This window comes from Streptomyces sp. NPDC001401, from assembly GCF_042895385.1.
GTDB lineage: Bacteria > Actinomycetota > Actinomycetes > Streptomycetales > Streptomycetaceae > Streptomyces.
The window spans coordinates 71,660-129,330 of record NZ_JBIAWI010000014.1; the positions used below are offsets into that span (position 1 = coordinate 71,660).

At 71.3% G+C, this 57,671-nt stretch carries 44 protein-coding genes (2 of these 44 running past the window's edge); 15 read left to right on the top strand and 29 right to left on the bottom strand.

Annotation, left to right across the window (positions count from 1 at the left end; translation table 11 throughout):
* On the top strand, positions 1 to 1,484 hold the 3' portion of the coding sequence (locus ACFY10_RS36730) for an MFS transporter (RefSeq protein WP_390669602.1). The gene continues 85 nt to the left of window position 1, outside the view; only the last 1,484 of its 1,569 coding nucleotides appear in the window; the start codon falls outside the window, past its left edge; the stop codon is at positions 1,482 to 1,484.
* A gap of 12 nt (positions 1,485 to 1,496) precedes the next feature.
* On the opposite strand, the gene ACFY10_RS36735 is transcribed toward ACFY10_RS36730, so the two are convergent.
* Genes ACFY10_RS36735 through ACFY10_RS36745 form a run of 3 tightly spaced genes read right to left on the bottom strand, consistent with a single transcriptional unit; the run spans position 1,497 to position 6,886 of the window.
* Positions 1,497 to 2,390: a DUF4231 domain-containing protein gene (locus ACFY10_RS36735; RefSeq protein WP_390669603.1), complete on the bottom strand. Its 894-nt coding sequence runs from the start codon at positions 2,388 to 2,390 to the stop codon at positions 1,497 to 1,499.
* Between the two features lies 1 nt (position 2,391).
* Entirely contained in the window at positions 2,392 to 6,387 is a 3,996-nt protein-coding gene (locus ACFY10_RS36740) for a TIR domain-containing protein (protein WP_390669604.1), read from the bottom strand.
* A gap of 1 nt (position 6,388) precedes the next feature.
* Positions 6,389 to 6,886: a hypothetical protein gene (locus tag ACFY10_RS36745; protein WP_390669605.1), complete on the bottom strand. Its 498-nt coding sequence runs from the start codon at positions 6,884 to 6,886 to the stop codon at positions 6,389 to 6,391.
* 553 nt (positions 6,887 to 7,439) lie between these two features.
* Here ACFY10_RS36745 and ACFY10_RS36750 point away from each other — a divergent pair.
* Both ACFY10_RS36750 and ACFY10_RS36755 read left to right on the top strand, forming a co-directional pair.
* Entirely contained in the window at positions 7,440 to 11,306 is a 3,867-nt protein-coding gene (locus tag ACFY10_RS36750) for a Pls/PosA family non-ribosomal peptide synthetase (RefSeq protein ID WP_390669607.1), read from the top strand.
* 77 nt (positions 11,307 to 11,383) lie between these two features.
* The gene (locus tag ACFY10_RS36755) at positions 11,384 to 12,754 is read left to right on the top strand and encodes a M1 family metallopeptidase (protein WP_390669608.1); all 1,371 of its coding nucleotides are present in this window, start codon (positions 11,384 to 11,386) and stop codon (positions 12,752 to 12,754) included.
* Between the two features lie 19 nt (positions 12,755 to 12,773).
* On the opposite strand, the gene ACFY10_RS36760 is transcribed toward ACFY10_RS36755, so the two are convergent.
* Genes ACFY10_RS36760 through ACFY10_RS36855 form a run of 20 tightly spaced genes read right to left on the bottom strand, consistent with a single transcriptional unit; the run spans position 12,774 to position 42,073 of the window.
* Positions 12,774 to 13,667 carry a peptidoglycan-binding protein gene (locus tag ACFY10_RS36760; RefSeq protein ID WP_390669609.1) on the bottom strand — a complete coding sequence of 298 codons (894 nt, stop codon included), beginning with the start codon at positions 13,665 to 13,667 and terminating at the stop codon, positions 12,774 to 12,776.
* The gene (locus ACFY10_RS36765; RefSeq protein ID WP_390669610.1) at positions 13,667 to 15,229 is read right to left on the bottom strand and encodes a DUF6519 domain-containing protein; all 1,563 of its coding nucleotides are present in this window, start codon (positions 15,227 to 15,229) and stop codon (positions 13,667 to 13,669) included. The genes ACFY10_RS36760 and ACFY10_RS36765 overlap by 1 nt, the downstream gene beginning before the upstream one ends.
* A gap of 54 nt (positions 15,230 to 15,283) precedes the next feature.
* A complete protein-coding gene (locus tag ACFY10_RS36770) occupies positions 15,284 to 17,446 on the bottom strand; it encodes a hypothetical protein (protein WP_390669611.1) in 2,163 nt (720 codons plus the stop codon).
* Complete coding sequence (locus tag ACFY10_RS36775; protein WP_390669612.1) at positions 17,446 to 21,243, bottom strand: putative baseplate assembly protein; 3,798 nt, start codon at positions 21,241 to 21,243, stop codon at positions 17,446 to 17,448. Before ACFY10_RS36775 ends, ACFY10_RS36770 begins: the two co-directional genes overlap by 1 nt.
* Positions 21,240 to 24,356: a putative baseplate assembly protein gene (locus ACFY10_RS36780; protein ID WP_390669613.1), complete on the bottom strand. Its 3,117-nt coding sequence runs from the start codon at positions 24,354 to 24,356 to the stop codon at positions 21,240 to 21,242. Before ACFY10_RS36780 ends, ACFY10_RS36775 begins: the two co-directional genes overlap by 4 nt.
* Positions 24,353 to 24,742 carry a GPW/gp25 family protein gene (locus ACFY10_RS36785; RefSeq protein ID WP_390669614.1) on the bottom strand — a complete coding sequence of 130 codons (390 nt, stop codon included), beginning with the start codon at positions 24,740 to 24,742 and terminating at the stop codon, positions 24,353 to 24,355. Before ACFY10_RS36785 ends, ACFY10_RS36780 begins: the two co-directional genes overlap by 4 nt.
* Complete coding sequence (locus ACFY10_RS36790; protein ID WP_390669615.1) at positions 24,739 to 25,074, bottom strand: hypothetical protein; 336 nt, start codon at positions 25,072 to 25,074, stop codon at positions 24,739 to 24,741. Before ACFY10_RS36790 ends, ACFY10_RS36785 begins: the two co-directional genes overlap by 4 nt.
* A 21-nt stretch (positions 25,075 to 25,095) precedes the next feature.
* Entirely contained in the window at positions 25,096 to 25,632 is a 537-nt protein-coding gene (locus ACFY10_RS36795; RefSeq protein WP_390669616.1) for a phage baseplate assembly protein V, read from the bottom strand.
* Between the two features lie 33 nt (positions 25,633 to 25,665).
* Positions 25,666 to 26,805 carry a hypothetical protein gene (locus tag ACFY10_RS36800; RefSeq protein ID WP_390669617.1) on the bottom strand — a complete coding sequence of 380 codons (1,140 nt, stop codon included), beginning with the start codon at positions 26,803 to 26,805 and terminating at the stop codon, positions 25,666 to 25,668.
* Positions 26,798 to 27,157: a hypothetical protein gene (locus ACFY10_RS36805; RefSeq protein WP_390669618.1), complete on the bottom strand. Its 360-nt coding sequence runs from the start codon at positions 27,155 to 27,157 to the stop codon at positions 26,798 to 26,800. Before ACFY10_RS36805 ends, ACFY10_RS36800 begins: the two co-directional genes overlap by 8 nt.
* Before the next feature lie 10 nt (positions 27,158 to 27,167).
* Complete coding sequence (locus ACFY10_RS36810; RefSeq protein ID WP_123964097.1) at positions 27,168 to 27,854, bottom strand: hypothetical protein; 687 nt, start codon at positions 27,852 to 27,854, stop codon at positions 27,168 to 27,170.
* A 36-nt stretch (positions 27,855 to 27,890) separates the two neighbouring features.
* Positions 27,891 to 28,418, bottom strand: coding sequence for an SUKH-4 family immunity protein (locus ACFY10_RS36815; RefSeq protein ID WP_390669619.1), 528 nt, complete (start codon positions 28,416 to 28,418; stop codon positions 27,891 to 27,893).
* 58 nt (positions 28,419 to 28,476) lie between these two features.
* On the bottom strand, positions 28,477 to 34,965 hold the full coding sequence (locus tag ACFY10_RS36820) for a DUF4157 domain-containing protein (RefSeq protein WP_390669620.1): 6,489 nt from the start codon (positions 34,963 to 34,965) through the stop codon (positions 28,477 to 28,479).
* Positions 34,962 to 35,258 carry a hypothetical protein gene (locus tag ACFY10_RS36825; protein ID WP_390669622.1) on the bottom strand — a complete coding sequence of 99 codons (297 nt, stop codon included), beginning with the start codon at positions 35,256 to 35,258 and terminating at the stop codon, positions 34,962 to 34,964. Before ACFY10_RS36825 ends, ACFY10_RS36820 begins: the two co-directional genes overlap by 4 nt.
* On the bottom strand, positions 35,249 to 37,228 hold the full coding sequence (locus tag ACFY10_RS36830) for an ATP-binding protein (RefSeq protein WP_390669623.1): 1,980 nt from the start codon (positions 37,226 to 37,228) through the stop codon (positions 35,249 to 35,251). Before ACFY10_RS36830 ends, ACFY10_RS36825 begins: the two co-directional genes overlap by 10 nt.
* Positions 37,229 to 37,233: 5 nt before the next feature.
* Positions 37,234 to 38,091, bottom strand: coding sequence for a DUF4255 domain-containing protein (locus ACFY10_RS36835; RefSeq protein ID WP_390669624.1), 858 nt, complete (start codon positions 38,089 to 38,091; stop codon positions 37,234 to 37,236).
* Positions 38,092 to 38,151: 60 nt separating this feature from the next.
* The gene (locus ACFY10_RS36840) at positions 38,152 to 38,880 is read right to left on the bottom strand and encodes a hypothetical protein (RefSeq protein WP_390669625.1); all 729 of its coding nucleotides are present in this window, start codon (positions 38,878 to 38,880) and stop codon (positions 38,152 to 38,154) included.
* On the bottom strand, positions 38,873 to 39,619 hold the full coding sequence (locus tag ACFY10_RS36845; RefSeq protein WP_390669626.1) for a hypothetical protein: 747 nt from the start codon (positions 39,617 to 39,619) through the stop codon (positions 38,873 to 38,875). Before ACFY10_RS36845 ends, ACFY10_RS36840 begins: the two co-directional genes overlap by 8 nt.
* A 32-nt stretch (positions 39,620 to 39,651) precedes the next feature.
* The gene (locus ACFY10_RS36850; protein WP_004003113.1) at positions 39,652 to 40,176 is read right to left on the bottom strand and encodes a phage tail protein; all 525 of its coding nucleotides are present in this window, start codon (positions 40,174 to 40,176) and stop codon (positions 39,652 to 39,654) included.
* A 34-nt stretch (positions 40,177 to 40,210) separates the two neighbouring features.
* Positions 40,211 to 42,073: a phage tail sheath subtilisin-like domain-containing protein gene (locus ACFY10_RS36855; RefSeq protein WP_390669627.1), complete on the bottom strand. Its 1,863-nt coding sequence runs from the start codon at positions 42,071 to 42,073 to the stop codon at positions 40,211 to 40,213.
* A gap of 374 nt (positions 42,074 to 42,447) precedes the next feature.
* Between ACFY10_RS36855 and ACFY10_RS36860 the strand changes: the two genes are divergently transcribed.
* The gene (locus ACFY10_RS36860) at positions 42,448 to 42,873 is read left to right on the top strand and encodes a YchJ family protein (RefSeq protein ID WP_390669628.1); all 426 of its coding nucleotides are present in this window, start codon (positions 42,448 to 42,450) and stop codon (positions 42,871 to 42,873) included.
* 20 nt (positions 42,874 to 42,893) lie between these two features.
* On the opposite strand, the gene ACFY10_RS36865 is transcribed toward ACFY10_RS36860, so the two are convergent.
* Positions 42,894 to 43,595, bottom strand: a complete 702-nt coding sequence (locus tag ACFY10_RS36865; protein WP_390669629.1) for a FadR/GntR family transcriptional regulator — start codon at positions 43,593 to 43,595, stop codon at positions 42,894 to 42,896.
* 141 nt (positions 43,596 to 43,736) lie between these two features.
* Here ACFY10_RS36865 and ACFY10_RS36870 point away from each other — a divergent pair, with 141 nt between their 5' ends.
* From ACFY10_RS36870 to ACFY10_RS36890, 5 genes are all read left to right on the top strand, one after another.
* On the top strand, positions 43,737 to 44,264 hold the full coding sequence (locus ACFY10_RS36870; RefSeq protein WP_390669630.1) for a gluconokinase: 528 nt from the start codon (positions 43,737 to 43,739) through the stop codon (positions 44,262 to 44,264).
* A 51-nt stretch (positions 44,265 to 44,315) separates the two neighbouring features.
* On the top strand, positions 44,316 to 45,713 hold the full coding sequence (locus tag ACFY10_RS36875; RefSeq protein WP_390669631.1) for a GntP family permease: 1,398 nt from the start codon (positions 44,316 to 44,318) through the stop codon (positions 45,711 to 45,713).
* A gap of 10 nt (positions 45,714 to 45,723) precedes the next feature.
* Entirely contained in the window at positions 45,724 to 46,482 is a 759-nt protein-coding gene (locus tag ACFY10_RS36880) for an SDR family oxidoreductase (RefSeq protein WP_390669633.1), read from the top strand.
* An 11-nt stretch (positions 46,483 to 46,493) separates the two neighbouring features.
* Positions 46,494 to 47,534 (top strand): L-idonate 5-dehydrogenase, encoded by a 1,041-nt coding sequence (locus tag ACFY10_RS36885; RefSeq protein ID WP_390669634.1) that lies wholly within the window; start codon positions 46,494 to 46,496, stop codon positions 47,532 to 47,534.
* Positions 47,535 to 47,710: 176 nt separating this feature from the next.
* Positions 47,711 to 48,880 (top strand): hypothetical protein, encoded by a 1,170-nt coding sequence (locus ACFY10_RS36890; RefSeq protein ID WP_390669635.1) that lies wholly within the window; start codon positions 47,711 to 47,713, stop codon positions 48,878 to 48,880.
* On the opposite strand, the gene ACFY10_RS36895 is transcribed toward ACFY10_RS36890, so the two are convergent.
* From ACFY10_RS36895 to ACFY10_RS36910, 4 genes are all read right to left on the bottom strand, one after another.
* Positions 48,818 to 49,444, bottom strand: coding sequence for a cytochrome b/b6 domain-containing protein (locus ACFY10_RS36895; protein WP_390669636.1), 627 nt, complete (start codon positions 49,442 to 49,444; stop codon positions 48,818 to 48,820). The genes ACFY10_RS36890 and ACFY10_RS36895 overlap by 63 nt on opposite strands.
* Positions 49,428 to 50,180 (bottom strand): molybdopterin-dependent oxidoreductase, encoded by a 753-nt coding sequence (locus tag ACFY10_RS36900; protein ID WP_390669637.1) that lies wholly within the window; start codon positions 50,178 to 50,180, stop codon positions 49,428 to 49,430. Before ACFY10_RS36900 ends, ACFY10_RS36895 begins: the two co-directional genes overlap by 17 nt.
* A 111-nt stretch (positions 50,181 to 50,291) precedes the next feature.
* Entirely contained in the window at positions 50,292 to 51,833 is a 1,542-nt protein-coding gene (locus tag ACFY10_RS36905) for an APC family permease (RefSeq protein ID WP_390669638.1), read from the bottom strand.
* A 43-nt stretch (positions 51,834 to 51,876) separates the two neighbouring features.
* Complete coding sequence (locus ACFY10_RS36910) at positions 51,877 to 52,827, bottom strand: hypothetical protein (RefSeq protein ID WP_390669639.1); 951 nt, start codon at positions 52,825 to 52,827, stop codon at positions 51,877 to 51,879.
* 451 nt (positions 52,828 to 53,278) lie between these two features.
* Between ACFY10_RS36910 and ACFY10_RS36915 the strand changes: the two genes are divergently transcribed.
* From ACFY10_RS36915 to ACFY10_RS36930, 4 genes are read left to right on the top strand one after another with little or no spacing between them, the layout of a single operon-like run.
* Positions 53,279 to 54,172 (top strand): DMT family transporter, encoded by an 894-nt coding sequence (locus tag ACFY10_RS36915; protein ID WP_390669640.1) that lies wholly within the window; start codon positions 53,279 to 53,281, stop codon positions 54,170 to 54,172.
* 23 nt (positions 54,173 to 54,195) lie between these two features.
* Positions 54,196 to 54,768 (top strand): NUDIX hydrolase, encoded by a 573-nt coding sequence (locus tag ACFY10_RS36920; protein WP_390669641.1) that lies wholly within the window; start codon positions 54,196 to 54,198, stop codon positions 54,766 to 54,768.
* Between the two features lie 55 nt (positions 54,769 to 54,823).
* Complete coding sequence (locus ACFY10_RS36925) at positions 54,824 to 55,216, top strand: YidH family protein (RefSeq protein ID WP_390669642.1); 393 nt, start codon at positions 54,824 to 54,826, stop codon at positions 55,214 to 55,216.
* The gene (locus tag ACFY10_RS36930) at positions 55,213 to 55,536 is read left to right on the top strand and encodes a DUF202 domain-containing protein (RefSeq protein ID WP_390669643.1); all 324 of its coding nucleotides are present in this window, start codon (positions 55,213 to 55,215) and stop codon (positions 55,534 to 55,536) included. The genes ACFY10_RS36925 and ACFY10_RS36930 overlap by 4 nt, the downstream gene beginning before the upstream one ends.
* Before the next feature lie 62 nt (positions 55,537 to 55,598).
* On the opposite strand, the gene ACFY10_RS36935 is transcribed toward ACFY10_RS36930, so the two are convergent.
* Entirely contained in the window at positions 55,599 to 56,546 is a 948-nt protein-coding gene (locus ACFY10_RS36935) for an NADP-dependent oxidoreductase (protein ID WP_390669644.1), read from the bottom strand.
* A 113-nt stretch (positions 56,547 to 56,659) separates the two neighbouring features.
* Between ACFY10_RS36935 and ACFY10_RS36940 the strand changes: the two genes are divergently transcribed.
* Both ACFY10_RS36940 and ACFY10_RS36945 read left to right on the top strand, forming a co-directional pair.
* A complete protein-coding gene (locus ACFY10_RS36940; protein WP_390669645.1) occupies positions 56,660 to 56,956 on the top strand; it encodes a hypothetical protein in 297 nt (98 codons plus the stop codon).
* 159 nt (positions 56,957 to 57,115) lie between these two features.
* Positions 57,116 to 57,671, top strand: the 5' portion of a protein-coding gene (locus ACFY10_RS36945) for a phosphotransferase family protein (protein ID WP_390669647.1). It continues 467 nt past the right edge of the window; the window shows 556 of its 1,023 coding nt (coding positions 1–556); its start codon is at positions 57,116 to 57,118; the stop codon falls past the right edge of the window.

A 57,671-nucleotide genomic window follows, 5' to 3' on the forward strand; every position in this document is an offset into this window, starting at 1 on the left:
TCCTGCTGGCCGCCTGCCTCGGCCTGTTCATGTCGTTCATCGAGGTGACCGCGGCCATCTCCACGCTGCGGGCGCTCCAGGTCGACATGCAGGTGGCGCCCGCCGACCTGAGCTGGGTGTCCAGCACGTACACGCTCGTGGTCGCTGCCTGCGTCCTGTCCGGCGGGGCGCTGGGCGAGCGGTTCGGGCGGCGCCGGGTGTTCATCACCGGCACGGTTCTGATCGCGGCCGGCTCCCTGGTCGTGGCGTCGGCGCAGAGCTATCCGCAGGTGCTGATAGGGCGCGGCATCAGCGGACTGGGCGGCGCCCTGGTCCTGCCCACCTCACTCGCCCTGATCACGACCACGTTCTTCGTCGACCTGCCGCGCATGCTGCGCTACATAGCGGTGTGGGTGTCGGTCTCGGGCGTGGGTCTGGCCGTCGGCCCCCTGCTGGGCGGCACCCTGCTGCAGACATGGAACTGGCGGGCGGTGTACCTGGTGAACACACCGCTGGCGGTGATCACCGTCGCGGTGACGCTGCGCGCGGTCGCCGAGTCCCGGGTGCCGGACCGGCCCCTCGACCTGGCCGGCCAGTTCTGGGCCGTGCTCGGACTGTCCACGCTGGTGTACGGCATAGCGGTGGGCGGCCGGGCGGGCTATGACGACCCGGTGGTGATCGCCGTGCTGGCGGTGGCCGCGGTCTCCCTGACCGCGCTGGTCCTCACCGAGCGCCGCAGGGCGGTACCGATGCTGGACGTCCGCATGATGGCCAACGCCCGCTACACGGCGGCGTTGTGCGTTGCGGCGGCCGCCCTGTTCGTGTTCGTCGGCGTCGTCTTCCTGGAGGTGCTCTTCCTCCAACGGGTCCGTGCCTTCGGCCCCTTGGACACGGGCATACGGCTGCTGCCCGCGATGCTCGCGTTCGTCGCGGCGACGGCCACGGCGCAGCGACTGGCGGGACGGGTCCGCGCGGGCCGGCTGCTGGCGACGGGCTCGCTCGTCACCACCGCCGCCGCTCTGGTCCTGCTGGGCCAGCAGCCGGACGGTTCCTATGCGGTCACCGCGCTGGGTCTGGTGCTCGCCGGGCTCGGCAGCGGCCTGGTGGTCGCCCCGTCCACGGCCGCCGCCTTCGAGGTGGTCGAGGGTCCGCAGATGGGCGCGGCCTCCTCGGCCGTGACGGCCTTCCGCCAGATCGGCTCGGTCCTCGCGACGGCGATACTCGGCGCCGTCCTCGCCGTCCGCTTCCTCGGCACCCTCCCCGACCGCCTCACCGCACACCACCTGCCGGCCCCGGTGGTCGACCAGGTCGTCTCGGTCGCCCGCAGCGGAGGCAGGTCCACCGGCCGCTCGTCACCGCAGATCACGGGCGCGGTCGGGGACGCGTTCACCGCGGGTGTGCACAGCGCGCTGTGGGTGGTGGCGGGGGTGTCGTTCGGCGCGGCGGTCCTGGCCTGGACGCTGCTGGCGCGCCGCCTTCCGAAGGAGGCCACGGCCCGGGAGTGACGTCGGCGGCGGCTACTGCGAGGTCCATTTCGCCATCCAGGTGTCGTTCAGTACGGAGATCACCCGCTCGCAGTGGGCGACGAAGTCGTCCTCGGCTGCCGGACCGGTGCGGTCGGCGTCGGCGTACCAGCGCGCGACGGCGTCCTCCAGGTCGGCGGCCGTGGCGGTGAACTGCACCTGCTGGTAGCTGTAGTTGGCGGCCATGCCGTGTGCGGTGATCGCCGCGCTCGCGGTGGTGGCGACGGCCACCCAGGCAGCCGCCTGCTCCACCTCGAACGTCCCGGCCAGTGCGCCCAGCAGCACCCCGAGCGCTCCCAGCCCGGCCTCCGCGCGGCGCAACAGGGTGATACGGCGGCCCATGGCCCGCGCCCGGGGCAGGTAGTAGCCGGTGATCTGCGGCCGCAGGCAGAGGTCGATGTACGTGTCGACGTCCGACACCGCGGGCGGCCGCCGTGGGACGGGGTCGATGCCCGCGGTGCCGGGGAGAAGGTCCGCGGCCTCCTCACGCAGCTGCCCGAGGCGCTTCTGCAGGACGAGTCGGGCGCCCGGCCCCCGGTACGGCGTCACGCCCGCAAGCCAGACATGGGTCTCGCTCTTCAGCGCCTCACTGGTCACTCTCAGCCGTGTCCAGTCACGTACGGCGCCGGGTCCGGCGTACCGGGCGACGATCGGCACCAGACCGGTGGCACAGGCGGCGCCGAAGGCAAGCGCCTTGCCCAGGGCCGGGTGCTGGGCGATGGTCTGGGACGCGGCCGTCCCGAGAACGGCCGCGGCAAGCCCGAGCGCGAGACTCAAGGCCCGCGCCCGGTCGATGGCAGCCTTGGCCCGGCCCGCGGCCTGGGACCAGACGCTCTGCTGGTCCCAGGCCGACTGGGTGGCGGGGTCGTCCGCTCGTAGGGTCGCCATGTCAGTACCCGGCGCCGGGGGCGTGGGTGGGGGCGCCCGGTCCGGACGGCAGGTTCGGGCAGGTGCGTTCGTAGTGCCGTCCGGGGACGTACTGGTGCCACTCGGCCGCGGTGAGGTTGCGGCCGACCAGCCGACAACCGAACTCCTTCCACGCCGTGAAACGCGGATTCCACAGGCGCGCGGTGTCGTCGGCACCCGCTGATGCCATGGATCCACCGTCCGGGCTGAACGCCACCGCATAGGCCTCGCCCCGGTGGCCGCTGAGGACCAGTCCGGTCGCGCCACCCGTGCGTGTGTCCCAAGTGCGTACGGTGCCGTCGTCCCCCGCGCCGGCGATCAGGCGCCCGTCCGGGCTGAAGGCCACATCCTCCACTCCGGCGCTGAACCCGGTGAGGGCCGTGCCGTGCTGCCGGTGGGCCGCGACGTCCCACATGCGCACCGTGTGGTCGAGACTCGCCGTCGCGAGCAGCTTGCCGTCCGGGCTGAAGGCCACCTCCTGAACCGCGTTGGTGTGGCCCTTGAGTGGCGTACCGACGGGAGTGTGCTTGGCCACGTCCCACAGCCGGACGCTCTGGTCGTTGCTCACCGAGGCCAGCAGACGGCCGTCGGGACTGAAGGCGACGCCGTTCACCACTTCACCGTGCCCGCTCAGCGGTGCCCCGACCGTGCGACCGCTGTCGACCGACCACAACTGGATCTTTCTGTCGTTTCCCGCGGTCGCGAGGAGTCGGCTGTCGAGGCTGAACGCGACGTCCAACACGCCCTGGTGGTGGCCGGTGAGGATCCGTAGCCGGGGTCTGCCGGGCCGCAGGCCCCACAACCGTATGGTGTCGTCCTCGCCGGCGGTGGCGAGCAGGCTGCCGTCCGGGCTGAACACCGCCCGGTAGACGGCGCCTTGATGCCCGCGCAGAGTCCGGACCACGGATGTCCCGGAGCCTGCGCGCCACAGTCGTACTGTGCTGTCCTCACCCGCGGTGGCGATGAGTTTCCCGTCGGGGCTGAAGGCAACGCCGTTGACATCACCTCGATGACCGACGAGCGGTTGGCTGATCGAGTATGTCTGCGCAACATGCCAGATCCGGGCGGTGCGGTCCCAGCTGGTCGTGACGAGCTTCTTGCTGTCGGGGCTGAACACCACCTGATTGACCAGACCGGTGTGGCCGATGATCGGCAGACCCTGCTGTGTTCCGGTCCGGGCGTCGTACAGCCGGGCCGTGCCGTCGTCGCCGGCGGTGGCGAGCAGCCGGCCGTCGGGGCTGAAGGCGACCGACCAGAGTTCACGCCCGTGCGCGTCGATCTGCCATTTTCGCTGCTTGCCGGTAGTGGTGTCCCACACCCGGGCGGTCCCGTCGGCGCTCGCCGTGGCGATGGTTCTGCCGTCGGGTCCATAGGCCACGCGACGCAGCCAGTCTCTGTGGCCGCGGAAGACCCGCAGAACATGCGGAGTGCCCGGTCCGACGCTCCACAGGCGGGCGGTCATGTCCCAGCTGGAGGTGACGAGTCGGCGGCCGTTCGGACTGAAGGCCACGCCGGTCACGCCGTCCGTGTGTCCCTTGAGGACAGCCCGCAGGCGCTTTCGGCGTACGTCCCAGAGCTTGACTGTGCCGTCCAGGCCCCCCGAGGCCAGAGCACGTCCGCTGCGGTCGAAGGCGACATCGCGTACTCCGTCCTCGTCTCCCTGGAGAACGGAGAGCTGCCGCCGGGTCGCCACGTCCCACAGACGTACTGTGCCGTCCATGCCGCCGGTCGCGAGCAACCGTCCGGAAGGGTCGAACTCGACGTCCATGACAGCTGCTTGATGCCCTGTCATGGGTGCCCCGACTGGCTTGCCGGTGGTCGCGTTCCACAGTCGTACGGTGCGGTCCCAGCCGCAGGTGGCGATCAGACGGCCGTCCGGGCTGAAGGCCGCCCCCTGGACCTGGTCGGGGTGAGGCAGCAGGGTCGAGGCGTGGGTGAACCTGGACAGTCCGGTGATCAGCCCTGACGGCGGCTGGGGTTCGGGCCGGTCGCCATGGGCCACACTCAGGCTCTGCAAGCCCACCAGAATGGCGACGTCCGGCGCGGTGCCGACCAACTGGTCCGACTCCGAGCTGAGTTTCCCCGCCAAGGCCAGCCGGGCGCGGGACTGAGCGCGGGCGTTGCTGACGTAGGCGATTGCGGTGGCCAGGACGGTCAGCACGAGCAGCACCGCCAGTCCGGCGGCCAGTCCACGCAGGCGACGGTTGGAACGCCTGGCCGCCGCAAGCTCGTTGACCGCGTGTGCTCGGCTGGAGGTCAGGAACTGGCGTTCCAGGGGGCCGAGTTCGCCCGGGTGCCTGGTGGACCAGTCGTCGAACGTCTCGAGCCTGCCGCCGCGCAGCAGGTACGACTCGTCCTGCTCGCCACGTTCCCAGTCGGCCGCCAGCCGCTCCAGGTCGGAGCGCGTCCGCAGCACGTTGCGGGACTCCTCTATGCTCCGGCGCAGTGGGTCCCACTGACGCAGCAGTGCCTCATGGGCGACCTCGACCGACGTGCCTTCCTCGGCGTCGCCGGCACTGACAAGCAGCCGGGCCTCCACGAAGGCGTCCACCACGTCCCGTCCGGCCGCATCGAGGTCGTCGTACCGCACACGTCTGCCTGTCGGGGGACGGTCGCCCTCCACTGCGGCGAACTTGAGGAGGGTCGGCAGTACGGCGCCCCCTCTGTCTCGCTGGTCCAGCTCCCCCCGGATGTTGTCGGCGCTGCCCCGCAACGCCCCTACTACTCCGCCGAGCCGTTCGTAGTCCGCGAGGCGCACGGTGCCCTCGCCGATCGTTCGGGTGTAGAGCTCGCGCAGGGTGTAGGCCAGCAGGGGCAGCGCGTCGCCCCCGGTCGTCTCCGCCACCATGCGGGTGACGAGGCCAGCCTCGAAAGTCAGCCCGGCTTGCCGAGCCGGGCCCTCGATGACCTCGGACAACCTGTTCTGGCTGAGCGGCTGGACGAGCAGGGTGTCGTCGATCGCCTCCGTGATTCCAGCACGTTCGGGGCTCGTGGTCAGGAACTCCGAGCGCACGGTCGCCAACACCCACAGGGGGCTGTCCGGTCCGAGGACGTCGTCCAGGAGGCGGATGAAGGAGCGCTGCTCGGCGATCCCGGTACGGCTCAGGAGCTGCTCCGCCTGGTCGACGACGACGAGAACGCTCCGCGGCTCACCGTCCGCAGGTGCCGGCCGGGCGAGTTCGGTGCACAGTTGCGCGAGGCCTTGGGAGCCTTGCGCGAGGGTCCGCGACAGTTCCTCGAAGGAGCGTGGATCGCGCTGATCGGCGAAGGCACGTTCCAGTCCGGCGACGAGTGCGGCGGTGGGCCGCATCCCGGGCTGGAACGGCGGCACGACCACCCATCGGTTCGCCCGGCGCCGTAACCGGGGCAGCACGCCCGCATGCACCAGGGACGACTTGCCGCTGCCGGACGGGCCGACGACCGCCACGAAGCGGCCGCCGGCGTAGCGCATGACCGGGTTCAGCAGTTGGAGAAGCCGTTCGGTCTCCTTCTCGCGCCCGAAGAACACGGCCGTGTCTTCGGCTGTGAACGCCTTGAGTCCCGGGTAGGGAGGCCGGGCCGGATCACGGGCGAAGGAGTCCGTGGCGGTGATGCCGGCGCGCCTGAGGCCCTCCAGGATCGGGGCGAAAGCGGGTTCTTCCTGTCTCAGGTCGACCCACTGCACATCGCCGAGGATCCCGGGACGCGGCGCGTCGTCGAGCCGTACGGGCACCACGGGCCGCCCCGCCCGGCGGGCATGGGTCAGCTCGGCGAAACACCAGCGGGACTGTGCCGAGGCCGCGCTCGCCAGGTAGATCACGGCGTCGGCCCGGGCGAGTTGGGTGTAGAGCTCTCGCTCCCAGAGGTGGCCGGCCGGAATACCCGCGTCGGGGTCGATGTCGAGGAACAGGCCCTCGAATCCGACCGACTTGAGCCAGTCGGCCAGCCTCTGCGCCACGGCACGGTCCTGGCTGCTGTGACTGATGAAGAGGAACGCCATGTCAGGGTGCGGCAGTTGATGCCGTCGGGTAGGGCACGCGTTGCAGGTACCACTTCTCACCCTGGTCCGACGTCGCCAGGACGGTCTTCTCCAGGTGCGCGTGGCGCACCTTCCTGCCGTCCTTGTAGGTGCACACATAGTCGCTGGTGGCCCGCCCGGTGGACGTGGGCTTCACGTTGCAGGTGAAACGGGACGGCGCCGCGAGATATTTCCAGCCCGTGTCGTCCCATGCGTCGCCCACGTCACCGTCCCGATCCAGCATTTGAGAGAAGAACATCGGCGCACCGTCGGGACCGGTCGGACATGCCCAGTCCTCGATGCTCATTCGCCCAGCTTTCTCCACGTAGTAGCACGTGAATCGATCAGGCGGGATGTATCCCTCGGCGAAGGTTGCAAAGGATTCATGGTTCTTTGCTTTCTTTCGCTTCGCCGACGCATCCGCTGCCGTCATGAGCACCAAGGCTCCGACCAGCGCGGTCACCAGCAGTCCCAGCAGCACAGAGTTCCGCCTCCGCGCATGATTGATTAACAATTCAATCCCTCTCGGGACAGAAAGATGTCCGAGGCAAACACCTCGCTTCAACGCGCCAAAGTTTCACCGCAGGCCCCAGGTCCCCCTCCGAGTGCCTCCAGCGCCAGAATTCGAACTCGCCTACGAGCCGAGCCGAATAGACCCCGTTTCAAGCGCCCCGAGATTACTAACTCCGAATATTCCCGTCAACCCGGAATAAAGGCCTTCCATTTCAGCGTGCAAGTACCACCGGACGCCACGCAGACCCCACCGGGCCCCAACTCCGCACCCTCGTCCGCCCGATGCCCGGTCACCCCCTGTGTGGGGCATCTCTCTCCTGCGTACAAACCCCAGGTCAACACCCCTCGACCCGGGCCCGTCCGGCCCCCAACAGCCCTCCCGACTGGCCGATCAGCCGCCCCGAACCTAGCGTCGTACTAAAATTTCCGGCTTGTTACGGAGCTGGACCCGGACAACCCCAGGCAGACCTGCGGGCCCGCCAGCGCCCCGGAGGCTTCCGGGATCGAGACGCGAGGACCGGATGGCAGCCATACACGAGAGCAGTGCTCTCGGCCTGCTCGACGATGAGTTCAGCGCAGAGATCCACCAGCAGTTCGGCGACACCGCACGTTTCTCCGGAGGCCAGGCGGCCTCCCCGCGCACGCTTGTCGACATCTTCGACGCGTCGGTGCGGTCGTACCCGGACGAGCTCGCCCTGGACGACGGCACGGTCCGTCTCACCTACCGTGCGCTGGCCGCCGAGGTGGAGCAACTGCGCCGGCGCCTCGCCACGGCCGGCGTCGGCCTCGGCGACCGCGTGGGCGTCCGGGTTCCCTCCGGCACCAATGACCTCTATGTCGCGATCCTCGCCGTCCTGGCCGCAGGGGCTGCATACGTTCCCGTGGACGCCGAGGACCCGGACGAGCGCGCCGAGCTGGTCTTCGGCGAGGCCGGCGTACGGGCCGTCATCGGGGCCGAGCACCGGCTGACCGTCACCGGTCACGCCGACGTCCCCGCCGCCCGCCCCGGCGTCGAGCACGACGCCTGGATCATCTTCACGTCCGGCTCCACCGGGAAGCCCAAGGGCGTCGCCGTCAGCCACCGCAGTGCCGCCGCGTTCGTGGACGCCGAGGCCGCGCTGTTCCTGACCGACGACCCGATCGGGCCCGCTGACAGGGTCATGGCAGGGCTGTCGGTCGCGTTCGACGCGTCCTGCGAGGAGATGTGGCTGGCGTGGCGCTACGGCGCCTGTCTGGTGCCCGTGCCCCGCTCGCAGGTCCGCAGCGGTGCCGACCTGGGTCCCTGGCTGGTCGAGCAGGAGATCACCGTCGTCTCGACCGTGCCCACGCTCGCCGCCCTCTGGGAGCCCGAGACCCTCAACGACGTACGTCTGCTGATCTTCGGCGGCGAGGCCTGCCCGCCCGAGCTGGTGCAGCGGCTGGTCACGGAGGGCAGGGAGGTCTGGAACACGTACGGGCCGACCGAGGCGACCGTCGTGGCCTGTGCCTCGCTCATGAGCGGTGAGGAGCCCATTCGGATCGGGCTGCCGCTCGACGGCTGGGAGCTGGCCGTCGTCGACGAGGCCGGGGAGCCCGTGCCCATGGGCGCCAGCGGGCAGCTGGTGATCGGCGGCGTCGGACTCGCGCGGTATCTCGACGCCGAGAAGGACGCGGAGAAGTACGCGCCGCTGGAGTCCCTGGGCTGGGAGCGGGCGTACCGCAGCGGCGACCTCGTGAAGGCCGAGCCGGCGGGGCTGGTCTTCCTCGGGCGGGCCGACGAGCAGATCAAGCTCGGCGGGCGCCGCATCGAGCTCGGCGAGGTGGACGCCGCACTGCAGGCGCTGCCCGGCGTCGCGGGCGCCGCGGCGGCCGTACGGACCGCCCGCAGCGGCAACCAGCTCCTCGTCGGCTACATCGTCACCCAGGACGGCTGGGACCACGCGACCGCCGTTGAGAAGCTGCGCGCCGAGCTGCCCGCCGCGCTCGTGCCGCTGCTCGCACCGGTCGAGGACCTGCCGACCCGGACCAGCGGCAAGGTCGACCGCAATGCCCTGCCCTGGCCCCTGGAGGGCCTGGAGACCGGCGGCCCGGCCGAGCAGCTCTACGGCACCGAGGCGTGGCTGGCCGAGCAGTGGACGGAAGTCCTCGGCATCCCGGTCTCCAGTGCCCGTGACGACTTCTTCGCGATCGGCGGCAGCAGCCTGGCGGCCGCCCAGCTGACGACGAAGCTGCGCACCCGCTACCCGAGCGCCGCCGTCCTCGACATCTACCAGCAGCCCACCCTGCGCAAGCTGGCCCGACACCTGGAGAAGTCGGCGCAGGACGACGGCGCCGAGCGCACGATCACCCCGGTGCCGACCCGCGCCAAGGTGATCCAGCTGCTGCTCCTCGTGCCGCTGTTCACGCTGCTCGGTCTGCGCTGGACGGTGGCCCTGGCCGCGGCCGGGAACCTGCTGCCCGCCTACTCCTGGCTGCCGACCGCCTCCTGGTGGCTGATCGCGGCCGGTGCCGTGCTGCTGTTCAGCCCGCCCGGGCGGCTGGCGATCGCCGCGGGCGGCGCGCGGCTGCTGCTGCGGGGCGTGGAGCCCGGCCGGTATGCGCGTGGTGGCAGCGTCCACCTGCGTCTGTGGACCGCCGAACGGCTGGCCGAGTTCAGCGGGGCGACCTCGCTGACCGGCTCCTGGCTGGAGCGGTACGCCCGTGCCCTCGGCGCCAAGATCGGCCAGGACGTCGACCTGCACTCGCTGCCGCCGGTCACCGGCCTGCTCAAGCTGGGCCGGGGTGCGGCCGTGGAGTCCGAGGTCGACCTGTCCGGCTGGTGGCTGGACGGCGACCGGCTGGAGATCGGCCAGGTCAAGGTGGGTGCGCACGCCACCGTCGGCACCCGCAGCATGCTCTTCCCGGGCGCCCGCGTCGGCAAGCGCGCCGAGGTGGCCCCCGGCTCGGCCGTCACCGGGCAGATCCCCACCGGCCAGCGCTGGGCCGGCGCGCCCGCGGTCAAGCTCGGCAAGGCCAAGCGGAACTGGCCCAAGGAACGCCCGCAGCGCGGCACGTACTGGCGCGTGATGTACGGCCTGACCGGCCTCGTGCTCTCCGCGCTGCCGCTGCTGGCGGGCGGGGCCGCGTTCCTCGTGGCGTACGCCTTCATCGACGCGGACGCGCCCCTGCGCGGTGCCGCGCTCGCCCTCGTCCCCGCCACGCTGGCGTTCGGGCTGGCGTACGCCCTGCTGATCCTCGTCGCCGTACGGCTGCTGAGTCTGGGCCTGCGGGAGGGCACGCACCCCACGCACAGCCGGATCGGCTGGCAGGCCTGGACGGTCACGCAGCTGATGGACCGCTCCCGCGAGACGCTGTTCCCGCTGTACGCCGGGCTGGCCACCCCGGTGTGGCTGCGGCTGCTCGGGATGAAGATCGGGCGGGGCGCAGAGGTGTCCACCGTGCTGGCCCTGCCCAGCCTCACGACGGTCGGCGAGGGCGCGTTCCTGGCCGACGACACGCTGACCGCGCCGTACGAGCTCGGCGGCGGCTGGATGCGGATCGGGCGCGCGGAGATCGGGCGGCGGGCCTTCCTCGGGAACTCCGGAATGACAGCGCCGGGGCGGTCCGTGCCCGACGGCGGGCTGGTCGGCGTACTCTCCGCCACGCCGAAGAAGGCGAAGAAGGGCAGCTCCTACCTGGGGCTGCCGCCGGTGAAGCTGCCGCGGAACGCCGAGAAGGCGGACCAGAGCCGGACCTACGACCCGCCGGCGCACCTGCTGTGGGCGCGCGGGCTTGTGGAGCTGTGCCGGATCGTGCCGGTGTTCTGCTCGGCCGGGCTCGCGGTGCTCACGGTGGCGGCGCTGTGCCTGCTCGGGCCCTGGGCTCCCCTGCTGTCCGGTCTGGTGCTGCTCACCACGGGCGCCGCGGCCGCTGTCGTGTCGTTCGTCGCCAAGTGGCTGCTCGTCGGGCGGCACCGCACCGGTGAGCACCCGCTGTGGAGCGGCTTCGTGTGGCGCAATGAGCTCGCGGACACGTTCGTCGAGGTCGTGGCCGTGCCCTGGCTGGCCGGTTCGGTGCCCGGGACACCGCTGATGACCGCGTGGCTGCGCGGCCTGGGCGCCAAGATCGGCAAGGGCGTGTGGGTGGAGAGCTACTGGCTGCCCGAGACCGACCTGGTGACCCTGGAGGACGCGGCCACCGTGAACCGCGGCTGCGTCCTGCAGACCCACCTCTTCCACGACCGGATCTTGCGGACGGATACTGTTGTACTCCGTGAGGGCGCCACGCTGGGCCCTGGCGGGATCGTGCTGCCCGGCAGCACGATCGGGGCCCGCACCACCCTGGGTCCCGCGTCGCTCGTCATGGCCGCGGAGTCCGTCCCGGACGACACCCGTTGGCTCGGCAACCCGATCGAGGCATGGCGTCCCTGAGCGCGGGCCACTCGGAGTCGGTGAGCGGTGTACCGGCAGAATGGAGTGGCACGACGGCGCAGGGAGCAGAAGCGGCAGTGGCAGTTCAGCAGGCGGCGGGTTCGGACCCGTACTTCCCGGAGCACGGTGATGCGCGTTACCGCGTGCACCGCTACGAGCTCGCGCTGGACTACCGCCCGGGCCCGAACCGCCTGGCGGGGACGGCCCGGATCAACGCCATCGCGGGACGGTCCCCGCTCACCGAATTCACCCTCAACCTCTCCGACTTCAAGATCGGCCGGGTGCGGGTCGACGGCCGCCAGCCGCACTACACCCACCGCGGCGGCCGGCTGCGCATCCGCCCCGCCAAGCCGATCCGGGCCGGTGCCGCCTTCACCGTCGAGGTGCACTGGTCGGGCAACCCCAAGCCGGTCGCCAGCCCCTGGGGCGGGCTCGGCTGGGAGGAACTGGAGGACGGGGCGCTGGTGGCGAGCCAGCCGATCGGCGCGCCGTCCTGGTACCCGTGCAACGACCGGCCCGCCGACAAGGCCTCGTACCAGATCTCGGTCACCACGCCGTCCGCGTACGCGGTGGTGGCGGGCGGCCGGCTGCTGACCCGTACGACGAAGGCGTCCACGACGACCTGGGTGTACGAGCAGTCGGCGCCCACCTCGAGCTATCTGGTGGGGCTGGCCATCGGCAAGTTCCAGACGGTGCTGCTGGGTGATCCGGGGCCGGGCGGGGTGCCGCAGCACGGGCACATCCCGGCGCATCTGCTGCCGGAGTTCTCCCGGGACTTCGCGCGGCAGCCGCAGATGATGGACCTGTTCCAGGAGTTGTTCGGCCTCTACCCGTTCGGCGAGTACGCGGTCGTGGTGACCGACGAGGAGCTCGATGTCCCCGTCGAGGCACAGGGGTTGTCGCTCTTCGGCGCCAACCACGTGGACGGTGCGCGGGGTTCGGAGCGGCTGGTGGCGCACGAGCTGGCGCACCAGTGGTTCGGCAACAGCGTGTCCATCGCGGACTGGCGGCACATATGGCTGAACGAGGGGTTCGCCAAGTACGCCGAGTGGCTGTGGTCGGAACGCTCGGGCGGCCGCACCGCCCAGCAACTCGCCGCTTCCGCCCACCGGTTGCTGTCCTCCCAGCCGCAGGACCTGCGGCTGGCCGATCCGGGCCGCAAGTCGATGTTCGACGACCGGCTCTACGAGCGCGGCGGCCTGACCGTGCACGCGGTGCGCTGCGCGCTGGGCGACGACGCGTTCTTCCGCATGCTGCGCGCGTGGGTGGGGCTGCACCGGAGCGGCGCCGTGACGACCGCGATGTTCACGGCCCATGTCAACCGGTTCGCGGACGAGCCGCTGGACGACCTGTTCGCCGCCTGGGTGTACGGCACGGCGCTGCCCGCGCTGCCGGCACAGATCCCGGCACGTCCGGCACACCCGCCCACCAACGCCGAGTCGGCGTAGGCGGGCGGGCCGGCCCGGCTCAGCTCGCCGGCACCTTCAGCCTGTCCCAGCTGACCTTGCCCGGAATGCCGTCCGCGTCCTTGCCCTTGAAGCCGAGCTTGCGCTGCCAGGCCCGGTAGGACTCACGGTCGGCGTCGGTCCACTCGGGGCCGGGCCCGTCCTCGTAGTGACTGCAGCCCTCGGCGACCAGGCGCTTGCCCATGGCAGTGATCACCGGGGACTTCTGCCCGCTGTGGAAGAAGCCGGCGCCGGGGAAGGGTGCGTACGAGGGCTTGCTCGGGGCGGGCTTCGGGTCGGGCTCGGTGCCGCCCCCGCCGCCCTTGCCCGCCAGCCGCTCGGCGATCCGCTTGCGCATCCCGTCCATGGTGAAGCCGCGCGGGTCCTGCTTGCCCGGCTGCCACTCCTTGTGACCGATGACCGACCGCTCGCTCCAGCCGTGGTGGCGGCAGATCGCGGCGGACACCTTCTCGATGGCCTCCTTCTGCGCCTCGGGCCAGGGGTCCCTGCCGTCGCCGAGGTTGATGCACTCGAAGCCGTAGAAGTGCCGGTTGCCGTCGGTGTCGGCCTCGTTGTCGTGCGGCAGCTTCGACTCGTCGACGACGGCCCGCAGCACGTCGCTGTCGCCCAGCCCGGCATGGTTCGCGCGGCCGTTCCCGACGAGGTGGATCTCGCCCTTCTTGTCGATGACACCGTGACAGAGCGGGCCGGGCAGGCCGGAGTAGCCGTTGTAGCAGATGTTCACGGAGTTCTCCGTGCCCGAGGTGACGGTGTGGTGGATCATCACGCCGTTCACCGGGCCCCAAGGGCCCTTCGTATTGCGGTTGTGGGTACGCCAGTTGCGCACCTCGTGGACCGTCAGGCCCTCCGCGCGCAGGATCTCCAGCAGCTTGGATCCGCTCAGGGGCGTGGCCATCACTCGCCTCCGTCCACGGCTGCCTCCGCTTCCGCGGTGGTCTGCGACCTCCCGTGCGAGGGGTTCTCGGCGGCCAGCTCCTCACGGCGTGCCTGGGCCTCCGCCGCGAGGGTCGCCTCGTCCGCGGCGGGGATGCTGCTGGCCAGCGGTCCGAACGCCAGGCGCAGATCGACGGCGCTCTCCTCGCCCTTGACCAGGGCCAGCGGCGCGAAGTGGCGGGTGATGCCGGCGGGTCCCTGGAGCAGCGGGCGGCGCGCCGGATCGGCCGGCCATTCGACGCTGCCGGTGGCGGTGCGGGCCGGGATCAGCCAGTGATCGCCGGTGCGGTAGCCGCCGCCCTTGGCGAAGTACACCTCGACGCCGTCCTCCAGGGGCAGCCACTCCCCCTCCGCGACGGGGACGGCTCCGCCCTTCAGCGCCGCCGTACGGCCCTTGCGCCTCGGGCTCTCGTGGTGGTCCCAGCGGCGCAGGAACGGGTTGAGTTCGGGCAGCCGTCCGACACCCGGCTCGGGCTCGGCGGACAGCCGGACCCGGCGGCCGGGCAGGTCCAGCTCCTCGACCCGCAGCAGGGGCAGGGTCTCCAGCCGGGAGGAGTACGCCGTGTCCGTGAACTCGACGTGGTCGCCGACGTCCAGGTCCAGCTTGTCGTCGTAGCCGAGGGACGCCAACTGCACCCAGGTACCGTCGAGTTCGTCGACCGGGAAGACCACGGAGCCGTTCTCGCGGGACCACTTGAAGGTGGCGTCCTTCGCGTCACCCCCGGCGTGCACCTCGACGCGGTAGAGCTGGTTCTCGGTTCCGCGGTAGCGGGCGTCGGGCCTGACCAGGCAGGGGTCCTCGTCGGCGTGGTCGGGCCGCTCGCTGCGGGCGGCCAGCCGGGCGGAGGACAGGGACTGCTTCTGCGCCCACTTCTCGAAGGCGGCGCGGACCACTTCCTTCGACGGGTCGGCGTCCTCGATCGCCAGCTCGGCGAGGGAGAGCGGCAGTACCTGCCAGAGCACCTTCACCCGGGCCGCGGTGTCCGGCATGGCAGCACCCAGGGCGACCTCGCGCAGCGCCGGGTCCTCGGCCGCGTTGACCGACCGCTCCCACACGTTCAGGTAGACCACGAACGGCGACTGCGCGGGCGAGGGCAGCCGGTCGCCCGGCTTCTCGGGGTCGCGGTAGGCGTCGGGCTGGTCCCAGTAGGTCCAGTACGCCGGCGGGGCCGGCGTGTCCTGCTCGTCCGCGTCCTCGTCGGGTACGGGCACACCGGGCGCCGGGCGGTCGGCGTCGAGCAGGATGCCGTCGACGTAGTAGCGGCCGCCGTGGATGTAGAGGGTGTCGATGTCGTGCTTGCCGCCCACGTACTCGATGCGGAAGCCCGGCGCGACGCGGCCCGCCGCGTCGCGCGGCCCGCCGTAGCGGCCGATCAGGTCGGCGGCGAGGGTGCGGGCCTGGTGGAGCTGGATCGCGGTCTGCTCGTTGGCGTCGGCGTCGAGCTGGACGCGGCCCTGCTGGGCGACGACCGCGGAGTAGTGCCGCTCCGGGCGGAACGTGAGACGGGAGAGATCAGCGTGCATGAAGGGGGTCCCCCTGGTTCAGGATTCTGCGGGTGGGTCGTACGGCGGCACTGCTCATGTCACGAAGAAGATCCCGGCGTCGGCGCCCGCGGGCGTGTACTCCGCGAGCCGCGCGCGCAGACCGTCCTCGCGCTGCGGCCGGTACAGGTCGTGGAAGGCGCCCATCTCGGCACCGTCGTCCGAGCCGCGCCGGATCTCCTCGGGGCACCGGTCGGCCAACTGCCCGTACCAGGGCGTCCCGTAGCGCACGGCCGCGAACAACGGCCGTACGCCCGGAGTGAGATCGGGCTGGCAGCGGTGCCGTCGCGGGGTGCGCGAGCCGGCGGGGACGTACGAGTACCGCAGGCAGCCGATACCGCGCCGGGCCACGTGCAGCTTTCCCGTGAAGACCGAGTTCTCGGCGATCTCCACCGCATGGGTGTGGACTTCGCCGATGACGGTCGTGCGATGTACGTGGAGCACGGCGTGGGCGTGGCGGCAGTCCGGGGCGGACAGGGCCTCGCGGTCGTGGCCGGTGGCGTCCAGGATGCTGTCGCGCAGGTGGATGTCGAGGGGGTCCTCGCTGACCTCGTCGCCGATGACCTCGATGGTGCCGAGGATGCTGTGCTCGATCTGGAGGCAGGCGGTGGTGCGGTCCAGGACGATGCTGGGCTCCTCGGGCGAGTGCGGCTCGCACTCGGGCTCCAGAGACCAGCCGGGGACAAGGGTGCTGTGCCGTACCACGACCGCACCCATCGGGCCGGTGACGTTGATGCCGCGCCCGGCGACCAGCAGCCCGTCGAGGACGATCCGCGGACGCTCGTGCGGGGCGCAATCGTCTTGTACGGCACGGATGTTGAGGGCGTCGGGCCGGTTGCTGTACCAGTCGAGGAGCCGGATCACCGGCCGGGTGCCCTCGGCGGCCCGCAGCTCCAGCCGGTCGCCGGGGTCGAGATCGAAGTCCAGCTGCTCCTGGTAGGCGCCGCTGTGGGTGATCTCGATGATGCCGTCGGGCCCGGTGCGGCCGGCCCGGCGGTCGTGCTGCCAGGCCCGGTAGGCGTCCATGATCTGGCGGTGCGGCTGTCCCGGGCCGACCCGGTAGAACGTGGCGTCGGGCCGGTCCACGCGGTCGGGCCGCTCGTACTCGCCGCCGCCCATGTCGGCTCCGTACGCGTAGTGGTAGTCCACCCACACGCCCTGCCGGGGCGCCGAGCGCGAGCCGAAGGCGATCCGCCCGAGTTCGGGGTCGACGGCGATCTGGCCGCGCTTGGGCCGATAACGCCAGTCGGAAAGATCCGTCACCACGATGTCGGACGGCGGTACGGGCTTGTCCTCGCCGTCGCGCCGGATGACGAAGCTCTTGCCGGGGCCGTAGTAGTCCAGCAGCCGGTCGTGGAGCAGGCGGCGGGTGATGAAGGCCGGGACGTTGTCGACGGTGGCGATGTGGGTGGGCGACGGCTCCGGGACCGGCTTGGTGACCAGGGGGCTGTCGTTGCCGAGGATCGAGAAGGTGTAGAGGTTGCGGGCGCGGTCGATGCAGTACGCCGGGGACGAGGTCAGCGAGTACGCCTTGAGCCGCCAGATGAAGAGGGCGGCTCCGGACGGACTCCAACCGCCTTGCCTGCGCGTGGAGTTGGCGCGGCGGACGTCGACCGTGCGGGCCGTGGTGTCGAACGGGCCGCTTGCGAGGGCCAGCGCGGAACCGTCCCGGAGGTCGACGAGGCGGCCCCTCCCGGTGTCCCGGTACAGCTTCACCGACTGGTTGTGGGCGACCAGCCGGGACAGCTCGACGGCGCGGGCGGGATAGCCGGCGACCTGCTCGGAGATCTCCTCCAGCAGGTGCAGCGTGCCCTTGCGGCGCCGGTTGGCGACCGTGGTCGCCACGTCGGCGCGTGGGGCGATGGCCTCGGCGAGGGCGTCCCGGCCGCCCTCGTGCAGGCCGGTGGTGAGGACGCGTTCGTAGCCGGGCAGGGTGCGGTAGCCGACCAGGTCGCCGAGGTAGGGCAGCACCCAGGGGGCCGCCGTCTCCACGAACAGGTCCTCGTAGCCCTGCTCCACGCCGTCGCGGACCCGGTCGAGCTGCTCGGCGATCACCGCGAGCAGCGCACGCAGCGGCTCCCCCTCCTCGGCGTCGCGCAGGAGGTGCCAGCGGGGCAGCAGGGCGGCGAGGCCGTCGGGTTCCCGGGACGTCGCCAGGGCTTCTGTGTCGAACTGGACATCCGCCGAATGCGCGGCCATCACTTGACCTCCGTGAGGATGAGGGTGTCCGCCGCCCTCGGGGAGAGAAGCGCGAGTTGAGCCGGGCGGATGCCGCGGAACACAAATACCGACCGGCCCTTCGCCAGGCGCCGGGTGTCGGTGATGTCGGGGTTGAGGCGCAGGAGTTCGGCGAGTGGGATGCCGTAGCGGGCGCAGACGGACGACAGGGTCTCGCCGTTGGCGTCGCGGACCGTGTGGATCTTCTCGTCGTACGTCGCGGGGTGCGCGGGCACGCTCGACCGGGGTGCGCCGGGGTCGGTGAGCAGCGCGGCGAGTTCCGCGGGGGTGGCGGAGGCGGGGACGCCGGTGAAGACGTCGACGTCCACATAGTCGACGCCGGGCACGGTGTGTGCCGTGGCGAGGAGGTCGGAGAGTCGGGCGGGCTGCCCCAACTCCCGTCCCTCGTAGCCGAGTCGGTGCAGCAGTGCCGCCCGCAGCCGGGGCTCGACGTACTCCCACGCGTAGTCCGGGGCCACCTTCACCTTGGCCGCGACGAGCAGCAGGACCAGTTCGCGTACGTCCACGCGGACGGTCAGGTTGCCGTCGCCGTACTCGGTGAGCGCGCCGCGCAGGGCGCGCAAGGTGTCCGAGTCGCCGTCGAGAGGCACGTCGTCCGTACCCGCGACCGTCACGTGCAGCACGCGCCGCCGCCCGTCGAAGAGTTCGCGTGCGGCGGCCCGTCCGATGCCGGCGCGGGAGCGGGCGAAGTCCTCGTAGTCGGCCGCGGAGACCAGCCGGTCGAGGGCGGACACGGCGAGGGGGATCGTACGGCGGGTCAGGCCGGGTCCGTCGGCGTCCGCGCCGCCCGTCGCCGGGCGGGGGTTGGTGACCGCGGTGACGCCGAGCGGGCGGGTGAGGGGCTGGGTGACCCGGTCCGCGGGGACGTTGGCGGCCTTGCCGGTGCCGAAGCGGTAGCGGGCGTGGACGTTCTCGTGGCCGCTGGGCAGGCGGGCGCCGTGGATGCCGTCGCCAAAGGTGACCGTAGTGCGGCCATCGGAGGCGGTGCCGCTGATGTAGACGCGCTCGTTCGGGCCGCGTCCGGCCAGGCTGTCCACCTGGTGCCACAGGACGCCGTCGACCCGGACCTCCAGCACCGGCGTGGCGCCGAGGGGGTTGTCGTCGGCGAGCCAGGTCAGCGGGGACTGCCAGAGCGCGAACGTCTGGTTGACCCGGTCCGAGTCGCCGCTGCCGATGGCCTCCTCCCGGCTCTCGCCATGGGTGGCCTCGACGACGTTGCCCAGGATGCGGACCGTCTCGCGGCGGTAGCGGTGGGCGAGGTCGGTGGTCAGGGTCAGACGGGTGTGGACGCGGTCGCCGGGCAGCTGCGGGTCCACGGCCGGATCGGCGGTGTCGATCGTGACGACCTCGGTGGCGGTCACACCGGTCGTCCCGGGGATGTCACTGCGCTCACCGGTGACGACGAGGAGACGCCCGGGACGCAGTCCGTCGTACAGCTCGGCGAGTTCGATCTCATTGCCGTGCACGTCCTCGCCGAGCGGCTCGTCCGCCAGGCGCAGCGGCTCGCCCCCGGCGTACACGGTGGTGTCCCGGATGTGCGACAGCAGCACGTCGAACTCGTCCAACCACGGGTCGGCGAGGGTGAGTTCGGTGCCTCGGCCGGTGATGCCGTAGTTGGTGTACGCCGCCGTCCGCGCCGCCACGACCTGCGTGGTGACGAACGCGAGCTTGGCGTCGCCGGGGATGCCGCCCTGGGCGCCCTTGGCGGGACGCTGGACGGCGACCCAGCTGCCGACCGTGATGCTCGTGTGCACACTGTCGAGCTGCAGCACGCGCCGGTTGACGGGCGCCGGCTTACTGGCGATGACGACCTCGACGTTCGGCTCGGTGCTGCCCACCGTGTAGCGCAGGCTCACCTCGTAGTCGCCGTGGGTGAACTGCCGGGTGTCGCCCGGCCGCAGGGATTCCTCCCGTGCGGTGCCGTTGTTGATGCCGACGTGGACCACGCCGTGCTCGTCCGGCCGGGACACGAACAGGGTGCGCTCGGGCAGACCGGGGCGGAGCCGCACGGTGACGCCGGGCTCCTGCGAGTCGGCGGGACGGCGAGTGAGCCAGCTCAGGTCACGGTCCTGGGCGGCCCGGGTGGACAGATCGACCTGACCGGGTCCGAGCGCGAAGCTCACCTGCTGGGTGAGCGGCAGGCTCACCGCCTGCTGGTCGGAGCTGTTCCCCTCGACGTACTGGAACTCCGCCCGGACCGGCGCCTTGCCCGCGGTGTCGTAGACGATCCGCATACCGGCCAGCACGGCCCCGCTGAGCGGCCAGTCCGCGGACCTGATGACCCGGCCCTTGTCGTCCTGGACGGGCTTGAGCGGTGCGGTGGCGCCGAAGGGGGCGGCGGTGACGCGCATGGCGAGCAGGGCACGCAGCAGCGGCGCGGTGCCGGTGGCGGACGCTTTGCGCCAGGCGGGATAGAGACTGCCCAGGCCGGGGTTGAGAGCCGCAAGCAGCCGAGCAGTATCGGTCCCGGGAAGCCGGCTGCCGGTAGCAGTCGAGGAAGCGGGGCTCGTGGCGCGCAGCGCGGGAAGCACAGCAGCCAGCGCATGAAACGCGGCGGCGCGCGAATCGCCCTTAAGGGGCGCGGGGAACTGCGCGACCAGCCCAGACGAAGCCGCAGACACCAACCCACCTACCGAGGCACCCTCAGACGTGCCCTGCGCAGGCGCCAACTCCAGTGCCCGCGAACCCAGTTCGGCAAGAACAGCCTGCAACTGCTCAAACCACCCGGCAACGTCCTCCCACGGCTCGGCCAACACCTCCGCCTCGCCCAGCCGGGCAACGGGCTCCGCCAGAACAGCAGCAAGACTCTCCGGCGTCTTCACCCCGTCCAGGGCCGCCCGCAGGGGCGCGAGGACCTGGTCCTCGAAGTCCTCGATCAGGCGGCTGACAGGCCGCGGATTCGGCACCTCGGGCGTAGGCGGCTCATCTCCGGGCTCGCCGGGGACGGAGGGCTCGGCCGTCCACCGCCGCACCTCGTCGACAAGCTCCTTCAGCGTCGCCGGCGCCGACTTCGGCAGGGATATCGCCGTGACGTCCTCGTCACGGTCAATACGCACGCCCGCGACGGGCAGCAACTTCCGCTCCCCACCGGCCTGTTCCCCGAAAACGAAGAGCAACTGATCCCCGGTCTGCAAGGAGTTGGCCGTGCCCTCGACGAAGAGCTCCGGACGACGCTCCAGATCCTGGGGCGTCACCAGGGACGGCCGACGCCGCCGCACCTTCAGCTCGTTGAAGTCCCAACGTGCGCTGAGGTCCCGGCTCGTCTCGAAGGTCAGCGACTCCTCGTCGGCGGAGGCGGGCACGCTGTGGGCGCGCGCCCCGCGCGGGATCACCACGGACAGCGACTCGGCACGCGGATCGCGTTCGAGGGTGTACGCGAGGTGGGTCGCGGCGGCGACACCGGGCCGCGGCCGGTGTCCGACGAGCCGCCCCAGCAGCACCAGCGAGCGGTGCTCGTTCGCCGTACGGATGTAGGCCTCGTCGGCGATCCGCTCCGAGTGGAAGGTGAGCAGGTCACCGAGGACGGCGGTGGCGTCGAGGAGCCCGATGGCCGGGTCGTCCGGGGTGCGGACGGTGAGCCCCTCCAGGGCCGGGTACGCGGGCGAGGCGAGCCGGTCGAGCAGGGCGGCCAGGAACGAGCCGTACTCGCCGACGCGGTAGTCGAGGGCGGTGCGGCCGGGCGGGTTGTGGACCGGGGCGGGCGCGAGGCGCTCGTCGTGGCCGCCGCAGCCGCAGGTGCACTCATCGGTGGCGGTCATCGGGCCGCACCTCCCAGGGATATCGCCAGCAGGCCGTTCTCCGGCCGGTCCGGGTCGTTGTCGCAGGTGGCGATCTCCAGCGGGCCGAGCCGCAGCACGCCGTCCTCCCTCTCTCCTCGGTCTTGCTCGAACAGCCGCCGCAGCCGGGTGACCTGGACGCTCTCCACACCCGGTACGGCCGCGGCGACGGCGACCAGACGGCTGAGCCGTACGGGTTCGCCGAAGGTCAGCGCGTCCGGGTGGAAGAAGCCGAGCCGTCCGTCCGCGAGGCGGCCGCTGCCGAGCACGCGGTACAGCTCGGCCAGGATCTGCCCGTGCTGGTGGCCGGGCCTGGCGCACACGGTCAGCGCGAGGTCGAGCGGTACCAGGCGGGCGGGGCCGACCACGAGGTCGTGGCCGATGCGCCGGTACGCCTCCAGGGACTGCTCGACCTGCGCGAGCAGCTCGGCCGACGGCTCGGCGCTGCCGTACGCGTCGATGGCGATGTGGGCCTCCTGGACGCTGCCGGTCCAGCGGATCTCGGCGGCGGCGCGCTGCACGCCGGGGAGCTGTGCGGCGAGGTCCGCGTAGTCCTCGGCGGTGACCGCGCGCAGTCGGGTGCGGCGCAGGTCGAGCGGCGCCAACTGGCGTGCCTGCTCGATGGGTTCGGGCTCGACACCGCCGATGGCGGGCAGCGGGTTGCGGACCGCGGCGGCCGGCGGCTGCTCGCAGTCGCTCTGGATGACGAGGTGGTTGATGGCCTCCGCGCCGACGTTGCCCGCGATGCCTCCGCCGAGACGGTAGTGCAGCGCGAGCCGGGAGCCCGGCACCGGCTTCGCGCCGTGCCGGCCGTCGCCGAAGCGCAGGGCGAGGCGGCCGTCGTCCTCCAGTTCGCCGACGAAGTGCCGGTCGCGGGGGCCGCTGTGGAGCAGGTCGCGGCGGGGCTCCCAGGTCAGGTCGCCGTCCTCGACGCGTACGGCGGGCAGGGCGCGGCGCGGGTCCTGGGCGAGCGCGGCGGTCGCGGAGCCGCGCAGCACCGGCTCGTCGGGGTGCAGTCCGGTCGCGTACGCCGGGCCCCAGCTGTGGGCGATCTCCCAGGCGATGTGCCCGTCGAGGACCGCGCCGGCACGGGCCCGGGACGCGAGGACCTCCACGCGCCGCAGCTTCGCGTCGAGCAACTCGTCGTTTCTGTGCAGGAGTTCACGCAGGGCACGGACGGGATGCGTGCGCAGTTCGAACCGCTCGACGACCTTCAGGCCGTAGATGAGGGTGAGTTCGTCGATCTCCTCCTCGGCGAGTCCGTCGCGGTCGCGGGCGCTGCGCCACAGCTCGACGAGCCGCTGCCGGACCGCTCCCGGGATCGCGGCGATCCGCTCGGCCTGTCCGGCGGCCACTGCCTGCGCGTCGGGGAAGGCCACCGCCTGCACGACGGGCGTACGCCCGAGGACGGGCCTGAACCGCGGCGCGATGCCCGGGTAGACGGACTGTGCGAGCAGGGTGCGCAGGGCGGCCGCCTGGGCATACGCGGTGCCGGGCACCACCCGCTCGTGCCGCTGCCCGGCGCGTTCCAGACCGATTCCGGCGCGTACGGTCGCCGCCTCGCCGACCACCTCGAACAGCTCGCGGACGTCGTCGGGCACGAGGGCTTCCGCGCTCTCCGCCTTGTCCGTGAGGGAGTTGATCAGCCGAGCGGAGGCATTGCCCTCTTCTCGGTCGTAGCAGCCGAAGGCGGGCGGGTCGCACGGGGCGACGACGGCCGGCTCGGGCGGCACGGTGGCCGTCTGCGGGAGTCCGGTGAGGGTGCGGCCGTGGTCGACGAGGACGACGTTGCCGCGGGCCAGGGTCACGTCGTCGACGGGCAGGCAGTCGCGGCCGCCGCGTGTGGCGAGGCAGAACGGGAAGCGCAGGGCGTCCTCGGCGGCCCAGGTGACCTCCAGGACCGGCTGGTCCTCGATGCGGTCGATGCCCGGGGTGACGGAGGTGAGGCGCACGGCCTGGCGGTGGCTCGGGTCCTGGTCTCCGGGGGTGCCGGTGCGCGGGCCCTTCACCTCCTCCAGGACCAGCAAGTCACCCGGAACAAGGGAGAGTTGACGGTCGCGGCAGGTCTCGGGGTCGTCCCACTCGTCCCGCAGCGTGGCGGAGGTTGCGCCCTTCGGCAGGGTGCACACCTCGCCGCCCCAGGTCCACAGGCGGATCGCGTTGTGGGCGACCTTCAGCTCCAACGGGTCGGCGGCGACCACCGGTTCGAAGACCTCGACCGAGCCGCGCTCGTCCAGGTCGCCGAGGTCGATCTCGTCGATCACCGTGCCCGGTTCGGGCCGGTCGTGCGGGTCGAGGGTGCGGACGTCGACGGAGGCGAAGCGGAAGGTGCCCGGGGCGAGGGTGGTGTCGCCGGCGGTCTGCACGGTGACGTACGCGCGTGCCGTGCAGCCGTCGTGCATCGCGTAGTCGATGAGCCGGACGTGACGCCGTACGGAGACCCGGCGGCGCGCGGTGTCGAGGTAGGCCTCGGTGGCCACCGCGTCCTGCTGGTAGCTGATCTGGTCGCCGGTGTACGCGAGCAGCTCGACGAGCGTGACGCCCAGGTCGGCGGGGTTGCGCTCGACCCAGTCGGGGGTGGTGAGCGCGAGCCGGTCCAGGAGGAGCTTGCGGATGGTGTCGTAGTCGCGGGCGGTGTAGTCGACGACGGGCGCGACCGGGAAGCCGTCCTGCTCCGACTCATCTCCCTTGCAGTCGAAGGGAGTCGGGCAGTCCGGCCGGAAGGAGAAGGAGGCGCGGTGGTAGCGCTGGTCGAAGCCCCGGAAGGGTTCCGTTCCCGGGCGGCCGTACGGGTCGGTCTCGACGAGCGAGAACACGTACCGCGAGGTGTCGCCGGCCCGGTCGAGGGTGACGTAGAGCCGGTCGTCGAGCTCAGGATCCTCCTCACGCTCGACACTCACATCGACGGCGGTGATGCCGGTGATCCGGCGTCCGCCGTCGATACGGACGTTCTCCGGGCCGAGGCCGTGCGGGGCCTTGCCGAGGAAGGTGACGGTGAGCAGCAGCCCGTCGTCACTGACCTCCACCGCGTCGACTCCGTTGAGCTGAGCGGCTCTTACTTTGGCGCGGCGGGAGGTGGTCGTACCCGTGCTCATGCCGCCCTCCCTTCGAAGACGTCGTCCGTCCGGGCTCCGGTGGCCCGCAGGACGTACGACAGGTAGACGCGTACAGCGTTCTCGTCGCTGACGACATCCAGGGCCACGACGTCGATGAGGTCGCCGAGCCAGCGCTGGAGCGAGGCCTGCACGGAGAGTTCGAGGGTGCTGACGAGTTCGGGGCTGTTGGGCGCGAACACCAGGTCGAGGAGACCGCAGCCGAAGTCGGGGCGCATCACACGCTCACCGGGGCTGGTGAACAGCAACTGCTCGATCAGATCGTGCACATGCGCGGCGTGGTCGGCGTGCGCGGTGCGGCCACGGCGGTCGGCGCGGAAGGGGAACGCGATGTCGGTGCGCGGGTGGTTGCGCGTATGACGGCTCATCGGACGGTGACCTTTCGCTGTGCGGCCTGGACCACGGGCGGTCCCTGCGGCACGAAGGCCGCCGTGAAGCACTCGGCTGCGGAGGTGTCGAGCAGCACGGGCGCGCCGTCGACGGTGACGCCACTGCCGTCGGCGGTCCAGCGGACCGACACACACGGCGAGGGCACCCCGGCGACGGCGTGCGGGCAGCCGGCGACGACGTAGGTGTGCGCGCCCGTGGCGACGGCGGCGCCCCCGATGCGTACGCCGCCGGAAGGTGTGGTTGCGGCGGTGACCCGGCCGCCGTGCGGGCAGCCGATCACGGCGCTCGCGTCGAGCAGACTCCCGGACAACTTCTCTTCTCCCCCGTGTTGCTAGCGCTTCGGTTCCACGGTCAACTGACCCTGGTTGATGATGACTTGACCGCCGCGCAGCAGAATCTCGGCGCCCGCTCCGTTGGCGATGACCACGGTCTCCCTGGTGATGCGGATGTAGGCGCCGCCCTGGGCCTGGAGCAGGATTCCCTGCTCGGCACCGGCGGTGTCGTTCATGACGATCTTGTGCGCGCCCGGAGTCTGCACGACCACGGGCTTGTTCGGCGAGTTCGCCTGCAGCTCACGCCGCGCGTCGGGCGGCAGCTCTTCCGCAGCCCCGTACCAACACCCGGTCCACACAGGGAAACTGGGGTCCCCCTGCTCGAACTCCACCCACACACCGGCCCCCGGCGGCGGCACCACGAACTGCCCGGACTCGGGCCCGGTGAAGGGCAGGCAGGGCAGCGCCCAGGTGGACGGCTCGTCACCGAGGACGTCGGGCACCTCGACGGTGATACGCCCGATCCGCAACGGGTCGTTGTTGTCGACCACCCGGCCGCGGAACTTGCCGAGGTAGCGATTGTTGGGTGCCGCCATGCTGAACTGCTCCTGATCGGTGGGTCGGTGGGGTTACGGCCGGACGTAATCGCTGCGCGCCTCCAACCCCTCCCTGGAGAGGGTGAAGTTCTGCTGGAAGGACCCCGGCCGCAGGTTGTGCGTGACGGACTTGACGTAGTAGTCGCCGTCGTACGCGCGTCCCGAGCCGCGCACGCCGACAAGCTGGCGGGGCTGCAGGATGTAGCCGTGCCGGTTGACATCGAGCGACCCGGACCCGGAGACCACGTCGGCCGACACCGCGGCCCGCGCTAGGAGCTCGGCCTCGGCCTGCTCGCGCTGCTGCTTGGCGGTGCCGGAGAGGGTCTTGCGCTTGAGGGCCGGGGTGGGGCGGCGGCCGAGGGGCGGGCGCAGCGGGCTGATCGGCGGCTGCGGCAGCAGGGTGGACTGCCGGGTCCCGGGGTCCTGCCAGCGGGCCTGCGGCTCCTCCCGGGCCGTCCCGTCGTAGGCGAAGGTCAGCTGATCGACGGTCGTATTGGCATCCATGTTGACGTTGAGGGCGTGCTGGCGGATGCCGAGGCGGACTTCCGGCCCCCAACGGGCGGAGGACTGACCGGGGTTGGGCCCGGGCTCGAGATAGAAGGTGTAGCCGTTGGCGCGGGCGAGGTCGGTGACGTACTGCAGATCGGTGCCGGTCTGGTAGTGGACGCGGAGATCCTGGTGCGGCGGCTGGGCGATCTTCTCGGCGTAGACGTCGGGCCGGATGCCGTAGTCGGAGTAGCGGCGCAGGATGTTGAGGACGCGCTCGGACGGCGGCAGGTTGGGATACCGGGCGGTGCGCTCCTCGAGGTCCATCAGCAGCGTCAGGTCCTCGCCGGTCACGGTGAGGGTGGAGTGCCCGGGCTGATTGCTCGCACCGACCTCCTGACGCACGACGAGCCCGTCGAAGAGCACGTCGGTGGTGCCCCGGACGCTCACGGTGACGATGATCCGCGTCTTGGGATCGAAGAACCCCTCGGGCAGGAGCCGCTGGTTGATGATCCCGGACTTGGTGAGGTCGAAAGCGAGCTGGAACCCGCTGCGCTCCCCCGCGGTGGCGGTGATCTGCGCGGACAGCAGCGCCTCCGTCACCTCGGCCGGCACGGGCTTCACGAGCTTCGGCCCCATGAGGAGCGTGATGTGGACGGGGCCCTGCCCCACGGGCTGCTCAGACACGCCGGTGTCCCCCGGGCGCAGGGATGTCGATGACCCGTCCGGCCCCGGCCTCGTCCGTCAACTCCCGAGGATCGAGTACGGGGTTGGCGTCGGCGATCCGCCACCACTGGCCGGGGTCGCCGAAGTACCGCTGGGCGAGCAGATCGGGCCGCTCGCCGGCGCCGACGACATGCTCCTGCGTCTCCTGCACGTCGAGCGGGGGCAGCAAACGGCGTTTGGCGTAACGGACTTCGGTGCCGTCGGGTTGGCGATGCACGCCGATCTCCACGTCGTGGTAACGGCTGGTGCGCGGGTAGGGGTGGGCGCCGGGTATCGCGCCGAGGGCGCTCTCGTAGGACTCGATGTCAGCCATGAGGTCGGGTTCAGCCCCTTCCGCTCAGTACGTCCGCGCCGGGCAGCCCGAGCGCGCCAAGACTCCCGCCCCGCGCTGCCGCCGCGAGCCGTTCCTTCTGCGCGAGGTGCGCCATGTACAGATCGGCACCGCGATGCCCGGCAGGCAGATCGCTCACGGTGAGGATCTTCATGCCGATGCTCAGTGAGGCCCGTATCGGATTGAGATTCACGTCAAAGGCGGACTCGTTCACGGACAACTCGGTGAGCCGCACGGGCATGACCCGCTTGCTCCCCCATGTGAACAGCGTCAACGGCATCTCGATCGGGCTGATCTCGATGGTCCCGTTCTGCGCCAGCCGACTCGCGGCGCGCAGCTGAGCGGTGGTGGGCTGCACGAGCATCTCGAGGGTGGCCAGTTGGGGGTGGATCCCGTCGGGCGCGGCGATCTCCAGCTGATCGGTGGCATCGATCTCAGCGGTGAACTTCCAGGTCTCCTCGGCGGGGCCCTTAAGCCGAAGCGCCTCGTTCCGGTCCCCGCTCCCCTTCCCGCCACTCCCGCCGTCACCACTGTCTCCGGCGGACTGGGGCGCGATGCTGCGCTCCAGGGTGTCGGGGTTGAACTGGAGGACGATGATGCGCTGGGGGGTGCCGGTGTCGGGGTTGACGACGACTATTCCGGAGCGGATGGGTTTGGGGATGTCTGCGTAGCGGGTCACGGTTCGCCTCTGCCGCGGTCGGTGGTGTGCATGGACTCAGAGCTGTCGGATCACCATGGACCACCAGTTGTCCGACTCCTTCAGAGAACCGGGGTCAAGGGTGGTGAGATACGCGACGAGCAGGTCCTTGTAATCTGCCTGCTGATTTTCGTCCGCTCCCTTGCTGAAGGCCTTGTACCTGCCGACGCGATACAGGAACTCGATGAAGTTTCCGAGCGAATCGTTGACGACCTCGATCTCGGGGTTCTCAGCGACCAGTCGCGCTAGCAGAATCCGCCCGTCCAGCGGGTTCAGGTAGTAGCGGAAATCGGAGTCGCTGTGCGGTGCGCCCAGGGTCACGAGCGTGACCTGCGTGCCACCGATACTGGCGGAGACACCGTCGAAGGTCTCCGGGTCGGCAACGACCTCCGCCGAGAACATCCCGGTGAGCCGGTCGGGCAGACCGACCTCGAAGAGCTCTTCCGCCTCGATTCCGGCCGATTTGAAAACCTCGCGGTCCGAAAGGTCGAGTGCGGTGATGTTGTCCGCCCCAAAGAGGTCGATGAGCTGCTGCTGCGTTGCCATGAGTTCCTCGCCAGTGTGGTGTCTGCTTACTCGTGATGAAGCGGGCGGATTCGGCGCGCTACTTCCACCATCCCTTGATGACGAACTTTACCAGTCGGCCCACTTCCAACTTCTGCATGGAAGTTCGGATTTGACGGCCGACCTGGGAGTTGGTCTTGTTGTGAAGTTGCCTCATGGTCGCTGGATGATCTTCACCCGCCCCTTGCAGTTCACGAAGATGGTCCGCCTGCTTCGCCATCGCATACGTTCTGGCGGCTTCGGCGAGGTCCGGGTCGTCCTTGAACTTGTCCATGATGTAGGTCGCGAGGGCATCGCGATATGAATCCTGAACGATGCCGCTTCGCCTGCCGGTGCCATCGACCTTCTCACCTCTGAAGGGCGAGAGCTCCTCCTGGTCCTCGGCCTCCCACCGCTTGAGTTCGACGACCTTGGTGACGAAGTCGATCTTGTCCATGACTTTTTCGAACTCGATGGGAATGGGGGCGCGGTCCTGCTGGCCAGGCAGTGGGCGGGAGTCGCCAATCCCCCTGGATTTCTTGCGCTTTACCTGACTTCGGCCCGTACCCACAGTCTTGGTGAGCGCATTGATCAGTTTGTCGGTCTTATCCTTGGCCCAGTCGCTCGTCTTGATGTCCTGCAGATCATTGGGCATCTTGCCGATCATTTCCTGGAGCTCCACCTCGGCGAGGTTCGCCTCCCGGGCACCTCTGGTCTGATTCTCCTTCTCGATCTCGCGCTTCAGTTCCTGGTACAGCTTCTGGAATCCCTTGGCGAAATCCGTCTGCGATTCTTCACCCTGCAGAAGGAACCAGTCATCGAACTCCCGGATGCCCACTCGCTTCTGGATGTCATTCAGGACTTCGGGGTCTTCGCCTTCCAGCACCAGCTGCACACGCTCCCGGTTGGCCTCGGTTACCTCCTGTCGCGGATTGAGCAGGGCATTGATCGCGTACTTGGAGGAACCTTCCAGGTTCAGCTGGGTCAGTCGATACCAGATACGCAGGCCGCTCAGCGTGGCGCGCATGACCGGCTCTTTCGTGCCGCGCCGGAGAATCCTGTCCAGGCGAGGTTTGATGCGCGCCACGATCTTTGCCAGCCGCGCCTCCTTCGACTCTTTGGACTTCTCGTCCTTCATCCGCTGGTCCTGTTTCCGCCTCTTCTGTTCCTGCTGCCGCTTCTTGTGGTCCCGCAGCCGGTCCTTCTTCCGCTTGAAGAAGTTCCGCAGCTTCGACGCACCGTTCTTGAGCGCCTTGCCGAGCTTCGACTTCTTCAGCTTCCTGCCGAGTGTCTTCGCAGCGTTGCCGACCTTCTTCAGGGCGGACTTGACCGTGCCCTTGGCCTTCGAGAGGGCCTTACCGACAGGGGACTTGGGCTTCCTGGGCTTGGCCGGCTTAGGGCCCTCGATCTCCTTCTGCTTCTTCCTCGGGGCGGATTCGGGAGTCTTCTCCCTGTCGGGAGTCCGGTCCGTCTCCGGGCCCCGCTCCTTGTCGGGCGTCCTGTTCCTGTCCGGAGTCCCGTCCTTCTCGGCCGGCCTGTCCTTCGGCGTCTCCCGGTCCGGCGCTCTGTCCTTTCCAGGCCCCGTCTCCCCGTCCTTCGGCCTCGCCTCCGGCCCATCCGGCTTCTTCGCCGGCCCCTTGGGCGTAGCGTGCTCCTTCGGCTTCACGGGAGACTTCGGCTCCGGCGACGGCTTGCCCTTCGGCCGCGGCTCGGCGCCGTCCCGGGACAAGGCCTGCCTGGCCTTCCGCACCGCAGCCCGCGCCGAGTTCACCGCCGACCCCGCCGCCTTCTTCGCCCCTCCCCCGACCTTCTTCAAGCCGTCCATGATCTTCTGCGCCATGCCCTTGAGCCGCTTGCCGACGCCCTTGGTCGCCGAAGACAGCTTCTGCAGAAGGAAGTTGGTGATGAAGTCAAGGAGGGCCACGACACCCGCCGCGACCGCTTCCGCGAACAGACATGCCGCCGGGCCCGCCTTCACCGCCTTCAGGTAGGCCCAGAACTTTCCGAACGCCGACAGGATCGAGCTGACGGTCGACCACGCCGCCATCAGGCCCTGGATGATCGTGAGGATCGCGCCGGCCGCCGGCACGATCATCGAGACGACCTTCTCGATGACCAGGGTGGCGATCATCATCGGGAGCGAGGCGATGATCGCGTCCCAGGCCATCTTGCCGATCTGTTTGATCGACACGCAGCCCTTGACCAGGACGTCGATGACCGCCTTGCCGAGGCCGAGGATGCCCTCGACCTTCGTGTCGAACCACCCCTTGACCGCCACCTTGATGGCGCCCCAGAGGTGGTCCGTGATGCCGGTCTTCGCCGCGCTGCCGGCCTTGGAGATCCAGCCGCCCGGGTCCGGCGCGATGTCGGCGACCAGGGCCGCGAACTTGCCCAGCGCCTCGATCGCTGCCTGCGCGAACTTGATCGCGCCCTCGATGATCGCCTGGTAGGCCTTGATGACCGCCTTTACGCCCGCCTCGAGCACGTCGAGGAGTTTGTTGAGGCCCGCCGCCAGTGCGTCCAGCAGCGTATTGACCGCCTTCTTCAGTCCGTCCGCCAGCTGGTTCACCGTCGCGATCGCTGAGTCCCGCAGGCCTTCGATCGCCTTGCGGAAGCGGTCCCGGAGTTCGGGGAAGGCCGCCAGGAGCGTGTCGCCTATCGCTATCAGGACGTCGGCGAGTGCGTTGATCGCCTTTACCGCCAGGTCCCGTACGAAGTCGATCGCCTGGTTGGCCCACTCCTTGAACTTGTCGATGATCCCGTTGACGGCCTTGCGGGCGGCGTCGAAGACCGCGGTGACGGCGGCGAGCAGGCCCTTGAAGAAGTCGGCGACCTTGTCCGCGATCCAGCCGAACAGGCCTCCGGAGGGCTTCTTCTCCTCCTTCTTCTTCTGGGCCTCCTTCTCGGCGTTCTCGCGCTCGGTGTCGATCGAGGCGTTGTCCTTGTCCTTGCGCTCGCCGACCTCCTTGTCCTTGTCGTCGCGGGCCTTGACGATCTCCTTGTTCTTCTTGCCGTGCTCGTCGTCGGACTGTTTGTCCGCGTCCTCGATCTTCTTGTCCTGCTCGTCCCGCCAGTCCTGCCGCTGCTTCTGCGTCTCCTGGGCGACCCGGCCGCGTTCCGCGGTCTGCTGCGCCGTGTTGCGCTCGACCTCGCTGTTGATCTCGTTCTGTTTGTCCTGCTTGGCCTGCTGCTCGCTCTGCTGGTGTTCCTTGTCCTTGGCATCGAGGTCGCCCTGCGCCTTGCCCGCGCCGGCGGTGATCTCGGTGCCCTTCTCCTGCTTGGCGACGGCGCCGACGCCGGCCTTCGGCGCGGGAGTCGCCTCCAGTGCGCCTGCCTTGCCGCCGCCCGCGCCGCCGGAGGCCTTGCCGCGGAGCTGTTCCGCGGGCGCGTTCGGGAAGATCTGGTCCTCTCCGAGCGGCTTGGCCGCGTCCTCACGGCCCGTCGACTGCAGGTCGGACTGCTTGTCCTTGAGCGCCTTGGCCTGGTCGTCGGTGCGGGTCGGGTCGCTGGCGCCTTCGAGACGGATCTTGGGCGCCGGGCCCACCGTCTTGTTCTCCAGCTCCGGGTCGGTCGTCGGGACCGCGTCGGCCGCCGCCTCGACGTTCTTCGCCTCGGCCTCGCTCAGCCCCTTGTCGGGCACGGCGGGAGCCGCCGGGGGCGGCACGTCGGCGGTGGCCTCCTTGCCCTCGGCCTTGTCGCCGCCCTTGGCCTTCTGCTTGTCGCCCTGGTCCTCCGGGCCGATCCGCTCGACCTTGCCGGTGACCTGGGCCGCCTCGGGGGCTGCCTCGGGCGGTGCCGAACGCGTCTGCGGCGCCCCCGAAGGACGTTCCCGCGTCGGCGGGGCGGCGTCGAGCCGCTTCTGCTCCTCGCCGATCTTCTTGTCCGCGGCCCTGTCGACGCCGGGCATGGCGGCGGCCGCCTGGTCCGGCGCCAGCTTGCTGACGGTCTGTACGGCCGCCTTGGGGTCCTGCCCCGAGACGTCCGGCGGTTCCTCCTGCTTCTGCTCGGGCGCGGCCTCGCCACCGCCGCCCCCGCAACTGCCCTGCCCGCCCTCGTCCTTCTCGGGTGCGGGCGCGGGCGGCGCGCAGCCGCCGCCGTCCTTCTCCAACGACGCCTCGGGCCGGGGCGCGTCCGTCGCCGCGGTCTGGCCGGGCCCGTCGGTCTGCTCGGCGGCCGGGCTCACCGCGGCCTGAGTGACCGACGGCGCGGCACCGGGTCCGGCAGCGGTCGTCGGCCCGGTCTTCTCGGCGGCACCGACGGGTCCGCGCGGCGCCGCACCGGGCCCGCTCTCCTTGGGCACCTGGCTCTTGGCCTGCGGCGCCTCGCGCTCGGACCGCGGCGGTTCGGCACCGCGTCGAGCGGCGGGCGAGGGGTCACGATCCTCGACCGCGGTCTTGGGGGTCTGCGCGCCCGCGGGCTTGGACACGGCCGCCGCCACCGGGCTCGCCACGGAGGGCGCCGCGGCCGACGGGGACCCCGCGGTCGTACGGGACTCCGCAGCCGTACGATCCCGCTGCTCGCTCTTCTCCGCCTCCGCGTCCTCGGCGTCCGGCTTCTCGTCGTCGTCCGCCCGGTCCCCGTCGGCGGCCTCCGGCTCCTTGTTCTGCTCCTTCTCCTGCTGCTGCTCCGGGTCGGGCTTCTCGGCTTCGGGCTCGGGCTGTTCCTTGTCCTGGGTCGCTGGGTCCTCGCCGACCTCCTGGTCGAGCGGCTTCTCGGTCTCCTGGAGGTCCTTGGTGCCGCGGTCCTGGGCCTGCGCGGCGGGCCCGTTCTCGGGCTGCGGGGCCTCGCCCTCGACGGGCCCCTCGTCCTGGCCGGGGGCCTTCTGCTCGGGCCCGGCGTCGTCCTCGTCCTGCTCCCCTTCCCGCTTCTCCCGCTCCTGCTCGGTCTTCTCGGCCTTCGTCGGCGGCGGAGTGGGGAAGGAGGGCAGGGACGGTTCGGCGGCGCCCGGTTCGAGCTTGTCCGCGGTCGGTACGGCGGACAGGTCGAGGTCGGCGTCCGGCAGGTAGTCCTCGGGCTTGAGCGCGGGTTCGGCCTGCTCGCCCGCTGCCCGTCCGGCCTCGTCCTCGCCGCCCGCGACCTCCTGGTCGGCACCCGCTTCGAGGCCGAGCGGCCGCTCCTCCTCCCGGAGTTCGGGCTCGGCGCCGCCGTCCTCGTCCTTGTCGTTGAGCCCGTGCTCGGACAGCGCGGAGTCGGGCTGTTCGGCCCGTTCGTCGACCTTCTCGGGACGTACGGGGCCGGGCTGCGCCTTCTGCTTCGGGTCCGGCTGCTCGTTCTTCGAACCGGCGCCCGGCTGCGTCTGGTCGTCGCGCTGCTTGCGCTTGTCGGCGCCGGGCGCGCTCGCCTGCCGCGGGTCGGCCTCCTCGCGCTCGCGCTGTTCCTTGCGCTCCTCCTTGGCCTGTTCGGCGCCCTGCTGCTGTCCCTGGGCGCGCTGGTCGGCGGCCTGGTCGGTGCGCTTGCGGTCGGCGGCGCCCTGTTCGTCCTGCTGCTGTTCCTCCTCCTTGGCCTGCTGCCGGGAGGCGTTGCGCTCGTCCTCCTGCTCGGTGCGCTGAGCGGCGTCCTGCTCCTCGGTGGCGGCGTCGGAACGGGCGCGGCTGCGGTCGCTGCCGCTCTTCTCGTCGCGGGCCTTGGCGTCCTTCTGCTCCTCGCGAGCGTCGGAGGCACGTCTGTCGGCCGAACCGCGGTCGGACTCCTGCTTCTTCTGCCACTGGACGCGCTCGACGCCGAGTTCCTCGAAGAGGTCGACCTCGGGCAACGGCACCTCGGTGGGCTGGAGTTCGACCGGGCCGGGGCGGGCCTGGTCGGCGATCTCCAGGAGCCGGTCGTACTCGGGTGTCAGCAGCCGGTTCTCCAGCCGCTCGACGACCGCGTCCTCCAACTCCTCGGACATTCGCGCCAGTTGGAGCCGTACGCGGCCGGAGGCGTCGGCGGGGTCGCCGCGCAGGGAGCGCAGCACATTGCCCGCGAGGCGGTCCACGAGGGTCGCCGGGTCGACGGCCTCGGCGCGCATCCGGTCGGCGTCGACGGTGGCGTAGCGCAGCCAGCCGGGGGTGGCCTGTCCCTCCTCGACCTGCGGGGCGGACTCCGGATCGGGCCCCACGAGCTGTTGCGCGGTCTGCTCCGCCTCCCGCTCGATCGCCTGCTGCGGCAGGCTCACTGCGCCCAGCTCGCGGCCGGCCCGCAGCGCGCCGAGGCCGTGCGGGTTCTGCACCGTGTGCTGGAGTTCGTGGGTGAGCAGGCGGCGGCCCTCGTCGGTGCCGGGCCGGAAGGCGCCCTCGCGGAAGAAGACGTCCTGGCCGACGGCGACCGCGTCGGCGCCCAGCAGCTCGGTCAGCTGCCCGGCGTCCCGGCCCGTGTGCAGCCGTACCCGGCTGAGATCGTGGCCGAGCTGCTCCTCCAGCTCCCGTCGCAGACCGGGGTCGAGGGGCTGTCCGGCGCCGCTGACGATGTTCTTCGGCTCGGGCGCACGGGACTTGGCGGCCCGCTCCTTGCGCTTGCGGCGCCGCTGCTCGGCGGCTTGCTCCGAAGCGGCGTCCTGGGTCTGAGAACTCACCGGCCCACCTCCCCGTGCCCGCTCAGTCCCTCGTGCACGGCACGCGCCAGCTCCTGGCCGAGGCGCCGCGCGGACAGCCCGGCGGGCAGGGGCGGCAGCCCGGACAGTGCATCGACGGCCAGCGGACCGTCAGCGGCCAGGGGCACTCCGTGCAGCCGTACGAGACGCGTCAACTCGCCCTCGAACGCGGCCGATACGCGCTCGGGGTCGGCCCGGAAGCCGTCGAGCACCAGCTCGCCGACCTCGATCCGAATCGCCGAGGGCTCCCGGTCCCGGGAGGACGTCACACCCATCCGCGGACCTCCGTCGGCGTCAGCGAGCGCTCCAGCTTCAGGTACTCGGTGCGGGCCGCGGCCAGCATGTGCCGCATCTGCAGCCGGTCGCCCTCCTCGGCGGCGAGGAAGGCCCCGGACAGGGCGATGTTGCGGATCGAGCCGCCGGCGACGGTGAGCTGGGCGAGCAGCGACGGGTCGATGTCCTTCACCGGGGCCTGCGGCGGCAGCACGCGCCGCCAGATCTCGGCCCGCTCGTGCTCGGCGGGGAAGGGGAAGTCGACGACGAAGCGGATGCGCCGCAGGAACGCCGTGTCGAGGGCGTTCTTCATGTTGGTGGTGAGGACGGCCAGGCCCCGGTAGGCCTCCATCCGCATCAGCAGATAGCTGACTTCCAGATTCGCATACCGGTCGTGGCTGTCCTTGACCTCGCTGCGCTTGCCGAACAGGGCGTCGGCCTCGTCGAACAGGAGCAGGGCGCCGCCGCGTTCGGCGGCGTCGAAGACCCGGCGGAGGTTCTTCTCGGTCTCGCCGATGTACTTGCTGACGACCTGCGAGAGGTCGATGACGAACAGGTCGAGGCCGAGTTCCTTCGCCATGACCTCGGCGGCCAGCGTCTTGCCGGTGCCGGAGCCGCCCGCGAACATGGCGGTGACGCCCAGTCCCCGGCGCAGGGTGGCGGCAAATCCCCATTCCTGGTGGACGGTTGCCCGCTGCCGGACATGGGCGACGATCTCCCGCAGCACACTGGTCTGCCGCTCGTGCAGCACCAGGTCGTCCCAGCCGGCCTGCGGCGCGATCCGCCGGCCCAGCTCGTCCATGCCGATCCGCGCCTCGTCCAGGCCGGCCCGCCAGGCGAGTCCGGCGGCGTCCAGCTCGTCCTCGTGCGGCAGCCGACGGTGTACGGCGGCGGCCGCGGACCGCACGACATGCGGCGGCAGCTGGAACTGGGCCACCAGCGAACGCAGTTCACCGTCCCCGAGTTCGGCGACATCCCGGAACGCGTCGCCCCAGAGCTCGAACTGCTCCTCGTCGTCCAGCCGCGGCACGGTCACGCGGGCCCCGTACGACCGCTCCGAACGCAGCGGGTCCTCGCTCGACACCACCACCGGTACGGCCGCCCCGGCCAGGAACGACTCGGTCGCCGCCCGCTGGTCGCGGTCCAGCTCGCCCACCTCGACGAGCAGCGCGGCGGGCAGCAGGATCGCCTCGCGCTGCCACAGCCGGGCCAGCCGGTCGCGGTCGGCCGGGTCGGACGGGACGTCCTCGGCGCTCATGGAATACAGGCCCAGCCCCGCCCGGGCGGCCGCGGCCGCCGAGATGTCGGCCCGGCTGCGCAGATCCCCGCCGGTCACCTCGACGATCGGTGGCGCGCCGGTCTCCGCCCCCACCGTCCAGCCCTCGGCCAGCACACTCGCGGCCAGGTCGTACGACGGTGTCAGGGCTTTCGGCACCGGGGTGCGGCGCAACTGCCCGTGCAGCCGGGCGTCCAGATAGGGCGAGCCCAGCAGGAAGTGCAGGATCCGCTCGTCCAGCCGCAGCCGGGACGTCGTCAGCCGTGACTCGTCGTCCAGCTCGACGATCCGCCACCGCCTGAGCGGCGCCACGGGGGTGAGCGCGCTCCAGTGCGGCTCCGCGAGGGCGGCGAGGGCGAGGGAGAAGGTCGGGTACGCCCGCTCCGGGTCGCCGCAGGCCGCGGCGCACCGGGCGGCGGCCGTGGGCTCCAACTCGTGGGCAGCGGCGAGGAGTACGAGGTCGCGCTCGAAGGGCGTGAAGCTGAAGCAGGCGACGAGGGCGTCGAGGGGGGCGGTGCCGGGGCCTTCGGCGGGAACCACCTGGTCACCGGGTGCGCCGGTCTTCTCGGCGGACCGCGCCGCATGTGCGTCGACGCGGGCCAGGACGCGCCGGATCTCCGCGGTCAGCGTCGTCCCGCCGGCCTGCGCGCCGTGCTCGAACGCCCCCATGCCCTCACCTGCCCCCGTCGTCCCCATGCCGTTCAGTTCTCCGTGCTGTCGTCGCCGCCCTGGCCCGGGGCGGGCCTGGTGGCGCGGGGCGCCGCCTTGCGGGTGCGCGCGGGCGCCTTGGTGGTGGCCTTGGCGACGGTCTTCGCGGGAGCCTTCGTGGCCTTCTTGGCAGGTGCCACTGCCGGCTGCTCCGCCTTCTCGTGCACAACTTCCGTGGAAGTCGCTGAACTTGACGTCCCGTCACCCTTCGGTTCGGCCCCCGGAGGGACCGGTGCGCCCGGCGCCCCGAACGGCAGCACCCGTACCTCGGGCCGCTCGACCGGCTTGCCCGGCACGGGGGTCTCCCGGCCGTCGATGAGGACGAGGGCCGCCTGGTAGCAGACCGACAGGGTGTACGGGGTCTGGTAGAGCATCCCCCACAGCTTCGACGTCTCGTCGACGTCCATCACCGTCGGTGCGAACCGCACGCGCTGCGCCGACTCGGCGAGGTTGCTGCCCGCCAAGTAGGGCCGTTCTCCGGCGAGTTCGATGATGTCCTTCGGCAGGACCGGGATCTCGTGCAGGGTGCGCACCACGGAGCCGATCAGCCGCTGGCCGACCAGTTCCGTCTCGTCGCCGTACGCGGTGATCAGGTAGTGCAGGTCGAGTGCGGCGACGGGCCGCTTGACCAGGGTGCCGTCGGCCGCGCGCGTCGGCAGGTCGCTGTTGCGCAGCGAGGTGTCGGGCGTGACCTGGTACAGGAACACGGAGATGGTGGGCTCGGTCGGCGGGTCGGCCGGCGGCTTGCGCGGCTCGACCTTGACGGCCATGTCGATCTCGGGGCCCAGATTGGACTCGAGCAGCAGGGCGAGGGCCTGGGTGACATGCGCGAGGGCAAGTGCGTTGCTCATGGCGTCAGTTCCTCGGTTCCTCTCGGCCTGCTGGTCGTCCTGCTGCTTGCTGTCCGCGGCTCACCGGCGCCCCCGCTCCAGGTAATCCGCGAGGCTCAAGGTGGCCGCGGTCCGCTCCTTCGCGGGCGTCCGCTGCCGCCCGCCTCCGCCGGGCGCCTCGCCCGCCGTCACTTCGAGCCGCCCGATCTGCACCTGCACCACCTGCTCGGTGGGCCGGGACGGCCGCCGGGCCGCGGCCTGCCGTACGGCGTCGCGTGCTGCCGCCGTGTCGGCGGCGCTGGGTCGCAGCGCCGCCGACACGGCCTGGGGAGCGGCCTCCGTGCCCGGGGGGATGGGCACGGCGACCGCGGTCTGTGACGCTCCCGGCTCGGTACGCCCCCGCCCGGCCGCGCGCCGCCCGGCATCGGGCAGCGGTCGCAGCGACGGCGCGACGGATGCGGCCGGACGCAGCAGGGGCGCCTCGGCGGGGACCGGCGCGGACGGCCGCGGGGCCGACTCGACGGGCTGCCGTTCGGTGCGTACGACGGTCCGCTCGCGTTCCGTGTGCGTGCGCGTCTGGACGGCCGACGGACGCGGCGCATCCGGCGGCACGACAGCGGCCGGCGTGGTCGCGGGCCACAGCAGCGCGTCCTCGTCCGGTGCGGGTGCGGCGGCCCGTACCGCCTCGACCCGCTCGAACGGGCCGGGCAGCCGGGGCCGCACCCGCACCGCGGCCGGTCGCGGGGCGGCGTGCCGTGCGAGCAGCCGATCGAAGAAGTCGGCCCCCTCGGGGCTCGGGGAGTCAGACATCCGCGCACAGCTCCAGGTAGTAGCGGCGCCGCGTCGGGCTGAGCGCCAGGATCTCCGGCTCGCTCCAGCCGTAGGCGGTGGCGAGCAGGTGGACGTCGAGGAGCACGTCCCGTGCCCAGGCGTCCAGTTCGGTCCACAGGTAGGAGGCGATGTCGAGTTCGGCGCGGGTGGCCTCGCCGCACTCGGGGCAGGCGATGTTGAGCGCCAGGTCGGCGCCCGGGTCGGCCGCCTCGACGGCCTCGGCGATCCGGCGCTGCACCGGCAGGGGCAACTCCCCCGCCGCCGCGGCCGTCCCGTCGTGGACCGCCGAGACCAGGCAGCGGGCGAGCAGCGCCGTACGCGGGTCGGCCGCCCGGGCCGCGGCCTGCAGGTCGGCGACCCCGGGCAGCCTGAACTCGACGTCCCAGCCGTCCAGTTGCACCCGTACGACCGACTCGCCCGAGCCCGAGGCCGAAGAGCGCCCGCCGAGGGAACCCGCGAGTTCCCCGGCGTCCAGGTCGAACTCCATGTCCGCCCCGCACGCGGCGCAATCCAGGCGCACCTGCATCCGCTCGCCGAACAGCGCCCGGCGCAGGGCGAACAGATCCGCCTCGCGCTCGCCCACCGGAAGCTGCGGCAGCCTCCCGGTGTCGACGTCGGGCCGTGCCGTGCGGTGCAGCAGCAGTGCCCGTCCGACCGGTGCCTCCCCGAGCCCGGCCTCCCAGGCGGCCAGCAGTTCGGCCGCCCCGGTGATCGCCATGTCCCTCCCCGTTTCCTTCAACTACCCCCGTATCAGGCCGGGTTGAGGAACGACGGCTCCTCCGGCTCGGGCACCTCGTAGTCCCGCTCCCAGCCCTCGCACTCGAGCTTCAGCGACTGGATGGCCACCGCGTTGGCGTTGGCGTCCAGCTCGCCGAGGACCTGGTACTCGCTCGGCCAGGTCCGGTAGAGCTTGTGCGAGACGGCTACCTGACCGGCCTCGTTGAGGACCTGGATGACGATGTCCTTGCGGAAGTCCGCAAGAGACACCTCCGATCCCAGACCCGCGCCGACCTGCCAGACCTTGTTGGCCCAGCGGTCGAACTCGGGGTCGTGGGTGACCCCGCGTTCGAGGGTGATGCCCTCGAACTCCGAGCGGCCCGGCGACTTGCGCGGGGAGGAGGGGTCGCCGCCGTGGCGGTGCTTGACGACCTCCGTGGTCCGCTTCAGCGGACTGATCTTGCTGATACCGGCGACCGTCCGACCGTCCCACAGGACAAGGAACTTGAAGTTCTTGTAGGGGTCGAAGCGATGCGCGTTGACCGTGAACTCAGCCATCGATTTCCTTCAGCTCTCCGAGATTGACGGGCCGCTAGAGAGCGAACTGCCCGGACGTCTGCTGGATCCTGACGACCACGAACTCGGCCGGCCGCACCGGCGCGATCCCGACCAGCACGTTGACGACGCCGTTCGCGACGTCCTCGTCGGTCGTGGTCTCGCTGTCGCACTTGACGAAGTAGGCCTCGCGCGGGGTGCTGCCCTTGAAGGCGCCCTGGCGGAAGAGCGTGTGCAGGTACGAGGAGGCGGACAGCCGGATCTGCTGCCACAGGCTCTCGTCGTTGGGCTCGAACACGACCCACTGCAGGCCGCGCTGGAGGCTCTCCTCCACATGCAGCGCGAGCCGCCGCACGGGCACGTACTTCCAGGCGCTGTCGAGGGCGTCGGAGCCCTCCAGCGTGCGCGCGCCCCACACCAGCGGGCCGGTGACCGGGAAGGTGCGCAGGCAGTTGACGCCGAGCGGGTTGAGCAGCCCGGTCTCACGGTCCGTCAGGTCGACGGTCAGCGAGTGCACTCCGACGAGCTGCGCCTCCGTACCGGCGGGTGCCTTCCACACGCCGCGCTCGGAGTCGGTGCGCGCGATGACACCGGCAACGGCGCCGGACGGCGGGAAGGCACGCAGCCGCCCGGTGAGCGGGTCGGTGAGCTGGATGTGCGGGAAGTACAGGCCGGCGTGGTTGCCGCGCACCGGGTCGAAGGCGGACAGCCCGGCACGGGCGCTGTCCACGCTCACCCAGGTGCTGGGCGCGTCGACCAGCAGGAAGATCCGCCGCTCCTCGCACAACCGCTGAGCTGCGGATACGACGGTGAGGGCGTCGTCGATCTTCTCGTACGAGGCCAGCTCGGGCAGCGCGAGCAGATTGACGTCGGCCACCCCGCGCAGCGCCTGGATGCCGGTCTTGTCGGCCTCGGAGCCGATGAGGTCGCGCGGGCCGGGGGCCGCGCCGTCCTCGCCGCCCTCCAGCGGGAACACCGGCGGGTTGACCGAGGCCTCCAGGCCCAGGTCGTTGGCGCACTCGCCGAGGAAGCGGACGACGTCCTCGGGGTCGGTGGAACCGGCGACCACCTGAATACGGCGGCCGAAGGCGGTGACCTCGACACCGGCGAAGGCGTGCTTGCCGGGCGCGTCGGGCAGCGCCCGCAGCTTGCGCTCGAGCAGCAGCGCCAACTCGGCCACGGAGGACGGGGCTTCGCCGTCGCAGTCGGGGTCGTAGAGCTTGAACTCGCGCTCCACGTCACCGATCTTCACCGTCAGGTCGACGGCCAGGTCGGGCAGTTCGTGCCCGAACGGCTTGGAGACGGTGCCGGACGGGTCGGGACGGCCCTCGCCGACGGCCTCGACGCGGATCAGCCGCGACCCGGCGTTGATTACGGTGGGCGCGTAGGTCCCGCTGCCGGCGTCCATGGACAGGCCGGTGAAGCTCTCGCGGGCGTCGCCCTTGGCGTCGTAGACCCGCAGGTTGAAGGTCGCTTCGCAGTCCGGGGTGTCGTAGTCGACGGCGACGCGCAGGCCGTTGCCCCACACGCCGGGTTCCTTGGCGTGGACCTCGAGGGCCGGACCGGCACTGTGGCCCTCGGTGGACTCCAGGACGACGCACGCGGCCTTGCCGCTGCCCGCCTTGGCGACCCGGACGATGACGGCGACGGAGCCGCCGTTGCCGAAGAACTGGTGGACGGCGTAGGCGAGCGGACTCTGTGCGCTCAGCCCGCCGAAGCGCCGCTCGAAGTCGGCGAATCCGGTGACGCGCACCGGCTCGTTCAGCGGACCGCGCCGGGTGTGCCCCACGAATGCGGTCACCGAAGTGGTCACGGCGGAGATGGCGCGGGTGCTGCTGGGAAGCTCTTCGACGTAGACGCCCGGATACGTCGGCCTGGCGGCCGCGGCATTCGTCGGCATTCCCCCTCCTATCCCTTCTCAGGCACCGGTGAAAGGCACCAAGAGGCGGCAGAGGGGAGAGGTTTTGGCACGACGGCGCGCAGCAGTCCCCCGACGCGCCCTGGTCGCGCCGGTCCGCACACCCCGTATCAGCTTCCCCCGTCAGTGCCCCGGACGGACGGCCGCCCGGGTCAAGCACGCACGCTTGTGACTCCTGATGCTCAAGTGCTCTGCCCACCTTGGTTAGTTGGCGGCTGAGTCAACAAGGCGTGTTCACGCCAGTCCGAAAGGAGGTTCGATGAAGGCAGGCGTGCACGACTCACACCGAATGTGCGCGTGTCGGAACAGGCGCTTCACAGATTTCACACAGCCCCTGGTGCAGCAGAATGGAGCTCATGTCCCGACGTACCTCGCAATCCCGGCGGCAGCACGGCTCCGCCCCAGTTCACAACCCCTCCTGTCCTTGCGGTCTTGCGGAGACGTACGAAAAGTGCTGTGGCCGATTCCACCGGGGTGAGGCCGCGGCGCCGACCGCCGAGACGCTGATGCGTTCGCGCTACAGCGCTTTCGTGAAGCTCAACGAGCAGTACCTGCTGAGAACTTGGCATCCGCGCACCCGCCCGGCGAAGCTCGACCTGGACCCCGGCATGCGCTGGAGCGGCCTGGAGATCCTCGACACCACCGACGGCTCGGCCTTCCACAGCACGGGCACGGTGACCTTCCGCGCCTCGTACAAGGGCGGTTCACTGCTGGAGCGCAGCCGGTTCGAGCGGGTCGAGGGGGCCTGGGTGTACGTCGACGGGGAGTTCCCCGAGGCGTAGAACGCGCAGGACGTGCAGGGCTACGGCGCCAGGATGTCCAGTTCCTGAAGCGCACCCACCGTGATCTCCCGGGTCAGTTTCTCCGCGCGGGCCGCGTCGCCCTCGCGGACCGCCTCGGCGACCTGGACGTGCAGGGTGACGGCGGCCGGGTCGGGGTCCTCGAACATGACCTCGTGGTGGGTGCGGCCCGCGAGGACCTCGGCGACGACGTCACCGAGCCGGGCGAACATCTCGTTGCCGGACGCCACGAGGATGACCCGGTGGAAAGCCATGTCGTGGACGAGGTACTCCTCCAGCTTGTGGCCGCGGGAGTTGGCGACCATGCCGATCGCGCACTCGGTGAGTTCGGCGCACTGCTCGGCGGTCGCATGTCTGGCGGCGAGGCCCGCGGCGACCGGCTCGACGGCCGAGCGCAGGACGGTGAGCGAGCGCAGCTGGTGGGGGCGGTCGGCGCCGGCCAGCCGCCAGCGGATGACCTGCGGGTCGTAGACGTTCCACTCGGCCTTCGGGCGCACGGTGACGCCCACCCGTCGGCGCGACTCGACCAGGTGCATGGATTCGAGCACACGGACCGCCTCGCGCATCACCGAGCGTGAGACGTCGAAGCGCTGGGCGAGCTCGTCGGTGCGCAGCACGCTGCCCGGCGGGTAGTCGCCCGCGGTGATCGCGGGGCCGAGGGAGTCCAGTACACGGCCGTGCAGCCCCCGGCCCGGAGTGGTCATGCACTCAGCGTACGGGGCGTGTCACACGAACAAAAAGTCAGACTTATTCGTCACACGCTCTTGAAATGGTCGTACCTAATCGGTTTCAGTGTCGTCGACGCCGGTTGGCGTCCAGATGTCGAAGAAGACAGTGAGAGCACCATGCAGCAGCTGCGCACCCCCCATGTCGTCGTGGTCATGGGCGTGGCGGGCACCGGCAAGACCACCATCGGTCCCCTGCTCGCGGCCCGGCTCGGCGTTCCGTACGCCGAGGGCGACGACTTCCACCCGCAGGCCAACATCGACAAGATGTCGGCCGGTGTGCCGCTCGACGACGCGGACCGGTGGCCCTGGCTCGACGCCATCGGCGCCTGGGCGCACGGGCGGGCCGGGCTCGGCGGGGTGGTCAGCAGCTCGGCGCTGAAGCGGTCGTACCGCGACCGGCTCAGGGCCGCCGCTCCCGGTGTCGTCTTCGTGCACCTGACGGGCGACCGGGCCCTCATCGAGGACCGGATGTCGCACCGGCAGGGCCACTTCATGCCCACGGCGCTGCTCGACTCCCAGTTCGCCACGCTCCAGCCGCTCCAGGCGGACGAGGCGGGCGTCGCGGTGGACGTCACCGGGAGCCCCGAGGAGATCACCACTCGGGCCGTGAAGGCACTGGACGACCTTCCCCACCCGGCCAAGTAGCACGCACCCCCCGCACCCCTCCCCCATCCCCGTACCTGCAAGGGAACCCCCGTGACCAGACTCAGCGTCGAGATGCTGGCAGCGGACACGGTCGCGCCGATCACCTCGGCCGGCCACGCTCAGCTGGGCATCGCCGTACTGGCGGGCATTGCCGTCATCGTTGTGCTCATCACCCAGTTCAAACTGCACGCCTTCCTGTCCCTGACCATCGGCTCGCTGGCGCTGGGCGCGATCGCCGGAGCGCCCCTCGACAAGGTCATCGCCAGCTTCACGACCGGGCTCGGTACCACGGTCGCCGGCGTGGGCGTGCTGATCGCCCTCGGCGCGATCCTCGGCAAGATGCTCGCCGACTCCGGCGGGGCCGACCAGATCGTCGACACGATCCTCGCGAAGGCGGGCGGCCGGGCGATGCCGTGGGCGATGGTGCTGATCGCCTCGGTGATCGGTCTGCCGCTGTTCTTCGAGGTCGGCGTCGTCCTGCTGATCCCGGTCGTGCTGATGGTCGCCAAGCGCGGCAACTACTCCCTGATGCGCATCGGCATCCCGGCGCTCGCAGGACTCTCCGTGATGCACGGCCTGGTCCCGCCGCACCCCGGCCCGCTGGTCGCGATCGACGCGGTCAAGGCCAACCTCGGCGTCACGCTCGCGCTCGGCGTCCTCATAGCCATCCCGACGGTGATCATCGCCGGACCGCTGTTCTCGAAGGTCGCCGCCCGCTGGGTGGACGTTCCGGCCCCCGACCGGATGCTTCCGCAGCGAGCCTCGGAGGAACTTGAGCGACGACCGGGCTTCGGCGCCACCCTCGCCACCATCCTCCTCCCGGTCGTCCTGATGCTCTCCAAGGCCCTGGTCGACATCGTCATCGACGACCCGACGAACCTCACCCAGCGCGTCTTCGACGTCATCGGCTCCCCGCTGATCGCCCTGCTCGCCGCCGTGCTGCTCGGCATCTTCACGCTGCTCAGGCCCGCCGGCTTCGGCAAGGAACGGCTGACGCCGCTCGTCGAGAAGGGCCTTGCGCCCATCGCCGGCATCCTGCTGATCGTCGGCGCCGGCGGCGGCTTCAAGCAGACGCTGATCGACACCGGTGTGGGCCAGATGATCCTGGACATCTCCAAGGACTGGTCGATCCCGGCGCTGCTGCTGGCCTGGCTGATCGCGGTGGGCATCCGCCTGGCGACCGGTTCGGCGACCGTGGCGACGGTCTCGGCGGCCGGCCTGGTCGCCCCGCTCGCGGCCGACATGTCGACCACCCACACCGCCCTGCTGGTCCTGGCCATCGGCGCGGGCTCGCTCTTCTTCAGCCATGTCAACGACGCCGGATTCTGGCTGGTCAAGGAGTACTTCGGCCTGAACGTCGGCCAGACGATCAAGACCTGGTCCGTCATGGAGACGATCATCTCGGTGGTCGCGGGCGGTCTGGTCCTCATCCTCTCACTGGTCATCTAGGGGTACGGGAATGAGTCACCCTCTCTTCGACATCAGCGGCCGTACGGCCCTGGTCACCGGCTCCAGCCGCGGCATCGGCCTCGCCCTGGCCCGTGGCCTCGCGGAGGCCGGCTGCACGGTGGTCCTCAACGGCCGCGACGCGGACCGCCTCACCAAGGCGGCCGCCGAACTGCCCGGCGACGTCCACACGGCCGTGTTCGACGTGACCGACGGCCCGTCGGTGGCCGCCGGGATAGCGGATGTCGAGGAGCGGGTCGGCCCGCTGGACATCCTGGTCAACAACGCGGGCATGCAACTGCGTGCGCCTCTCCTGGAGTTCACGGACACGGACTGGCACCGCATCCTGAACACCAACCTCACCAGCGCGTTCCTGGTCGGCCGCGAGGCGGCCCGCCGGATGACGGAACGCGGCCACGGCAAGATCGTGAACATCTGCTCGCTGCAGAGCGAGGTGGTCCGCCCCGGCATCGCGCCCTACGCGGCCACCAAGGGCGCCCTGAAGATGCTCACCAAGGGCATGTGCGCGGACTGGGGCCCGTACGGCGTGCAGGTCAACGGCCTGGGCCCCGGCTACATCGAGACGGAACTGACCGGGCCCCTCGTCGAGGACGAGGAGTTCAGCGCCTGGGTGCGCCGCCGCACCCCGGCCGGCCGCTGGGGCCGTACCGAGGACCTGGTGGGCGGGGTGCTGTTCCTCGCCTCGCCCGCCGCGGACTTCGTCAGCGGGCAGGTGCTGTACGTCGACGGCGGAATGACGAGCGTGCTGTGAAAGGGGCTTCCATGGTGCTGGCTTGTGTGATCCACGGTCAGGACGACCTGCGGGTCGAGGAGCTGCCGGTCCCGGAGCCGGGCCCCGGCGAGGCCCTGATCGCCGTCCGCTACGGCGGCGTCTGCGGCTCCGACCTGCACTACTGGCTCCACGGCGGGGTCGGCGACTTCCGTCTGAAGGAGCCGATGCTGCTGGGGCACGAGGTGGTCGGGACGGTCGTGGCATACGGTTCCCCGGCTCCCTCAAGTCCCGCCGTCGGTACGGCCGTTGCCGTGCACCCGGCGACCCCCTGCGGCGTTTGCCCCGAGTGCGCGGACGGGCGGCGCAACGTCTGCCGGGACACCCGCTACCTCGGCAGCGCGGCGCGCTTCCCGCACGTACAGGGCGGGTTCGCGGGCCAAGTCGTCGTACCTGCTGAGCAGTTGAGGCCGCTCCCGGAGGGACTGGAGCTGCGCCGGGCGGCGCTCGCCGAGCCCCTGTCCGTCGCCCTGCATGCGGTACGGCGGGCCGGAGACGTACGCGGCAGGCATGTCCTGGTCACCGGCGCCGGTCCCATCGGCTGTCTCGTGGTCGCGGCGGCGAAGGCGGCGGGCGCCGCACGGGTGACGGTCACCGACCTCCTCCCGGCGGCCCTGGAGTACGCGCGTCTCGCGGGCGCCGACACCCTCGTACGGGCCGACGATCCGGCCGATACCGGGTGGCCGTCCGAGGAGTACGAGGTGGACACAGCCGTCGAGGCGTCCGGGGTGGCCGCGGGTCTCGACACGTGTCTGCGTCTGGTGCGGCGCGGCGGGGTCGTCGTACAGCTCGGGATGCTGCCGCCCGGGCCGAGTCCGTTCGCCGGGAACCTGGTCGTGAGCCGGGAGATCGAACTGCGGGGAGCGTTCCGCTTCGACGCGGAGTTCGACGAGGCGCTGGCGCTGCTGGCCGCCGAGCCGGCGTTCGACGGGCTGGTCAGTGCGGTGGTTCCGGTCCGGGGGGCCGAGTCTGCCTTTGCCTTGGCCGCGGACCGGAGCCGTTCCTGCAAGGTGTTGCTGGACTTCGGTGCGTAACGCTTCGCTGGATGGGCGGTGTGTTGTCTGCGGGTCTGTGGGGGCTGGTCGCGCAGTTCCCCGCGCCCCTTAAGGGGCGCTATACCGCTCGGTGGGTTCCCCGTGGGCCCGTGCGGCCCGATGATGGGGAGGCCCCTGGACATGTCCTCCAGGGGTGCTGGGGGTCGGGGGGCGTCATGGCGGTTTCCCTCGGGATGCGTGTCTCGGGGCTGCTCGTGGTCGGGGCGGTGGCGGTGGCCTTCGCGGCTTTCGGCGGTGACGGGAGTGGTACGCAGGGCGGAGGGGGCCGGGAGGGCACGATCGTGACGGCCGGGCCGTCGGACAGCCCCCGTACCCATGCGTCACCCGTCTCCCCCACTCCCCGCACGTCACCCGCCGGGGAGGCGCGCGGCACGGTCGGCCCGAGCAGTCCGCGCCACACCGCCGGAACCGCCGCACCGTCCCCGAGCACCTCGCCCACCGCTTCCCCCAGCAACAGGCCCCTCCTGAGCCCCGGTTGGCTCCCGCCGGGCCCCGTCTCGCCCGACGCGGACGCCGCACCGGACCCGTCGAGCGTCTACGACAAGCTGCGCGACCCCGCCCAGTGCCGGGCCGCCCTCAAGGTGATCCCGTCGGTCTCCGCGGACCCCGAGTGGCGAGTGCTGCGCGCTCTGGCCACCGCCTGCCTCGCCGTCCAGGGCCGGGGCGGCAGTTGGGACACCGCGGCCCGGGAGTACACCGTTCTCGCGGGCAGGATCGACGCCTGCAAGGGCCGTGCCGCCTACGCCGTGCTCGGCGGGCTGCTGGACTTCCACCGGCAACACCCGGGCGCCACTGTGCAGTTGAAGACCTCCTCGCGTGGCACGCCCGCCTGCGCCTACCGGATCGCGGGTGTGGACACCGGCGGCGACGGCGAGGCGCAGCCGGGCGACACGGTCGCCATCGAGCTGCGGGGCACCTTCTTCGACCACGCCGAACTGCTGCGGTTCGGGAGCGTGTTCATCGGCGGGCAGCAACTCGCTGGGCCGCCCGTACTGCGGTCGCAGACGGGCGACGAACTGGTGCTGTCCGCCGTCGTTCCGTCCCTATGCGGTGCGGCAGCGCCCCAAAGGGGCGCGGGGAACTGCGCGACCAGCCACGACGGGCCCGCAGGCGATCGACTGCCAATAGCGGCACATCCCGCGGAGCACTCAGGCGGCTATCCGCAGTCGGTGGAGGTGGTCGTCCGGTACGGCAACACCGAGGCACGCCTCAAGAACGCCTTCACGGTCGCAGCACCCACCGTCCCCTCGCCGGAGGCACCCTCAGGGACGCCACAGGGGGTGCTCCCGCTCGGCCCACTCCCGGCTCACCTTCCCGGTCCGTAGTCCGCTGCGCGCCTCCGGATCCCCGATCGCCATGCCGATGTGCCCGGCGAGGACGATGCCGATGGTGAGGGCCAGCCAGTCGTGGACGAAGGTCGCGCTGGTGCGCCACATCAGCGGGGTGAGGTGGGTGAACCACATGATCAGGCCCGTGCCGAGCATCACCAGCGTGGCCCCGGCGATCCAGGCGGCGTAGATCTTCTGCCCGGCGTTGAACTTCGCCGCCGGACGCGACGAGCGCCGCTTGTCCCGGCGCAGGGCCGCGCGCAGCCAGACCCTGTCGTGCGGGCCGAAGCGGTTCAGATGCCCCAGGTCGGCGCGGAAGTAGCGGGAGACCAGGCCCACCAGGACGGGTACGGGCAGGGCGAGCCCGGCGCACTCGTGGACGCGGACCACCAGCTCGCGGCGGCCGACGAGTTCGGCGAACTGCGGGATGTAGAGGAAGGCCGCGGTCACCACGCACACGCCCATCAGTGCGGCCGTCGTGCGGTGCACCCAGCGCTGGACGGGGCCGAACCGGCGGATCTCGGCGACCGGCGGCGTGTGCGCCTCAGCTCGTAGGCTCATCGTCCCGCCCGTTCGAGTGACCGACCCAGGCGTCGACGTCGTAGCCCCGGTCCTCCCAGTAGCCCGGCTTCACGTCCTCGGTGACGGTGATGCCGGACAGCCACTTGGCGGACTTGTAGAAGTACATGGGCGCCACGTAGAGGCGGACCGGGCCGCCGTGGTTGTGGCCGATGTTCTTGTCCTGCATGCGCAGCGCGACCAGGACGTCGGAGCGGCGGGCCTGGTCGAGGGTGAGGCTCTCGGTGTACGTGCCGTCGAAGCAGGTGAAGCGGACCGCCCCGGCAGTGGAGCGCACTCCCGCGGCGTCCAGCAGCCGGGACAGCCGCACCCCCTCGAAGGGCGTGCCCGGGACCCGCCAGCCGGTGACGCACTGGACGTCCTTGACCAGCCGGGTCTGCGGCAGGGCACGCAGGTCGTCGAGCGTGTAGGTCTTCGGGCGGTCGACGAGGCCGTCGACGGTGAGCCGGTAGTTCGTGGCGTTCCGGTGCGGCACGGAGGCGGCGACCGAGTAGTAGCGGAAGCCGCCGCCGTTGGGCAGCAGGCCGGTCAGACCGGTGGGGTCCTTGTCGGCCGCCGCACCGAGGAAGCCCTCCAGGGCGCGCTGCAGGGTGGGCGCGGCAACCACGCCGAGGGCGCCCAGGCCGATGGTGCCGAGCAGGACCCGGCGGCCGACCGGAGTGCCGCGTTCCGCCGGCGGCTGCGGTTGGCCCGGCTCCTCGGGTTGTTCGGAGTTCACGTATCCATTCGAACACCCGCGACCCCGGCGGGACCAGGAATCGCGGGTGCTCGTCAGGGTTCCGTAATCACTTCTTACGGCGTTCTCAGAAACCACGGCGATCCGTCGGTCCTACGAGGCCTCCTGCGCCGCCTTGTCCAGCTGGAACGCTTCGTTGCCGAGCCCGATGCGGGCGTGCGCCTCGGGCGAGCGGGAGCGCAGCAGCAGGCCCTGGACCAGGCCGACGACGAGGGCGAGTCCGATGATGCCGGGCAGCGCCCAGCTCAGAGCCGAGTCCGGGCCGGCGCCGACCAGGACGTCGAAGTCCTTGACCGTGTAGCCGGCGATCACGAGCAGCGCGACGGCGGCGAGCGCGGAGGTGACCAGCCGCCAGGCCTGGGCGCCCGCCGCCCCGCGCCGGGTGAAGAAGACGATCACCGACACGGAGGCCGCCGCCATCAGCAGGATCACGCCGAGCGCGCCGATGTTGCCCAGCCAGGTGAACAGGTGCAGGACGGGTGCGGTCGGGTCGCCGGCCGGCTTGTCGTCGGCGACCGCGAAGGCGATCACGACGACCGCGGACACCGCGCTCTGCAGCAGCGATCCGGTGCCGGGCGCGCCGCTGGTGCCCGTCGTACGGCCGAAGGTCCGCGGCAGCAGCCCCTCGCGGCCCATGGCGAAGGCGTACCGGGCGACGACGTTGTGGAAGCTGAGCAGGGCCGCGAACATGCCGGTCACGAACAGGACGTGCAGGACGTCCGTGAAGGTGGAGCCGAGCCGGGACTCGGTGAGCGAGAACAGCAGCCCGGCGCTCTGCTTCTGTGCGCTGCCGACGATCGCGGAGGGGCCGGTGGCGACGGTGTACGCCCAGGAGCTGATCGCGAAGAAGACAGTGACGAAGCCGACCGCGAGAAGCATCACGCGCGGGACGAGGACGTGCGGACGGCTGGTCTCCTCCGCGTACACCGGAGCCTGCTCGAAGCCGGTGAAGGCCGCGATGCAGAAGCACAGCGCGGTGCCGACGCCGGCGCCGGTGAGCGTGTCCGGGTTGAAGGCGTGCAGCGACAGGCCCTCCTTGGCGGGGTCGGCGATCGAGGCGACGTCGAAGATGACGACGAGGATCACCTCGACGACCAGCAGCACGCCGAGCACGCGCGCGTTGACGTCGATCTTCAGCCAGGCCAGCAGACCGACGACCGCCACGGCCGCCAGCGCCGGAATCCACCACGCCACGTCGACATGCGCATACGTGACGAACAGCCCGGAGACCTCGAAGCCGAAGATGCCGTAGATGCCGACCTGGAGCGCGCTGTAGGCGGCGAGGGCTACCAGGGCGGCGCTCGCTCCGGCCGTGCCGCCGAGTCCGCGGGAGATGTACGCGTAGAAGGCGCCCGCGTTGTGGACGTGCCGGCTCATCTCGGCGTAGCCGACGCTGAACAGGACCAGCACCACGCCGAGGACGACGAAGAGCAGCGGCTGCCCGACGATGCCCATCACCGCGAATGTGGTGGGCATGACACCCGCGACCACCATGAGCGGGGCGGTCGCGGCGAGCACGGAGAGCAGCAGGCCCCCCGCCCCCAGCCGGTCGGCGCGCAGGGCGCGCTCCTGCCCCAGATACGTACTGATGCCGCTCGCGGCCGGTCTGCTCGCGCTGGAACTGCCCGTGGTCATCGAGGACCGTCCTTCTGTCGGGGTCGGGAGTGTGTGGGGAGTGTCATGCCGTGCCGAGCGCGGTGGCGCGCGCGGCCCGGAAGGCGGAGTGCGGATCGCGGTCCGGGTACGACCAGGGGGCGGGGGTGGCGTGCTCCCCGATGCGGTGGAACAGGGCGGCCGCCTCGGCGCCGCGGCCTTCGCAGACCTTGGCGTGGGCGAGGAAGTTGAGGTCGACCAGGCGGCGCGGGTGGCCCTCGTGCTCCCACTCCAGCCACCAGTCGAAGGCGGCCTTCATCACCTGCCGGGCCCGGCGACCGCTCCAGTGGCCGGAGGCTGCGGGGTCGGCGGGCTCGTGCCCGGCGGCGGCCAGCACGCGGTAGCGCTCGGCGTGGGCCACGACCGGCAGGATGGCGAGGGGGGAGTCGGCGGGGGCGTGCAGGGCGGAGCGGTTGGCGAAGTCGTAGACCTCGTGCAGCGGGTCCGGGCCGGCGTCGGCGTGCCGCTCGGCGAGGCGGGCGACCATCAGGTGGTGGGCGTGGTGGTGGTCGGCGTACCGGCCGCGGACCTCGGCGAAGAGCCGCTCGATGTCCCCGGCCGGGCCCGGCCCGCGCTCCAGCATGAGCAGGCCGAGCCACGGGGTGGGGTCGGCGGGCACCAGGGCGGCGGCGTCCCGGCAGGCCTCGCGGGCGCGGTCCGGTTTCTCCTTGCCCCGTAAGGCGCGCTGGACCAGTGCGAGCGCGAGCAGTACGGCGGCGTCGGCGGAGTCGGGCTCGGCGAGCAGCCAGTCCCGGGCCCAGGCGGCGCTGTAGGGCTCCCGTGCGAGCACGGTGACCCGGTGTCCGCGGCGGTCCCAGTCGTCCCCCGTCTGCACGAGCAACGACCGTGCGGCCTGCCACCGCCCCTGCGTCAACGCGGACCGGGCGCCGATGAGTTCGGCGTCGTCCAGGGCGGCGTCGAGGGTCTGGGCGGCACGTTTGCGACGCGGGCCGAGGGGTGGCGGGGGTGGGGACACCGCGGAACTTCCTCACGCGACGCGGCTCGACGTCTGGTATCGGTCTGGCCTGATTTCGGTTTGCCGTCAACTGATCACGCACAGCAAACCCCCAGCCAACACTTTGCGTCAAGGGAGGGACAGGTGTTACTCGCGTCAACTTCCGTTACTGGAGGGGCATTTGTGATCCGGCCACCACCCCGCCGACGGTGGTATGTCACATACCACCGCGGCCCCGGCGTCAGTGGTATGTCACATGCCACCGCTCGTCCTGTGGCATACGTCATGGCGCACCCCGCCCCACCCGCGCACCATGACGGGGCGGCCGGTTCACCGCCCTTGATCGTCTGGGCAACGTGACCGAGTCGACGGCCCGGATCCGGGCACTCCCAGGGGCAAGCCGGGCCCTGGGACGCTACAGTCACCCACTACGCACCCCGTGGCCCGGCCTATCTGACTCGAGGTACGCAGCGTGTCCGTTCTGGTTCTGATTCTCGCCGTGAGCGCTGCCTGCTGCCTGGGCTTCGGATTCGTGCTCCAGCAGAACGCGGCCCAGCGGGCACCCCTCAGCGACTTCCTCTCCCCGCGCCTGCTGTTCGACCTGATGCAAGTGCCGCGCTGGCTGGGCGGCATCGCGTTGATGGTGGCGGGCATGGTCCTCGGGGCGATCGCCCTGAGCCAGGGCGAGATCTCCCTGGTCGAACCCCTCCTCGCCACCAACCTCCTGTTCGCTCTCGCCCTCTCCCGCAGGCAGACCAGACAGCCACTGGGCCGCCAGGGCTGGACCGGCCTCGCACTGCTCGCGGGCGGCGTCACCGCCTTCATCGTCGCGGGCGAGCCGCGGGGCGGCACCGCGGTCACCGACCCGTTCCGCCACTGGCTGATCATCGGCGCCATGACCGGCCTGGCCCTCCTCCTGACGACGTACGCCAAGCGCTCCCGCCTGAGCGCCGCCCCTGTCCTCCTCGCCCTCGCCGCGGGTCTCCTCTACGGCGTCCAGGACGCCCTCACCCGGGTCAGCGGCGAGCGCTTCTCCCAGGGCGGCCTCACCGAGCTGGTGACCGGCTGGCAGCCGTACGGCGTGCTGGTGCTCGGCGTCACGGGCCTGGTCCTGGTCCAGAGCGCCTTCGAGACGGCACCCCTGCGCATGTCCCTGCCCGCCCTCACCGCGGCCCAGCCGCTGGCGGGCATCCTCTGCGGTGTGGGCTTCCTCGGCGACCAGCTGCGCACCGACACCGGCGCCCTCGCCTGGGAAGCGGCGGGCCTCGCGGCGATCGTCGGAGGCATCGTCCTCCTCGGCCTGCACCCCTGCATGCCGAGCGGCACGGCAAAGCCGGAGCGGGTACGGGACCTGCAGCGCAGCTGACGCCGTCCTGCTTGGATGGCGGCATGACGACCCCCGCAGACGAAATCCTCGACATCGTCGACGAGAACGACCAGGTCATCGGCCAGTCCCCACGCGGCGAGGCCTACGCCGAGGGCCTGCGCCACCGCTGCGTCTTCATCCAGGCCCGGGACACCGCCGGCCGCCTCTTCGTCCACCGCCGCACCCCCACCAAGCTGGTCTTCCCCTCCCTCTACGACATGTGGGTCGGCGGAGTGGTCGGCGCGGGCGAGTCCTACGACGACGCGGCGCTGCGCGAGGCCGAGGAGGAACTGGGCGTGTCGGGACTCCCGGCCCCCCGGTTCCTCTTCAAGTTCCTGTACGACGACGGCGCCGGCCAGACCTGGTGGTCGGCGGTGTACGAGGTCCGCTGCGAGCTTCCGGTCAGCCCCCAGGTCGAGGAGGTGGCCTGGCACGACTTCCTGCCGGAGGCGGAGGTGGAACGGCGGTTGGCGGAGTGGGAGTGGGTGCCGGACGGCCTGGCGGCATACGAGCGGCTGAGGGATTTCCGAGGTACGCAATCCAGCACCGGTCACGGCACCTCAGCCCGCCCGGCGTTTGAGGACGAGGCCCCTTGAGGGCCGAAGCGGGGGTCTGGGGGCGGCAGCCCCCAGGGTCGGTAAGGTCGTATCCGTGATCGAATTCGCGCGAAACGTCCGGCTCTGGTTCGACCCCGAGCAAGTCCGGCAGGACGGCCGCACGCCCGACTACCGCTTCTCGCTGGCGAACGAACGCACCTTCCTGGCCTGGCTGCGCACCGCGCTCGCCCTGATCGGCGGCGGCTTCGCGGTGGACCAGTTCCTGCCGGACCTGCGCTGGGCCTGGCGCGTCGGCCTCGCGCTCGCGCTGCTCGGGGCGGGCGTGCTGTGCTCGCTGCGCGCGGTCAACCACTGGATGCGCTGCGAACGAGCCATGCGCCGCGGCGAGGATCTGCCGGCCTCGCGGTTCCCCGCCGTACTGAGCATCGTCGTCGCGGTCGTGGCCGTGGCGATGGTCGTCGTCGTGCTCGTCGGGTGGGAGGGGTGAACGCCGGCGCGGGCCGGGAGCGCGACCCCGGGCTGCAGCCGGAGCGGACCCGGCTCGCCTGGCGGCGTACGACGCTGGCGAGCACCGTGGCCGCCGTCCTCGCCACGAAGTCCGCGCTGCACGGCGAGGTCTCCGCGGTCGGGATCATCGCTTGCGCCCTGTGCTGCGCGCTCTGGCTGGGCTTCCTCTTCGTCGCCCACCGCCGCATAAGCGCTCTGGCGTCGTCCGACAGCCCGCTGGCGCTGGCCCCCCGGCACGCCACGACAGCAGTCCTGTGCACGGTGGCCCTGGCAGCGTGCGGGGCGGCGCTGGTCTTCTGACCCGGATCTGCTCTTCCGACCCGAGTCTGCTCTTCTGACCCAGGTCTGCCGACAGGCGTCCGCTAACCGGCCGGTTCCACCTCCCACTCCACCGTCACCACGATCTTCCCCCGCGTCCGCCCCTCCTGGTTGAGCCGATGCGCGTCCGCCGCGCGCTCCAGCGGGAACGTCTCCGACACATGCACGGACACCACCCCCTCCTCCGCCAGCTCGGTCAGCCGCAGCAGATCCCCGGCGTCCGGGCGCACCCAGCAGTAGCGGCCGCCGTAGCCGACGACGTCGCCGTCGGCGATCGACGCCAGGCGCCCCTCCGGGGCCAGCAGGTTGGCCGAGACCTTCAGGGCCTCGCCGCCGACGGTGTCGAACACGACGTCCACACCCTCGGGGGCCAGCCCGCGCACCCGCTCGCCCAGCCCCTCGCCGTACTCCACGGGCTCGCAGCCCAGTCCGCGGACGAAGTCGTGGTTGCCCTCGCTCGCCGTGCCGATCACGCGGGCGCCCAGATGCCGGGCGAGCTGCACGGCGACGGAGCCGACGCCACCCGCCGCCGCGTGCACCAGGACGGTCTCGCCGCGCTTGACCTGGAGCGCCTTGACGAGCACCTGGTAGGCGGTGAGCCCCACCAGCGGGAGCCCGGCCGCCTCCTCGAAGGAGAGGTTGCGCGGCTTACGGGCGAGGGTCCGCACCGGGGCGGCGACGTACTCGGCGAAGGTGCCGCGGGAGAGGAAGTCCTCGCGCACATACCCGATGACCTCGTCCCCGGCGGTGAACTCCGTGACGGAGACGCCCGGTTGCACCACGACACCGGAGACGTCCCAGCCGGGCACCACCGGGAAGACGGCGTCGAGCATTCCGTCGAGGTAACCCTCGCGGCACTTCCAGTCGACGGGATTGACGGCAGCCGCGCGGACCTTGACGAGTACCGCGTCGGGGCCGATCTTCGGGTCGGGCAGCTCGCCGTACTCGAGCACTTCGGGTCCGCCGTACCGTGCGTAGCTGATGGCCTTCATGGGCTCGACCCTCGGGTGTGCGCGGGCGCCACGCAAGCCGAATGGTCCGATATGCGCAGTTCGCGTGGCACCCTGTCCGACGTCATCACCCGCAATTCCCGAAGGCGAGCCCCATGACCACCCTTCACCTGGAACACACCGCCCACGCCCACACCCACGGCCCCGACTGCGGACACACGCAGGTGCCGCACGGGGATCACGTCGACTACGCGCACGACGGACATCTGCACCGCGAGCACGGCGGCCACTGGGACGAGTGCGAGCCGGACGGACACGCACCCCACGCGGACCACGACCACCGGCACGGCGAGGGCTGCGGGCACGAGAGCGTCCTGCACGGCGACCACATCGACTACCTGCACGACGGCCATCGGCACGCCCCGCACGACGGCCACTGGGACGACCACTGAACCCGGCCGGAACCGGCCTGCCGACAGCTCCCCGCACCACCTGGCGGGGAGCTGTCGGCTTATCGTGGCTCAGATCACGTTCGCCGCACCCACTGGACGACATACCGACCGGTCGGCATCATAGTCGGGAACCGTTCTCTCGCCCGCAAAGGAGCCCCGATGAGCCCCGACCACCCGCCAGGTCTCGATCTCGACCGGCTGCGCGGCCTGCTCGACCAGGAGCAGCCCGGCCTGGTGCACGGCCCCCTGACCGGCCGGCTGATCGAGGGCGGACGGTCGAACCTCACGTACGCGGTCTCGGACGGCACGTCCAAGTGGGTCGTTCGCCGGCCCCCGCTCGGCCATGTCCTGGCCACCGCGCACGACATGAAGCGCGAGCACCGGGTGATCAGCGCACTGCACCCGACCGATGTGCCGGTGCCGCGCCCGGTGCTGCTGTGCGAGGACGAGGAGGTGCTCGGGTCGCCGTTCTACGTCATGGAGTTCGTGGAGGGCACGCCGTACCGCACGGCCGACCAGCTCGCCCCGCTCGGCCCGGAGCGCACCCGGGGCGCCGTGCTGTCCCTGGTGGACACCCTGGTCGAGCTGCACGCGGTGGACCCCGCCGAGGTGGGCCTCGCGGACTTCGGCCGCCCCGAGGGCTTCCTGGACCGGCAACTGCGTCGCTGGGGCAAGCAGCTGGACGCCTCCCGCAACCGCGACCTGGCCGGCATCG

Excerpts from the sequence above, each read along its gene's own strand:
- ACFY10_RS36735 (WP_390669603.1), bottom strand. The coding sequence starts at position 2,390 with ATGGCGACCCTACGAGCGGACGACCCCGCCACCCAGTCGGCCTGGGAC.
- ACFY10_RS36740 (WP_390669604.1), bottom strand. The coding sequence starts at position 6,387 with ATGGCGTTCCTCTTCATCAGTCACAGCAGCCAGGACCGTGCCGTGGCG.
- ACFY10_RS36750 (WP_390669607.1), top strand. The coding sequence starts at position 7,440 with ATGGCAGCCATACACGAGAGCAGTGCTCTCGGCCTGCTCGACGATGAG.
- ACFY10_RS36760 (WP_390669609.1), bottom strand. The coding sequence starts at position 13,667 with ATGGCCACGCCCCTGAGCGGATCCAAGCTGCTGGAGATCCTGCGCGCG.
- ACFY10_RS36765 (WP_390669610.1), bottom strand. The coding sequence starts at position 15,229 with ATGCACGCTGATCTCTCCCGTCTCACGTTCCGCCCGGAGCGGCACTAC.
- ACFY10_RS36770 (WP_390669611.1), bottom strand. The coding sequence starts at position 17,446 with ATGGCCGCGCATTCGGCGGATGTCCAGTTCGACACAGAAGCCCTGGCG.
- ACFY10_RS36775 (WP_390669612.1), bottom strand. The coding sequence starts at position 21,243 with ATGACCGCCACCGATGAGTGCACCTGCGGCTGCGGCGGCCACGACGAG.
- ACFY10_RS36780 (WP_390669613.1), bottom strand. The coding sequence starts at position 24,356 with ATGAGCACGGGTACGACCACCTCCCGCCGCGCCAAAGTAAGAGCCGCT.
- ACFY10_RS36785 (WP_390669614.1), bottom strand. The coding sequence starts at position 24,742 with ATGAGCCGTCATACGCGCAACCACCCGCGCACCGACATCGCGTTCCCC.
- ACFY10_RS36795 (WP_390669616.1), bottom strand. The coding sequence starts at position 25,632 with ATGGCGGCACCCAACAATCGCTACCTCGGCAAGTTCCGCGGCCGGGTG.
- ACFY10_RS36805 (WP_390669618.1), bottom strand. The coding sequence starts at position 27,157 with ATGGCTGACATCGAGTCCTACGAGAGCGCCCTCGGCGCGATACCCGGC.
- ACFY10_RS36815 (WP_390669619.1), bottom strand. The coding sequence starts at position 28,418 with ATGGCAACGCAGCAGCAGCTCATCGACCTCTTTGGGGCGGACAACATC.
- ACFY10_RS36825 (WP_390669622.1), bottom strand. The coding sequence starts at position 35,258 with ATGGGTGTGACGTCCTCCCGGGACCGGGAGCCCTCGGCGATTCGGATC.
- ACFY10_RS36830 (WP_390669623.1), bottom strand. The coding sequence starts at position 37,228 with ATGGGGACGACGGGGGCAGGTGAGGGCATGGGGGCGTTCGAGCACGGC.
- ACFY10_RS36835 (WP_390669624.1), bottom strand. The coding sequence starts at position 38,091 with ATGAGCAACGCACTTGCCCTCGCGCATGTCACCCAGGCCCTCGCCCTG.
- ACFY10_RS36840 (WP_390669625.1), bottom strand. The coding sequence starts at position 38,880 with ATGTCTGACTCCCCGAGCCCCGAGGGGGCCGACTTCTTCGATCGGCTG.
- ACFY10_RS36845 (WP_390669626.1), bottom strand. The coding sequence starts at position 39,619 with ATGGCGATCACCGGGGCGGCCGAACTGCTGGCCGCCTGGGAGGCCGGG.
- ACFY10_RS36850 (WP_004003113.1), bottom strand. The coding sequence starts at position 40,176 with ATGGCTGAGTTCACGGTCAACGCGCATCGCTTCGACCCCTACAAGAAC.
- ACFY10_RS36855 (WP_390669627.1), bottom strand. The coding sequence starts at position 42,073 with ATGCCGACGAATGCCGCGGCCGCCAGGCCGACGTATCCGGGCGTCTAC.
- ACFY10_RS36860 (WP_390669628.1), top strand. The coding sequence starts at position 42,448 with ATGTCCCGACGTACCTCGCAATCCCGGCGGCAGCACGGCTCCGCCCCA.
- ACFY10_RS36865 (WP_390669629.1), bottom strand. The coding sequence starts at position 43,595 with ATGACCACTCCGGGCCGGGGGCTGCACGGCCGTGTACTGGACTCCCTC.
- ACFY10_RS36870 (WP_390669630.1), top strand. The coding sequence starts at position 43,737 with ATGCAGCAGCTGCGCACCCCCCATGTCGTCGTGGTCATGGGCGTGGCG.
- ACFY10_RS36880 (WP_390669633.1), top strand. The coding sequence starts at position 45,724 with ATGAGTCACCCTCTCTTCGACATCAGCGGCCGTACGGCCCTGGTCACC.
- ACFY10_RS36885 (WP_390669634.1), top strand. The coding sequence starts at position 46,494 with ATGGTGCTGGCTTGTGTGATCCACGGTCAGGACGACCTGCGGGTCGAG.
- ACFY10_RS36890 (WP_390669635.1), top strand. The coding sequence starts at position 47,711 with ATGGCGGTTTCCCTCGGGATGCGTGTCTCGGGGCTGCTCGTGGTCGGG.
- ACFY10_RS36895 (WP_390669636.1), bottom strand. The coding sequence starts at position 49,444 with ATGAGCCTACGAGCTGAGGCGCACACGCCGCCGGTCGCCGAGATCCGC.
- ACFY10_RS36905 (WP_390669638.1), bottom strand. The coding sequence starts at position 51,833 with ATGACCACGGGCAGTTCCAGCGCGAGCAGACCGGCCGCGAGCGGCATC.
- ACFY10_RS36920 (WP_390669641.1), top strand. The coding sequence starts at position 54,196 with ATGACGACCCCCGCAGACGAAATCCTCGACATCGTCGACGAGAACGAC.
- ACFY10_RS36935 (WP_390669644.1), bottom strand. The coding sequence starts at position 56,546 with ATGAAGGCCATCAGCTACGCACGGTACGGCGGACCCGAAGTGCTCGAG.
- ACFY10_RS36940 (WP_390669645.1), top strand. The coding sequence starts at position 56,660 with ATGACCACCCTTCACCTGGAACACACCGCCCACGCCCACACCCACGGC.